At 56.9% G+C, this 54126-nt stretch carries 68 protein-coding genes (1 of these 68 only partly in view); 17 read left to right on the top strand and 51 right to left on the bottom strand.

Going from position 1 to position 54126, the window contains the following annotated elements:
- Both ACR0IY_RS15095 and ACR0IY_RS15090 read right to left on the bottom strand, forming a co-directional pair.
- Positions 1-1013: the 5' portion of a dihydrolipoyl dehydrogenase family protein gene (locus ACR0IY_RS15095; RefSeq protein WP_480674658.1), read on the bottom strand. It extends 406 nt beyond the left edge of the window; 1013 of the gene's 1419 nt are visible here — the first part of the coding sequence; its start codon is at positions 1011-1013; its stop codon lies off the left edge, out of view.
- A 3-nt stretch (positions 1014-1016) separates the two neighbouring features.
- A complete protein-coding gene (locus ACR0IY_RS15090; RefSeq protein WP_480674656.1) occupies positions 1017-1775 on the bottom strand; it encodes a TVP38/TMEM64 family protein in 759 nt (252 codons plus the stop codon).
- 269 nt (positions 1776-2044) lie between these two features.
- On the opposite strand from ACR0IY_RS15090, the gene rpmH reads away from it, so the two are divergent.
- From rpmH to ACR0IY_RS15025, 13 genes are all read left to right on the top strand, one after another.
- On the top strand, positions 2045-2179 hold the full coding sequence (rpmH, locus tag ACR0IY_RS15085) for a 50S ribosomal protein L34 (RefSeq protein ID WP_005980833.1): 135 nt from the start codon (positions 2045-2047) through the stop codon (positions 2177-2179).
- A 25-nt stretch (positions 2180-2204) separates the two neighbouring features.
- Positions 2205-2630 (top strand): ribonuclease P protein component, encoded by a 426-nt coding sequence (rnpA, locus tag ACR0IY_RS15080; protein WP_480674654.1) that lies wholly within the window; start codon positions 2205-2207, stop codon positions 2628-2630.
- Entirely contained in the window at positions 2627-2872 is a 246-nt protein-coding gene (gene yidD / locus ACR0IY_RS15075; RefSeq protein WP_480674652.1) for a membrane protein insertion efficiency factor YidD, read from the top strand. The genes rnpA and yidD overlap by 4 nt, the downstream gene beginning before the upstream one ends.
- A 52-nt stretch (positions 2873-2924) precedes the next feature.
- A complete protein-coding gene (ttcA, locus tag ACR0IY_RS15070) occupies positions 2925-3818 on the top strand; it encodes a tRNA 2-thiocytidine(32) synthetase TtcA (protein WP_480674650.1) in 894 nt (297 codons plus the stop codon).
- Positions 3819-3889: 71 nt separating this feature from the next.
- Positions 3890-5434 (top strand): putative bifunctional diguanylate cyclase/phosphodiesterase, encoded by a 1545-nt coding sequence (locus ACR0IY_RS15065; protein WP_480674648.1) that lies wholly within the window; start codon positions 3890-3892, stop codon positions 5432-5434.
- A gap of 123 nt (positions 5435-5557) precedes the next feature.
- Positions 5558-7360, top strand: a complete 1803-nt coding sequence (gene yidC, locus ACR0IY_RS15060; protein WP_480674646.1) for a membrane protein insertase YidC — start codon at positions 5558-5560, stop codon at positions 7358-7360.
- Positions 7357-8094 (top strand): MOSC domain-containing protein, encoded by a 738-nt coding sequence (locus ACR0IY_RS15055; RefSeq protein ID WP_480674644.1) that lies wholly within the window; start codon positions 7357-7359, stop codon positions 8092-8094. Before yidC ends, ACR0IY_RS15055 begins: the two co-directional genes overlap by 4 nt.
- Entirely contained in the window at positions 8091-8744 is a 654-nt protein-coding gene (gene yihA / locus ACR0IY_RS15050; RefSeq protein ID WP_480674642.1) for a ribosome biogenesis GTP-binding protein YihA/YsxC, read from the top strand. The genes ACR0IY_RS15055 and yihA overlap by 4 nt, the downstream gene beginning before the upstream one ends.
- Positions 8741-9109 carry a DUF2946 domain-containing protein gene (locus ACR0IY_RS15045; RefSeq protein WP_480674640.1) on the top strand — a complete coding sequence of 123 codons (369 nt, stop codon included), beginning with the start codon at positions 8741-8743 and terminating at the stop codon, positions 9107-9109. Before yihA ends, ACR0IY_RS15045 begins: the two co-directional genes overlap by 4 nt.
- Before the next feature lie 67 nt (positions 9110-9176).
- Positions 9177-10580 (top strand): PepSY-associated TM helix domain-containing protein, encoded by a 1404-nt coding sequence (locus tag ACR0IY_RS15040; protein WP_480674638.1) that lies wholly within the window; start codon positions 9177-9179, stop codon positions 10578-10580.
- A gap of 114 nt (positions 10581-10694) precedes the next feature.
- The gene (argB, locus tag ACR0IY_RS15035) at positions 10695-11558 is read left to right on the top strand and encodes an acetylglutamate kinase (protein ID WP_480674636.1); all 864 of its coding nucleotides are present in this window, start codon (positions 10695-10697) and stop codon (positions 11556-11558) included.
- Positions 11559-11577: 19 nt separating this feature from the next.
- Positions 11578-12264, top strand: coding sequence for a ferredoxin (locus ACR0IY_RS15030; protein ID WP_480674634.1), 687 nt, complete (start codon positions 11578-11580; stop codon positions 12262-12264).
- The gene (locus ACR0IY_RS15025) at positions 12261-12758 is read left to right on the top strand and encodes a SixA phosphatase family protein (protein ID WP_480674632.1); all 498 of its coding nucleotides are present in this window, start codon (positions 12261-12263) and stop codon (positions 12756-12758) included. The genes ACR0IY_RS15030 and ACR0IY_RS15025 overlap by 4 nt, the downstream gene beginning before the upstream one ends.
- Before the next feature lie 46 nt (positions 12759-12804).
- Here ACR0IY_RS15025 and ACR0IY_RS15020 read toward each other — a convergent pair whose 3' ends face one another.
- The 20 genes from ACR0IY_RS15020 to ACR0IY_RS14925 all read right to left on the bottom strand — a co-directional run bounded on the left by ACR0IY_RS15020 (position 12805) and on the right by ACR0IY_RS14925 (position 32104).
- The gene (locus tag ACR0IY_RS15020) at positions 12805-13596 is read right to left on the bottom strand and encodes an amino acid ABC transporter ATP-binding protein (protein WP_480674630.1); all 792 of its coding nucleotides are present in this window, start codon (positions 13594-13596) and stop codon (positions 12805-12807) included.
- Between the two features lie 12 nt (positions 13597-13608).
- Positions 13609-14964 (bottom strand): amino acid ABC transporter permease, encoded by a 1356-nt coding sequence (locus ACR0IY_RS15015; RefSeq protein WP_480674628.1) that lies wholly within the window; start codon positions 14962-14964, stop codon positions 13609-13611.
- A 1-nt stretch (position 14965) separates the two neighbouring features.
- The gene (locus ACR0IY_RS15010; RefSeq protein WP_480674626.1) at positions 14966-16234 is read right to left on the bottom strand and encodes an amino acid ABC transporter permease; all 1269 of its coding nucleotides are present in this window, start codon (positions 16232-16234) and stop codon (positions 14966-14968) included.
- A gap of 126 nt (positions 16235-16360) precedes the next feature.
- Positions 16361-17377, bottom strand: coding sequence for an amino acid ABC transporter substrate-binding protein (locus ACR0IY_RS15005; protein WP_480674624.1), 1017 nt, complete (start codon positions 17375-17377; stop codon positions 16361-16363).
- Between the two features lie 208 nt (positions 17378-17585).
- On the bottom strand, positions 17586-18293 hold the full coding sequence (locus tag ACR0IY_RS15000) for an ATP12 family chaperone protein (protein ID WP_480674622.1): 708 nt from the start codon (positions 18291-18293) through the stop codon (positions 17586-17588).
- Positions 18294-18297: 4 nt separating this feature from the next.
- Positions 18298-18969, bottom strand: coding sequence for an HAD-IA family hydrolase (locus tag ACR0IY_RS14995; RefSeq protein ID WP_480674620.1), 672 nt, complete (start codon positions 18967-18969; stop codon positions 18298-18300).
- Entirely contained in the window at positions 18966-20009 is a 1044-nt protein-coding gene (locus tag ACR0IY_RS14990; RefSeq protein ID WP_480674618.1) for an RluA family pseudouridine synthase, read from the bottom strand. The genes ACR0IY_RS14995 and ACR0IY_RS14990 overlap by 4 nt, the downstream gene beginning before the upstream one ends.
- 98 nt (positions 20010-20107) lie before the next feature.
- Positions 20108-21418, bottom strand: a complete 1311-nt coding sequence (locus tag ACR0IY_RS14985) for a replication-associated recombination protein A (RefSeq protein ID WP_480674616.1) — start codon at positions 21416-21418, stop codon at positions 20108-20110.
- A gap of 4 nt (positions 21419-21422) precedes the next feature.
- Positions 21423-22808 carry a trypsin-like peptidase domain-containing protein gene (locus tag ACR0IY_RS14980; protein WP_480674614.1) on the bottom strand — a complete coding sequence of 462 codons (1386 nt, stop codon included), beginning with the start codon at positions 22806-22808 and terminating at the stop codon, positions 21423-21425.
- A gap of 72 nt (positions 22809-22880) precedes the next feature.
- Positions 22881-23936, bottom strand: a complete 1056-nt coding sequence (locus ACR0IY_RS14975; RefSeq protein ID WP_480674612.1) for a TauD/TfdA family dioxygenase — start codon at positions 23934-23936, stop codon at positions 22881-22883.
- A gap of 144 nt (positions 23937-24080) precedes the next feature.
- Complete coding sequence (locus ACR0IY_RS14970; RefSeq protein WP_480674610.1) at positions 24081-24971, bottom strand: DUF2950 family protein; 891 nt, start codon at positions 24969-24971, stop codon at positions 24081-24083.
- Position 24972: 1 nt separating this feature from the next.
- The gene (locus ACR0IY_RS14965) at positions 24973-26298 is read right to left on the bottom strand and encodes a DUF3300 domain-containing protein (protein ID WP_480674608.1); all 1326 of its coding nucleotides are present in this window, start codon (positions 26296-26298) and stop codon (positions 24973-24975) included.
- Positions 26299-26439: 141 nt separating this feature from the next.
- Positions 26440-26862: a 50S ribosomal protein L17 gene (gene rplQ / locus ACR0IY_RS14960; protein WP_480674606.1), complete on the bottom strand. Its 423-nt coding sequence runs from the start codon at positions 26860-26862 to the stop codon at positions 26440-26442.
- A 118-nt stretch (positions 26863-26980) separates the two neighbouring features.
- Positions 26981-27997, bottom strand: coding sequence for a DNA-directed RNA polymerase subunit alpha (locus ACR0IY_RS14955; RefSeq protein ID WP_480674604.1), 1017 nt, complete (start codon positions 27995-27997; stop codon positions 26981-26983).
- Positions 27998-28111: 114 nt separating this feature from the next.
- Positions 28112-28501 carry a 30S ribosomal protein S11 gene (rpsK, locus tag ACR0IY_RS14950; RefSeq protein ID WP_170462414.1) on the bottom strand — a complete coding sequence of 130 codons (390 nt, stop codon included), beginning with the start codon at positions 28499-28501 and terminating at the stop codon, positions 28112-28114.
- 15 nt (positions 28502-28516) lie between these two features.
- Positions 28517-28885: a 30S ribosomal protein S13 gene (gene rpsM / locus ACR0IY_RS14945; protein WP_008757392.1), complete on the bottom strand. Its 369-nt coding sequence runs from the start codon at positions 28883-28885 to the stop codon at positions 28517-28519.
- Positions 28886-29086: 201 nt separating this feature from the next.
- The gene (locus ACR0IY_RS14940; RefSeq protein WP_480674602.1) at positions 29087-29731 is read right to left on the bottom strand and encodes an adenylate kinase; all 645 of its coding nucleotides are present in this window, start codon (positions 29729-29731) and stop codon (positions 29087-29089) included.
- Positions 29728-31092 (bottom strand): preprotein translocase subunit SecY, encoded by a 1365-nt coding sequence (secY, locus tag ACR0IY_RS14935; RefSeq protein WP_480674600.1) that lies wholly within the window; start codon positions 31090-31092, stop codon positions 29728-29730. The genes ACR0IY_RS14940 and secY overlap by 4 nt, the downstream gene beginning before the upstream one ends.
- Before the next feature lie 109 nt (positions 31093-31201).
- Positions 31202-31675 (bottom strand): 50S ribosomal protein L15, encoded by a 474-nt coding sequence (gene rplO, locus ACR0IY_RS14930; protein ID WP_480674598.1) that lies wholly within the window; start codon positions 31673-31675, stop codon positions 31202-31204.
- A 213-nt stretch (positions 31676-31888) separates the two neighbouring features.
- Positions 31889-32104 (bottom strand): DUF1127 domain-containing protein, encoded by a 216-nt coding sequence (locus ACR0IY_RS14925; RefSeq protein ID WP_480674596.1) that lies wholly within the window; start codon positions 32102-32104, stop codon positions 31889-31891.
- A gap of 335 nt (positions 32105-32439) precedes the next feature.
- Here ACR0IY_RS14925 and ACR0IY_RS14920 point away from each other — a divergent pair, with 335 nt between their 5' ends.
- Positions 32440-33291, top strand: a complete 852-nt coding sequence (locus ACR0IY_RS14920) for a class I SAM-dependent methyltransferase (protein ID WP_480674594.1) — start codon at positions 32440-32442, stop codon at positions 33289-33291.
- A gap of 138 nt (positions 33292-33429) precedes the next feature.
- On the opposite strand, the gene rpmD is transcribed toward ACR0IY_RS14920, so the two are convergent.
- The 11 genes from rpmD to rpmC form a co-directional block, all read right to left on the bottom strand.
- Positions 33430-33618, bottom strand: a complete 189-nt coding sequence (rpmD, locus tag ACR0IY_RS14915) for a 50S ribosomal protein L30 (RefSeq protein ID WP_005621828.1) — start codon at positions 33616-33618, stop codon at positions 33430-33432.
- Between the two features lie 12 nt (positions 33619-33630).
- Positions 33631-34209: a 30S ribosomal protein S5 gene (gene rpsE / locus ACR0IY_RS14910; protein WP_039523389.1), complete on the bottom strand. Its 579-nt coding sequence runs from the start codon at positions 34207-34209 to the stop codon at positions 33631-33633.
- A gap of 115 nt (positions 34210-34324) precedes the next feature.
- Complete coding sequence (gene rplR / locus ACR0IY_RS14905) at positions 34325-34684, bottom strand: 50S ribosomal protein L18 (RefSeq protein WP_039523386.1); 360 nt, start codon at positions 34682-34684, stop codon at positions 34325-34327.
- An 11-nt stretch (positions 34685-34695) separates the two neighbouring features.
- Positions 34696-35229: a 50S ribosomal protein L6 gene (gene rplF, locus ACR0IY_RS14900; protein WP_480674592.1), complete on the bottom strand. Its 534-nt coding sequence runs from the start codon at positions 35227-35229 to the stop codon at positions 34696-34698.
- 11 nt (positions 35230-35240) lie between these two features.
- Entirely contained in the window at positions 35241-35633 is a 393-nt protein-coding gene (gene rpsH, locus ACR0IY_RS14895; RefSeq protein ID WP_155148687.1) for a 30S ribosomal protein S8, read from the bottom strand.
- A 13-nt stretch (positions 35634-35646) separates the two neighbouring features.
- Positions 35647-35952: a 30S ribosomal protein S14 gene (gene rpsN, locus ACR0IY_RS14890; RefSeq protein ID WP_068340744.1), complete on the bottom strand. Its 306-nt coding sequence runs from the start codon at positions 35950-35952 to the stop codon at positions 35647-35649.
- A 19-nt stretch (positions 35953-35971) separates the two neighbouring features.
- The gene (rplE, locus tag ACR0IY_RS14885) at positions 35972-36532 is read right to left on the bottom strand and encodes a 50S ribosomal protein L5 (protein WP_480674590.1); all 561 of its coding nucleotides are present in this window, start codon (positions 36530-36532) and stop codon (positions 35972-35974) included.
- Positions 36525-36836: a 50S ribosomal protein L24 gene (gene rplX / locus ACR0IY_RS14880; protein ID WP_010437096.1), complete on the bottom strand. Its 312-nt coding sequence runs from the start codon at positions 36834-36836 to the stop codon at positions 36525-36527. The genes rplE and rplX overlap by 8 nt, the downstream gene beginning before the upstream one ends.
- 2 nt (positions 36837-36838) lie before the next feature.
- Positions 36839-37207: a 50S ribosomal protein L14 gene (gene rplN, locus ACR0IY_RS14875; RefSeq protein ID WP_008757934.1), complete on the bottom strand. Its 369-nt coding sequence runs from the start codon at positions 37205-37207 to the stop codon at positions 36839-36841.
- A gap of 76 nt (positions 37208-37283) precedes the next feature.
- On the bottom strand, positions 37284-37514 hold the full coding sequence (gene rpsQ / locus ACR0IY_RS14870; RefSeq protein ID WP_170495397.1) for a 30S ribosomal protein S17: 231 nt from the start codon (positions 37512-37514) through the stop codon (positions 37284-37286).
- 4 nt (positions 37515-37518) lie between these two features.
- The gene (gene rpmC / locus ACR0IY_RS14865) at positions 37519-37725 is read right to left on the bottom strand and encodes a 50S ribosomal protein L29 (RefSeq protein WP_010437082.1); all 207 of its coding nucleotides are present in this window, start codon (positions 37723-37725) and stop codon (positions 37519-37521) included.
- 300 nt (positions 37726-38025) lie between these two features.
- Here rpmC and ACR0IY_RS14860 point away from each other — a divergent pair, with 300 nt between their 5' ends.
- Positions 38026-38295 (top strand): hypothetical protein, encoded by a 270-nt coding sequence (locus tag ACR0IY_RS14860; RefSeq protein WP_480674587.1) that lies wholly within the window; start codon positions 38026-38028, stop codon positions 38293-38295.
- A 51-nt stretch (positions 38296-38346) separates the two neighbouring features.
- On the opposite strand, the gene ACR0IY_RS14855 is transcribed toward ACR0IY_RS14860, so the two are convergent.
- The 9 genes from ACR0IY_RS14855 to ACR0IY_RS14815 form a co-directional block, all read right to left on the bottom strand.
- Complete coding sequence (locus tag ACR0IY_RS14855) at positions 38347-38967, bottom strand: 2OG-Fe(II) oxygenase family protein (RefSeq protein WP_480674586.1); 621 nt, start codon at positions 38965-38967, stop codon at positions 38347-38349.
- Between the two features lie 50 nt (positions 38968-39017).
- Entirely contained in the window at positions 39018-39566 is a 549-nt protein-coding gene (locus ACR0IY_RS14850; RefSeq protein ID WP_480674584.1) for an amino acid synthesis family protein, read from the bottom strand.
- A gap of 145 nt (positions 39567-39711) precedes the next feature.
- A complete protein-coding gene (rplP, locus tag ACR0IY_RS14845; RefSeq protein ID WP_058283513.1) occupies positions 39712-40125 on the bottom strand; it encodes a 50S ribosomal protein L16 in 414 nt (137 codons plus the stop codon).
- Between the two features lie 12 nt (positions 40126-40137).
- Positions 40138-40848 (bottom strand): 30S ribosomal protein S3, encoded by a 711-nt coding sequence (gene rpsC, locus ACR0IY_RS14840; RefSeq protein WP_010437060.1) that lies wholly within the window; start codon positions 40846-40848, stop codon positions 40138-40140.
- Entirely contained in the window at positions 40848-41228 is a 381-nt protein-coding gene (gene rplV, locus ACR0IY_RS14835; RefSeq protein ID WP_039538267.1) for a 50S ribosomal protein L22, read from the bottom strand. The genes rpsC and rplV overlap by 1 nt, the downstream gene beginning before the upstream one ends.
- A 3-nt stretch (positions 41229-41231) precedes the next feature.
- The gene (gene rpsS / locus ACR0IY_RS14830; RefSeq protein WP_005980699.1) at positions 41232-41510 is read right to left on the bottom strand and encodes a 30S ribosomal protein S19; all 279 of its coding nucleotides are present in this window, start codon (positions 41508-41510) and stop codon (positions 41232-41234) included.
- Between the two features lie 3 nt (positions 41511-41513).
- Positions 41514-42356, bottom strand: coding sequence for a 50S ribosomal protein L2 (gene rplB, locus ACR0IY_RS14825; RefSeq protein ID WP_170356688.1), 843 nt, complete (start codon positions 42354-42356; stop codon positions 41514-41516).
- A gap of 326 nt (positions 42357-42682) precedes the next feature.
- Positions 42683-43966: an adenylate/guanylate cyclase domain-containing protein gene (locus ACR0IY_RS14820; RefSeq protein WP_480674582.1), complete on the bottom strand. Its 1284-nt coding sequence runs from the start codon at positions 43964-43966 to the stop codon at positions 42683-42685.
- 392 nt (positions 43967-44358) lie between these two features.
- Complete coding sequence (locus ACR0IY_RS14815; protein WP_480674580.1) at positions 44359-44940, bottom strand: YceI family protein; 582 nt, start codon at positions 44938-44940, stop codon at positions 44359-44361.
- A gap of 102 nt (positions 44941-45042) precedes the next feature.
- Between ACR0IY_RS14815 and ACR0IY_RS14810 the strand changes: the two genes are divergently transcribed.
- A complete protein-coding gene (locus ACR0IY_RS14810; protein ID WP_480674579.1) occupies positions 45043-45486 on the top strand; it encodes a MarR family winged helix-turn-helix transcriptional regulator in 444 nt (147 codons plus the stop codon).
- A gap of 8 nt (positions 45487-45494) precedes the next feature.
- Here the strand turns inward: ACR0IY_RS14810 and ACR0IY_RS14805 are convergent, their stop codons facing one another.
- From ACR0IY_RS14805 to ACR0IY_RS14765, 9 genes are all read right to left on the bottom strand, one after another.
- On the bottom strand, positions 45495-46379 hold the full coding sequence (locus tag ACR0IY_RS14805; RefSeq protein ID WP_480674577.1) for a hypothetical protein: 885 nt from the start codon (positions 46377-46379) through the stop codon (positions 45495-45497).
- Between the two features lie 392 nt (positions 46380-46771).
- Positions 46772-47068 carry a 50S ribosomal protein L23 gene (locus ACR0IY_RS14800; protein ID WP_008757532.1) on the bottom strand — a complete coding sequence of 99 codons (297 nt, stop codon included), beginning with the start codon at positions 47066-47068 and terminating at the stop codon, positions 46772-46774.
- A complete protein-coding gene (gene rplD, locus ACR0IY_RS14795) occupies positions 47065-47682 on the bottom strand; it encodes a 50S ribosomal protein L4 (RefSeq protein ID WP_170694153.1) in 618 nt (205 codons plus the stop codon). The genes ACR0IY_RS14800 and rplD overlap by 4 nt, the downstream gene beginning before the upstream one ends.
- Positions 47679-48404, bottom strand: a complete 726-nt coding sequence (gene rplC / locus ACR0IY_RS14790; RefSeq protein WP_170389921.1) for a 50S ribosomal protein L3 — start codon at positions 48402-48404, stop codon at positions 47679-47681. The genes rplD and rplC overlap by 4 nt, the downstream gene beginning before the upstream one ends.
- 18 nt (positions 48405-48422) lie before the next feature.
- Entirely contained in the window at positions 48423-48737 is a 315-nt protein-coding gene (gene rpsJ, locus ACR0IY_RS14785; RefSeq protein ID WP_008756422.1) for a 30S ribosomal protein S10, read from the bottom strand.
- Positions 48738-48936: 199 nt separating this feature from the next.
- The gene (locus ACR0IY_RS14780) at positions 48937-49641 is read right to left on the bottom strand and encodes a hypothetical protein (RefSeq protein ID WP_480674574.1); all 705 of its coding nucleotides are present in this window, start codon (positions 49639-49641) and stop codon (positions 48937-48939) included.
- A gap of 332 nt (positions 49642-49973) precedes the next feature.
- Positions 49974-51800, bottom strand: a complete 1827-nt coding sequence (locus ACR0IY_RS14775) for an amidohydrolase (RefSeq protein ID WP_480674572.1) — start codon at positions 51798-51800, stop codon at positions 49974-49976.
- 123 nt (positions 51801-51923) lie between these two features.
- The gene (locus ACR0IY_RS14770; protein ID WP_480674570.1) at positions 51924-52046 is read right to left on the bottom strand and encodes a hypothetical protein; all 123 of its coding nucleotides are present in this window, start codon (positions 52044-52046) and stop codon (positions 51924-51926) included.
- Between the two features lie 31 nt (positions 52047-52077).
- Positions 52078-53319, bottom strand: coding sequence for a cation:proton antiporter domain-containing protein (locus ACR0IY_RS14765; protein WP_480674569.1), 1242 nt, complete (start codon positions 53317-53319; stop codon positions 52078-52080).
- Between the two features lie 329 nt (positions 53320-53648).
- Between ACR0IY_RS14765 and ACR0IY_RS14760 the strand changes: the two genes are divergently transcribed.
- Positions 53649-53990, top strand: coding sequence for a RidA family protein (locus tag ACR0IY_RS14760; RefSeq protein ID WP_480674567.1), 342 nt, complete (start codon positions 53649-53651; stop codon positions 53988-53990).
- Positions 53991-54126 lie beyond the last annotated feature (136 nt).

Here is a 54126-nt window from a genome sequence, read left to right as displayed (position 1 = left end):
ATATGGGCCGTTTTTGCCTTGGACGGCAACCCGAACAGGGCAGAGCGGATGATGATCCCGGCGTGGTATCCGGCGACATGAGTGAACTGCAGACCGCCAGCAACGTCGCCAATCGCATAAACTTTTCGGTTGGTGGTGCGCAGCGCCTCGTCGACCTTGATGCCAGTTCGGGTTGGTTCGATCCCGGCGGCCTCGAGGTTCAGACGGTCGGTGTTGGCCTTGCGCCCCGCTGCCACCAACAGGTGCGAGCCGGTGTAGATGTCGCCATTCTGGGTCACGACTTCGACCAGACCGTTATTGTCGCGAATCTGAGCAACCATAGCTTGCTCATGGATTGCCACGCCCTCCGCGCGCAGGGTGTCCAGCACGATCTCGGCAGCCTCAGGATCATCCTTGCCCAGCGCCTGCATACCTTCGATCACCGTCACCTCGCAGCCCAGACGGATATGAGCCTGTGCCATTTCCATGCCAATGGGGCCACTGCCGATGATCAGCAGGTGTTCGGGTTTATCCTGCAAATCGAAGATCGTCTCATTGGTGTAGTATGGCACCTTGTCCAACCCGGGGATCGGTGGCACCAAAGGGGACGAGCCGGTCGCAATAACCACACGCCGCGCAGTGATCAGGTTCTCACCCGCCTGCACCTGCGTCGGTGAGACAAAGCTGCCATATTCGCGGATGACTTTTACCCCGAACCCTTCGAACCGCTCCTGACTGTCCATCGGTTCGATCTGTGCGATCACGTCAGACACATGGTCCTTGGCCGCCGCATAATCGACCTGTGGCGCCACATCGGCCACGCCCAGCGCCGAAGTATGCGCCTGCATGTAAGCCGCCTTGCCACTCGCAAGCAGGGCTTTGGACGGCACGCAGCCAAAGTTCAGGCAGTCGCCACCCATTTTATGACCCTCCAAAAGGATCACATCAGCGCCCATCTGGCTGGCTCCGGCGGCAACGGACAAACCGCCCGACCCGGCCCCTATCACCAGGATATCGGTCTTAAGTGCTTGCATGAATCAGGCGTCCTTTCGGCCACGCAGGGATTTTATGACGATCGGCAAAGCGGCCAGGACACACAAGCCGATGATGGGGCCGATTACAAAGGGCTCCCAAAGAAGCGATACGTCTGGTGTTTCACCCCTGTCGAACACACCACCCAGCCCGACACCGATCCAGGTGTAGACAATCCCGCCCGGAATGATGCCCAGCGCCGTAGTTATCAGGAAGTTGCGGAACTTCACACCGACCAGCGCCGGCACCAGGTTGGCCACAAAAAATGGCACTACCGGCACGAGTCGCAGCAGAAACAGCACCGAAATCTCGTTTTCGCGCAAGCCATCCTTGAGCTTCTTGATGGTGCCTTCCGATGCTTCCAGCCGGGCTGTCAGAGATTCTCCCAACCCCCAGCGGGCTGCCAGAAAGATCGCGGATGCACCGATCGTTGCGGCAAAGACGTTGAACACGGTTCCGGCAAACAGGCCGAACAGGAACCCTCCAGTCATAGAGGCCACTGCCGCCCCCGGCAGCGAAAAGGCCACGATCACGATGTAAATCGCCACAAATGCGCCCGCCATCGCCCAATAATTCGCATCCCGCCACGCCAAAAGCGCCTCCCGATTGTCGCGCAGGGTTTCAAAGGTCAGGTAATCCCCCAGCGTAAAGAAGCCCACCGTTGCAACGGCGAGAATCACCAGCAATGGAATATGCCGCGCAATTCCGCTGCGCGGGGCCTGAGTTGTATCACTCATAAGGCTGTCCGGTTTAGTGCGTTTCATTCTGCACTCAACATGCGATGCTTGCAGCTCTGGCAACAGGGGCCTCACGCTGCCTTGATCTTTCTGGTCGGTAATGTGAGGGTTTTGGGCCGCCAAACCGTCTTTTTGAAACCTTTTGCCCGCTGCGGTTACAGAATTGTTGCAAAAGGCGATAAAACCCCCACCTAGGGGTTTGACTTAGCCCCCACTACCCAGTAGAGGACGGGCTTCGAACACCACGGGCAGGCGAATCCGCGCCGCACCCGACCGCATAGATTGGAGACGGAGCGATGAAACGCACCTATCAGCCTTCGAACCTGGTTCGCAAACGCCGCCACGGTTTCCGCGCGCGCATGGCCACCAAGGCCGGCCGCAAGATCCTGAACGCGCGCCGCGCACGTGGCCGCAAGTCGCTGAGCGCGTAAACCGCTCACCGAACAGGTTATGAACATGACGCCGCCGGAGGCCCCTGAGGATGGTAAGGACCAGCCCGGGGATACGCCCCCGGCGGCGTCCGTTTGCGCGCCTGAAACTCTGACCGTTCTCAAAAAGCGACCCGATTTCCTGAAAGCCGCGCGGGCGCGCAGGCAGGGTACCGCGTCTATGATGGTGCAGGCCCGCAAACGTGCCCCGGATGAGGGCGCGGGGATTCGCGTCGGCTTCACCTGTTCCAAAAAAGTCGGCAACGCCGTAGCCCGCAACCGCGCCAAGCGGCGTCTGCGCGAAGCCGCCCGCGCCGTGCTGCCCGTGCAAGGGCAGGACGGATGGGACTATGTTCTGATCGGCCGCGCCGAGGTTACCGCAGCCCGTCCGTTCGAGGCTCTAATGGACGATTTGCGCTATGCCCTGCGCAAGGTTCATGGGCCGCGGAAGTGACCTTTCTGGCCCATATCTTCGCCCTGCCCGTTCGGGCTTACCGGCTGATCTTCAGCCCTTGGGTCGGGTTCAACTGCCGCTATCAGCCCACCTGCTCAGCCTATGCGTTGGAAGCGTTGGAAAAACACGGCGCCATCAAGGGCGCGTGGCTGACCGCCCGCCGGATCGGGCGCTGCCACCCCTGGGGCGGGGACGGCTATGATCCGGTTCCGGACACACCTGATCGGACCGACGCGGACTAGACCCAACACCCGGCCACTTGCCCGGTTGCGTCAACTATTGTAGGGGCTGCGCATGTTTGACGAAGCTGACGATATCCACCCTCTTTTTGCCGGCGCGCCCTCGACCACCGAGTTCAAAAAGCTGCGCAAGCGCATCGTGCGCCAAACCCGTGAAGCTATCGAACACTACGGGATGGTGGACCCGTCCGCGCACGACAAAGATGGCAAACCGCCTCGCTGGCTCGTCTGCCTTTCCGGTGGCAAGGATAGCTATACTTTGTTGGCCGTACTCTATGAACTGAAATGGCGCGGCCTGCTGCCCGTTGATCTGCTGGCCTGCAATCTGGATCAAGGCCAGCCCGGCTTTCCCGCAACTGTTCTGCCCGAGTTTCTCGAGCGCATGGGCGTGCCCCATCGCATCGAATACCAGGATACCTATTCCGTCGTCATGGATAAGGTTCCGCAAGGGCGCACCTACTGTGCGTTGTGCTCGCGCTTGCGCCGGGGCAACCTGTACCGGATCGCCCGCGAAGAGGGCTGTTCGGCTGTGGTGTTGGGGCACCACCGGGACGACATCCTTGAGACGTTCTTCATGAACCTCTTCCACGGCGGGCGTTTGGCGACGATGCCGCCGAAACTGGTGAATGAGGAAGGTGACCTGTTTGTCTTCCGCCCCCTCGCTCATGTAGCCGAGGCCGATTGCGAAAAATTCGCCAATGCCATGAACTATCCTATCATTCCCTGTGACCTGTGCGGCAGCCAGGACGGGTTGCAACGCCAGCAGGTGAAACAGATTTTGGACCAATGGGAAAAGAATAGCCCCGGCCGGCGGCAGGTGATGTTCCGGGCCTTGACCAACGCACGGCCCTCGCACTTGCTGGATCCGAAACTGTTCGATTTTCAGAACCTTACCCTTAAACCCGGCAAAAATGACGAAAATTCAGACGAAATTCCGCTGCTGCGTTAACGTCTGACTCAGATTGGTTTTCTACGGTTGCCTCCTACGTGCAATGCCCAACGTAAAGGCCCGGAAAACCGATGTGGAATCATATCGACGTTGATCGCGTTCTCAGTTCTTTAGCCTCTGCTTTTAGCGGCCCGGCTGCTTTGGCTTTTGCTCCGGCGATAAGCCTGGCTGCATTCTGGATCGGCGGTGAAAGGGTTCTGATCGTCGTTGCCCTCGGGTTGCCCCTCGTTTTTGTAAGTGCAGCCGCGCTGGGTACTCGGATTCAGCATTTTCACAGGCGGCGCAATCCAACCCACGGTCTGATTCCGCACGACGTTTTCACTGCCGAGATGAAGGATATCTTCAGCTCATCGCACGTAAGCGGGGCAGATTCGGCCTGCATTATCATCGCGCTGGATGATTACCCGGACTTTCTGGACCTTCACGGGAATGCAGCCGCCAATCATTTGGCGCAGCAATTCGGCAATCGCATTCTTTCGGTCGTCCGTTCGCAGGACATTGCAACCCGGTTGGATCATACTAGGGTCGCCGTCTGCTTGCATCCGTCTCATCAGTTGAATCTTGAGGCCTGCATTCAGATGGCCGGACGCATTCAATCCGTAGTGGAAGAACCTGTAACACTAAACGGCGCAGCTATTTATATTTCATGTTCTATCGGTTTCTGCCTGCTGTCCGGCGTGGTCAACGGCCCGCACGAAGACTGGTTCGACGCGGCCTCGGCTGCATTGAGTGAGGCGCAGCGGAATGGACCGTCTACCATCCGCGCCTTTTCCAGCGAGACCCGCCGCCGCTCGCGCATTCGGGCCAATCTGCGCAAGGAATTTGACGCCGCACTGGACAGCGGTGAAATCCGCCCTTGGTTTCAGCCCCAAATCTCAACGGATACCGGTCGCGTCACCGGGTTCGAGGCGCTGGCGCGCTGGGAACACCCGCAGAAAGGTGTGTTAGGGCCGCAGGTATTCCTGCCCTTTGCCGAGCAGGCCGAATTGATGGAGCGGTTTGGTCAGGCGATGCGCCATCACGCTTTTGCCGCCATGCGCGACTGGGATCGTGCTGGCGTTGTGGTTCCCCGGATCGGTGTGAATTTCTCCTCGGACGAACTGCGTGACCCTACCCTGATCGACCGACTGAAGTGGGAGATGGATCAGAACGATCTGACTCCGGACCGGCTGGCGGTAGAAGTTCTGGAAACCGTGTTCTCGCGCCGCCCCGACGATGTGATCACCCGCAATGTAACCGGTTTGTCTGAACTGGGGTGCTGCATTGATCTGGATGATTTTGGCACCGGACATGCCTCGATCGCGTCGATTAAACGCTTTGACGTCACACGGATCAAAATCGACCGTTCGTTTGTGGCCAAGGCCGATCGTGACGCCAGCCAACAGCAATTGGTCAGCGCCATTCTGACCATGGCTGAACGTCTGAATGTCGAAACACTGGCCGAAGGCGTCGAAACACAGGGTGAGCACACGCTGATGGCGCAACTGGGATGCGATCACGTCCAGGGCTTTGGGATCGGTAAGCCGATGCCCTTTGAAAAGACACTGGACTGGATTGCGTCACACCAGAACATGGTGAACGGAGTACCAAAGATCGGACGAAAGACAGGCCAATAATCGCAAGTTTACGCCACAGAATCGCGATCTGTGGCGAATTAACAGGTGATTCCGCTTGACCTTTGGGGCTGCACTCTGTTGAACCCACCGGGTGTCTTTCCCTGCTTAAGGTGGCTGTCCCCGATGGACGATCAGAACAAGAATCTCATCCTTGCAACCGCGCTCAGCTTTATCGTGATCCTTGTTTGGTTCGTGCTGTTCCCGCCACCGGAACAAACCACCCCACCCGAGCAGGCCGAAATCACTGTCACCGAAGGAACTGAGGTTCAGACTCCCAGTGCCTCGGGTACAGGCAGCGTTGGCGAAGCAACCGCAGCCGTCGGAGACACACTGACCGAAGCAGAAGCACCACGGGTTGAGATCGACACTCCTCGACTGAAGGGCAGCCTGTCGCTGTCAGGCGGTCGGATCGACGAACTGTTCCTGAAGGACTACAAAGTCTCCATCGAGGAAGGCGCACCGATCGTTGAACTGTTATCACCGGTCGGATCGGAATCTGCCTATTACGCACTGTATGGCTGGGCTCCGGGCGCGGGCGTTTCGGGCACCGACGTGCCTGGCCCGAACACTCCTTGGACCGTTGAAGAAGGTGAAACGCTGGGTGTTGATACCCCAATCACCCTGAAGTGGGAAAATGACACCCGTCTGACCTTCCGCCGCATGATCTCGGTTGACGAAAACTATATGTTCACTGTCACCCAATCGGTTGAAAACGCGTCGGGATCTCCGGTTGCCATGGCCCCCTACGGCATACTTGCCCGCCACGGTATTGGGGAAGACGGCGATATCCCCGACCTGAAGAACTTTTTCATCCTGCATGAAGGCCTGATCAGCATGGCGGATGGAACCCTCACCGAGGTCGACTATGGCGACCTTCAGGACGAAACCGAGACGTTCGAAAACATGAATGACGGTTGGATCGGTTTCACCGATCACTACTGGATGACCACGCTTATCCCAGAACAGGGTTCCGTTTTCACCTCGTCGGCGAAGTTCAACAACCAAAACAAAGTCTATCAGGCTGACATCAAGACACCGACGCTGACCATCGGTGCCGGTGAGACCGCAGAGGTTACCACACGTCTGTTCGCTGGTGCCAAGGAATGGGAAACCATCCGCGAGTATCAGGCGGAAGGCGTGCAGAAATTCATCGACAGCATCGACTGGGGCTGGTTCTTCTTCCTGACCAAGCCGATCTTCTGGCTGCTGCACAACATCAACGCCCTGATCGGCAACATGGGCTGGTCGATCATCGGCCTGACGCTGATCATCAAGGCGATCCTGTTCCCGCTGGCGTTCAAATCCTACGTCTCGATGGCGAAGATGAAGGAACTGCAGCCGCAGATGGAGGCCCTGAAAGAGGCCGCCGGGGATGACCGCCAGAAGATGCAGCAGGGTATGATGGAGCTGTATAAGAAAGAAAAGGTAAACCCTGCCGCAGGCTGTTTGCCGATCCTGTTGCAGATCCCGATCTTCTTCTCGCTGTATAAGGTGATTTTCGTCACCATCGAGCTGCGCCAGGCCCCTTGGTTTGGCCCGTTCCAGGACCTCAGCGCTCCGGATCCGACCTCGATCATGAACCTGTTTGGCCTGTTGCCTTTTGCTGGGCCGCAGCCTGACTCGATCATGGCGCTGATCTTCATCGGTATCCTGCCGTTGCTGTTGGGTATCTCGATGTGGCTGCAGCAAAAGCTGAACCCGGCACCAACCGATGCGACGCAGGCAATGATCTTTGCCTGGATGCCGTGGGTGTTCATGTTCATGCTGGGCGGCTTTGCGAGCGGGCTGGTCGTTTACTGGATCGCGAACAACACGATCACGTTCACGCAGCAGTATCTGATCATGCGCAGCCAGGGATATACGCCGGACGTCTTCGGCAACATCAAGTCGGGTTTCAAGCGCACGCCTAAAACGGACGACAAATGACGGCTGAAGTAACCCAGCTCTGGCGGCATCCGATCAAAAGCCATGGTCGAGAAGCCGTCAAAACCGTAACCGTGACCCCCGGGCAGACCATGCCCGGGGATCGCGTTTGGGCGGTCGCGCATGAAGCCTCCAAGGCGGATGGGGCACAATGGGTGCCCTGCGCCAATTTCAGCAGGGGGGCTAAGGCACCGCAGCTGATGGCGATTTCGGCGCAATCGGATGGGGACTCAGTGACCTTGTCCCACCCCGACCGGCCCGACCTGACGTTTGCGCCCGATCACGAACAGAAAGCCTTTCTGGATTGGGTTAAACCACTGATGCCTGAAGATCGGGCGGCATCGACGCGGATCATTAGGGTGCCGGGCCGGGGGATGACCGACAGTGATTTTCCCTCGATCAGCCTGTGTAACATGGCCTCTCATCGAGCGGTTGGACAGAAGCTTGATCAGGATCTGTCAATCCATCGCTGGCGTGGCAACATCTGGTTCGATGGTTTTCCTCTGTGGGAAGAGTTCGACTGGATTGGCCGTGAAGTTCAGATTGGCGAGGCTGTGTTCCGTGTCCGCGAACGCATCACCCGCTGTTTGGCAACTGCAGCCAACCCTGAGACTGGCCTGCGCGACGCCGATACGCTGGGCGCGCTACACACTTGGGGCCATCAGGATTTCGGCGTTTATGCCGAGGTTCTCAACGGCGGTCCTATCTCGGTTGGCGATAAGGTACATCTGCTATGAGCATGCTCCCGTTTCCTTTGGCTGAAGACCCGGATGAATTCGCGCTGGAGCGGGGCCGCAAATTGTTTGCAGGCCCGTCAGAGTTCGTCAAAGGCGTCGTCGCCATGGACGGCCTGCCTGCACCCGACAGGCTCGAGGTATGCTTTGCGGGCCGCTCGAACGTTGGCAAGTCCAGCCTGATCAACGCACTGACCGGGACCAAAGGATTGGCGCGGGCCTCGAACACACCCGGCCGCACGCAGGAGATTAACTTTTTCACCCAAGGCCCCGAGCTGTATCTGGTTGACCTGCCCGGCTATGGCTACGCAAATGCGCCTGTGAAAGTGGTTGAGAAGTGGCAGCGGTTGCTGAAGAAATATCTGAGCGGCCGTCAAACCCTGCGCCGCGCCTTTGTCCTGATTGATTCGCGCCATGGGGTGAAACCTGTGGATGCCGAAATCATGAAGCTGCTAGACACTAGTGCGGTGACGTTTCAATGCGTCCTGACCAAGGCTGACAAGGTCAAAGCCAAGGAACGGCAGAAGGTACTGGAGCAGGTCCGCGGCGCGCTGTCCAAACACCCGGCAGCCTTCCCGGAAATCATTTTGACCTCGTCTGAAAAGAACGACGGTATCCCAACCCTCCGTTCGATCATCGCGCATCTGGAATGATGCGCGGGCTCCGTCTATGCGGTCTGCTGACCCTGCTGGCGGTGTTGACGACCAGCGTGATCCCGCAGGGGTGGATGCCGGCGACAGGTTCGGACGGAAAGGTTTTGCTGGTGCTTTGTACCGGCGACGGAGTGGTCGAACAGTGGGTTGATCTGGACCCTACCGATCCTATTCACGATGACACAGATGAACGTGCCATGTGCCCCTTTGCGGGACTGACAGCGGACGCTGATATTCCCAAGGTCGGAACATTCGTCCCTTTTGCGTCACCCATACTGCCGCGCTGGGATCATCTGGAATTCACCCATCACACAGCAGGGTTTCATACCCGGTATGACGCGCGCGCGCCGCCTCTGACCTCCTGATTCAGCACATCACTGTCTGAACCTGCGCGGACGCCGCGCGGGGCAATTATTGAATCCGGAGACTCAAATGGCACCTGATAGCCAAATCGCGGGGAATTCCCCGGCGCAAACTTCTGTTGCGCAAAAATTCTACTTCGCCGCCTGGCGGTGGCACTTTTATGCGGGCGTTTTCGTAATCCCGTTTCTAATCATTCTGGCCGTTACGGGATTGATGATGATGTTCATTACCCAGTTCGACGGGCGCGACGGTGAAAAAATCGCCGTCACCGTTCAGGACAGGGCCTTACCCGTATCCCAACAGGCCGAAATCGCACTGGCCGAGGTACCCGGCACTGTGGCTGAGTGGATCGGCCCGAAAGCCGCTGATCTGGCCACCGTGTTTCGGATCAAGACCGAGGCCGGACAGCGCCTTGTGGCGGTTGACCCCTATGCCGGGCAGGTTCTGCACGTCTGGGACCGGCGCGCCGGATGGTATGATCTGGCCGACAACATCCATTCCACGCTGCTGATCGGCACGACCGGAGACCGCATCCTTGAGATCGCCGCTGGGTTTGCCCTGCTGCTGGTGTTTACCGGGCTTTACATGTGGTGGCCGCGCGGGAATGCGGCTGCAGCCTTCATTCCCAATCTACGCGCCCAAGGTCGCACCCTTTGGAAATCGCTACATGCAGTGGTCGGGTTCTGGATTTCACTGTTGCTGGTTGTGTTTCTACTTTCGGGGATGTCATGGACCGGGGTCTGGGGTGGCCTGTTCGTTCAGGCCTGGAGCAGCTTTCCAGCGGAAAAGTGGGACAACGTGCCCTTGTCCGACGACATTCATGCTAGCATGAACCACGGGCATCAGAATGACGTCCCCTGGGCGCTGGAACAAACACCAATGCCCGCCTCGGGTTCTGACGCCGGAATAGGCGGCGTGCCGCAGGGTATGCCCGTGGATATTGACGCCTTGGTCGCACTGGGTAACGCACTGGATATGACCGGACGGTTCCGCGTTGCCTTCCCTGGCAGTGATACCGGGGTCTGGACCCTGAACCGGGACAGCATGAGCGGTGACTCGACCGATCCGGCGAAGGATCGAACTGTCCATGTGGATCAGTACACCGGTAAAATTCTGGCCGACGTCCGGTACGAGGACTACTCGTTGATGGGCAAGGCCATGGCCGTGAGTATTCCGTTCCATATGGGTCTGATGGGGACGTGGAATTTCATTCTGAATGTGCTGTTCTGCCTGTGTGTCATCTTTGTCTGCGTCTCGGGCGTGGTGATGTGGTTCAAACGGAGACCGCAGGGTGCGGGGCGGCTTGCGGCCCCTCCGATGCCCGCGGAAATGCCACTGTGGAAAGGTGCAACTATGATCGGGCTGTTCACAGCGATGGCGTTTCCGTTGGTCGGTCTGACGCTGCTGTGCCTGCTGGCGGTCGATATGCTTTTGGTCAGCAACATCCCGGCCATAAAACGCGTCATGACGTGACAAAACCGGGCCGCGCCGATCAGGTGCGGCCCTATCGACACCGCTGTTTCCGCTATCCGGTCTTGGCAGCACCCTCCAAAGGCCCTAACACGGAGTTTCAGAGGGACCGAAGCCATGAAGACACGAGATATGAACCGGGACTGGATTGCCACCGCCGCCACCTTGAACAGCGCTCTGCCATACTTGCAGCGCTATGACGGTGCCATTGTCGTCATCAAGCTGGGCGGCCACGCCATGGGCAGCGATGAGGCGATGGAAAGCTTCGCCCGTGACGTCGTGCTGATGAGACAGGTCGGCGTAAACCCGGTGGTCGTGCATGGCGGTGGGCCGATGATCAACGCAATGCTGGACAAGCTGGACATCCAGTCCGAGTTCGTGAACGGAAAGCGCGTGACCGACAAGGCCACCGTTGAAGTGGTCGAGATGGTGCTGTCCGGTCTGGTGAACAAGCGCATCGTGCAGGCGATCAACAATCAGGGTGGGTCCGCCGTGGGGCTCTCCGGCAAGGATGCCAACCTGATGATCTGCGACCAGGCCGACCCTTCACTAGGCTTTGTTGGCTCGCCGTCCGAGATGGACCCTGCCATCCTGCAGAACTTGTTCTCGCATGACGTAATCCCGGTAATTGCACCTCTGGGCGCAGGTCGAAATGGTGAAACGTTCAACGTTAATGGTGACACCGCCGCTGGGGCCATTGCCTCTGCTCTCAAGGCGGACCGGCTGTTGCTGCTGACTGATGTCTCGGGCGTGAAGAACGCGGGCGGAGAGGTCGTGACTGAACTGAAGGCAGGTCAAATCCGCGAAATGACGTTGGACGGCACCATTGCGGGCGGCATGATTCCAAAGACCGAAACGGCTCTGGACGCGCTTCACAGCGGCGTCCGCGCGGTGGTCATTCTGGACGGGCGTGCGCCCAACGCCGTCTTGTTGGAGCTGTTTACCGAACACGGTGCCGGGTCACTGATCCGCCCCGATTGACGCAAACCCCAGAGGAGAGATGACCGGACATCCCCCACCATCCTCTTACGCGGCAGCAATTAGCTATGGCTGGGTCACGCGTGCCGCGTATCAAGCGGGCCTGATCGTCATGGGGGCGACACATCCGCGACTAAGTGGTGCCAAGGGTCTGGACGGGGGAACCCTGGTTCTATTGGGCGCGGGTGCGGCCTTCTGGCCCGTCTTAAAAGTGTCCCCGGAATGGTCGGCGTCGGACCCGGTTGATCGCTGGTCCAGCCGCGTCATCGGGCAGATGGCACGTGATCTGGGCGCACAGGCCCATTTTCCGTTTGGCGGACCACCTTACGCACCCTTTATCGACTGGGCGCTGAAATCCGGTCGCACCTTCAGCAGCCCGGTCGGTGCTTTGGTGCATGATACGGTGGGTATGATGATCTCATACCGCGGGGCGCTGCATTTCCCGCGGGAATTTGACATTCCGGAAGTCAGCAGCACGTCACCATGCACAGACTGCCCGGCCCCCTGCACCCAGACCTGCTCAGTCGGCGCGCTGAACACCCAAAGTTTCTATGACGTCGATGCCTGCCATGGCCATCTTGCCACTGCCGAAGGGCAAACCTGCATGACAGGGGGGTGCCTGGTGCGGCTGTCCTGTCCGCTCAGCGTGGGTGCGGGCCGGGACCCGGAGCAATCCGCCCATCATATGAAAGCGTTTCACCCCTCATGACCCGCACCCTGATCTTGACCCGCCATGCGAAATCCAGTTGGGATAGCCCTACCCTCAGTGATCACGACCGCCCGCTGAACAATCGCGGGCGCAAATCGGCACCCGCGATTGCCCGTTGGCTGCGCGAAAATGGCTGGCTGCCGGACGAGGTGTTGAGTTCAACCTCAACCCGTACCCGCGAAACCTGGGAACGAATGGAGTTTCAGGCCGAAAAGGTCAGTTTTCACAGATCACTCTATCACGCGACCCCCGAGGATATTTTGATCGAGCTTTCCGGTGCCTCAGGATCGACCGTTCTGATGTTGGGACACAATCCGGGGATTTCCATCTTTGCCACTCGCATAGTCCGTCAGGCACCGGATCATGCTCGGTTCACTGACTACCCAACCTGCGCAACGACAGTGATCCGCTTTGACCTTGACGATTGGGCGCATGTCGGATGGCACAGTGGCGACGTGCTGGGTTTTGCAATCCCGCGTGAGTTGCCCGAATAGAAAAAGGCGGGACCAAAGCCCCGCCTTTGAAACGATTTATCCGAAATCAGTGACCCAGAATCTGGCTTAGGAACAGCTTGGTCCGTTCGCTCTGCGGGTTGTTGAAGAACTCTTCCGGCTCGTTTTGTTCCACGATCTGACCTGCGTCCATAAAGATTACGCGGTTGGCGACCTGACGAGCAAAGCCCATCTCGTGCGTCACGCACAGCATGGTCATGCCTTCCTCGGCCAGTTCGATCATGGTGTCGAGAACCTCTTTGATCATCTCGGGGTCCAGCGCCGAAGTCGGTTCGTCGAACAACATAATGCGCGGCATCATGCAGAGCGAGCGGGCAATCGCCACACGCTGCTGCTGACCACCGGACAGCTGACCAGGGTACTTCAGCGCCTGATCCGGGATCTTCACCTTTTCCAGGAAATGCATCGCGCGCTCTTCGGCCTCTTTCTTGGGCGTTTTACGCACCCAGATCGGGGCCAGCGTGCAGTTCTCTAGAATGGTCAGGTGCGGAAACAGGTTGAAGTGCTGGAACACCATGCCAACCTCGGAACGGATCTTGTCGATGTTCTTGAGGTCATTCGACAGCTCTGTCCCGTCCACGACGATCGTACCCTGCTGGTGTTCTTCCAGCGCGTTCAGGCAGCGGATCAGGGTGGATTTACCCGACCCTGACGGCCCTGCGATCACGATCCGCTCGCCCTGATTGACGGTCAGATTGATATCACGCAGCACGTGGAAGGCCCCGTACCACTTGTTCATGTTGGTGATTTCGATGGCGACCTCGTCGCTCACCTGCATCTTCGAGCGGTCGATTTCGCGTTCAATTGCAAGTTCAGACATGTGTTGAACTCCTTAACGGTGGCCAGTCTGAAGCTTGCGCTCCAGATACATGGAATAACGGGACATGGAGAAGCAGACGACGAAGAACAGCGCACCGATAAAGGCGAACAGTTCCCAATAGATGCCGTTCCAAGCGGTATCGGCGCGGATCGCGTTTGCCAGACCGATCACATCGAACAGTCCGATGATCGACACCAGCGTCGTGTCCTTGAAGATACCGATGAAGGTGCTCACGATGCCCGGGATCGAGATTTTCAGCGCTTGCGGCATGATGATCAGCCGTTGTGCCTGCCAGTAGTTCAGGCCCAGACTGTCGGCCCCTTCATACTGACCACGCGGCAAGGCAGCCAGACCACCCCGGATCACCTCGGCCATATAGGCAGCCGAGAACAGGGTCATCATGATCATCACCCGCAGGATGATGTCAAAATTGGTGCCCGGCGGCATGAAGATGTTCAGCAGCAGCGAGGCCACGAACAGCAAGGTGATCAGCGGCACGCCCCGGATGAACTCGATGAAGCCCACGCAGAGGTATTTGACGATCAACAGATCGGACTGACGGCCCAGCGCCAGTAGGATACCGATCGGCAGCGAAACACCGATGGCCACAACGCCCAACAGGATCGCCAGCATAAAGCCACCGAAGTCGCGGCTTTCTACAGGTGCGATCCCGATCGGAATGACCGAATTGATCGCGCCGGCAACTGAACCCGAGGCAAACAACCACCAGAGAAGCGGCAAGGCGATCGCAAGAATCAAGGCCACGAGTGATCCCGCAACGGGAAACACAAACTTGTAGACGATATACCCAATAGCGAACCCAGCGGCGACCATCAGCGGCGACCAGATGCTGCCACCCCACATCAGCCATGGAAGCAGGAACGGATACGCCGCGGTCACAATCAGCAGTTTGCGCGGCACTTGGGTGAACAACACAGGTGCAATTGCGACAAGCAACAGGATGAAGGTCAGGTTCGGTCGGAAATAGGCCGGCCAGCCGCCTGCTTCGGGTGGATTGGACCACGTTGCATTCGGTTCAGCAGGGTACGGAGGATAGAACCCGTACAGCAATTGCAGCCAACGATCTTTGATCACACCCCAGCAGGCATGACCATGGGTATCACCCCATGTTGCCATCATGATCTCACGACACTCTGACAGGGAATTGGCGTTCCAGACGGATTGGAACGTCCATGCCAGGATGTTGGACAAAACATAGTAGATCAAGATCAGCGAGATGATCGTCAGGATAGCGTTCAGCCAGCTTGAGAACAGGTTATGCTTGATCCAGCCGAGCACCCCCACCTCTGAAGCGGGCGGTGCCTTTTCCGGCAACATTTCCGTGCGGACAAATGAAACATCACTCATATTACCGCTCCACCAGTTTGACACGGTTGTTGTACCAGTTCATCACCGCCGAGATGCTCAGCGAGATGGACAGGTAGATCAGCATCAGCAGCAGAACGCATTCCAGCTCGCGGCCGGTCTGGTTCATGGTGATGCCGCCCAGCGTCCCCGTGATGTCCATGTATCCGACCGCAATCGCCAGCGACGAGTTCTTGGTCAGGTTCAGATAGTTCGAGATCATCGGCGGGATGATCACCCGCAGCGCCTGCGGCAGGATCACCAGACGCATCGTGCGGCCCGAGCGCAGGCCCAGTGCAGATGCGGCCTCGGTCTGGCCTTTTGAGATGGCCAGAATACCAGCACGGACGATCTCGGCGATGAAAGCGGCGGTGTACAGCGACAGGGCCAGCCACAGCGCGATCAGTGAATTGCGCAGATGGGTGCCGCCTGTGAAGTTAAAGCCTTTCAGTTCGGGGTAACCAAGATGGAAGCCCAGCGCGCCCAGCAGGATGGCTGACGGAACGAAAAACAAACCCAGTTGGATGTGCCAGATTGTCGGGCGGTCGCCCGTCTTTTCTTGTGTGGTATTGGCCCAGGCCGACACCTTGCGCATGGCAAAGATGCTGCCGCCGATCACAATCAGAAACGCGATCAGGTCCAGCGACACGTCAAAACGCAGGCTCGTTGTGCCAAACAGATGGATGTCACCCAATCCGCGCGAGAAAAGGAACTCTGGGATATAGACCCCGCGGTTGGTGACGGCGACCGAGTCGAACAGCTTCATTGTCGCCTCGGGGTCTTCGCCCCGGAACGCACGCGGTGCAGGCAGGCTTTCGATCAGGATTGCCATGGCAAACACGATCCACAGCAGAACCGGCACGTTGCGGAACATCTCGACGTAAACGGTCATGATTCGGGCGACGAGCCAGTTGTTGGACAGGCGCAGAACGCCGACCATCACACCAATGATCGTGGCTGTAATACAGCCCAGAACCGCAACAACCAACGTGTTCAGAAGCCCGATGAAAGCAGCGCGCAGATGGGTATCGCGCGAATCGTATTCCAACAGCCGCTGGTTGATATCATAGCTGGCCGGGTCGGCGAAAAAGCCAAACTCGACCGTTTTGCCCAACGCTTCAAGGTTCTGAATGGTGTTGCTGATAAGCCAGGCTGCCAGAAGCATGAAACCAATCATAGCGATGACCTGTATGGTCGCAGATCGGTACCGCGTATCGTAAAGGAGCATGGACAGCCGGAAGTGCTCCTTCGGCGGGTCAGTGAGTGTCGTCATGACCTATGTTTTTCCCCGTTCATCCCGAATTCAGCCGACGAAGTTTGTCTTCGTTCAATCTATCCGGGAGTGATTCTTATTTATCGAAAAAGGGCGCGGGTTACCCCGCGCCCTTTTCCATGGATTTTAGCGGAAAGGCGGTGCGTAGAGCAGGCCGCCATCAGTCCACTGTGCGTTCAAGCCGCGTGCCAGACCGATCGGAGTTTCCTCACCGATGTTCTTGGCAAACACTTCGCCGTAGTTACCGCCGACTTTGATAGCGCGCTGTGCCCAGGTCGCGTCGAGGCCCAGCATCTCACCCAGAGTGCCTTCGCTGCCCAGCAGACGGTTCACTTCGGGGTTGTCGGTGCCTGCGGCCATCTCGTCGATGTTGGCCGAGGTTATGCCCAGCTCTTCGGCTGCGATCAGCGCGTTGAGGGTCCAGCGGACCACATCACCCCACTCGTGGTCGCCGTGACGGACCAGCGGACCCAGCGGCTCTTTCGAGATGATTTCGGGCAGGATCACGTGATCACCTGCGTTTTCAAAGGTGGCGCGGGTCGCCGCCAGGCCGGATGCGTCGGTGGTGTAGACGTCACAAGCACCAGCCAGGTATTGCTGCTGCGCTTCGGCGTTGGTTTCGACCGGAACCGGCTCGTAGCTCATGTTGTTGATGCGGAAGAAATCCGCCAAGTTCAGTTCAGTCGTGGTGCCGGTCTGAATGCAGACTGTTGCGCCGTCCAGTTCCTTGGCCGAGCTCACGCCCAGCGATTTTGGAACCAAAAAGCCCTGACCGTCATAGTAGTTGATGCCCACGAATTCGAACTTCAGGTCAACATCGCGGCTGAAGGTCCATGTGGTGTTACGGGCCAGCATGTCGATCTCGCCCGAGGCCAGCGCAGTGAAACGCGTCTTGCCGGTGGTCGGAATAAACTCGACTGCAGTCGGATCGTCCAGAACAGCGGCTGCAACGGCGCGGCACACCGCAACGTCAAAGCCTTGCCATTCACCATTGGCATCCGGGCTAGCGAAACCGGGTACGCCAGTTGCAACGCCGCAATTTAGCTTGCCGCGTGCCTTGACGTCGTCCACGGTTCCCGCCATCGCAGCGCCTGCGGCCAGGCCGACGATTGTGGCCGCGCCCAAGATTACGGATTTTTTCATTTTTACCTCTTCCTGATTTTCCACCCCTTTTCAGGGACGGCTCTGTCCGGCACCTCTGGCACCAGAAAGGTTTCCCCAAAGGTGTCTCCCCTTTAGTGGGCACGAGTTTGGGCGCAATCATAAACAAACGTCAAGGGTTGGTTCAGGGAAAACGATGAGACAATCCAAAGATGACTCATTCAACGTCCAAGATTCGGGCCGTAAAGGATCACTTCGAGAGGTCGAAGAACCGTTTTGCGTGCAGAAAGGCCGCCTTTTTGATTTCGGTGGTTGCGTGGGCTTCATCATCATGGCCCCACTGTTCAATCTGCCAATGCTCATCCAGGCGGGAAATTTGCCAGATATCCTCTGCGTCCCGCCAGTTCAGGGCCGAGGCGAACCCCAGAACAAGAGACCCGGACAAGCTAACGAGATCGTGGAAAGCCGCGAGTTGGAAATCATTTAGTCCATGTACACGCAGCCTGAGGGTCGTCAGCGCCACCTCGGACTGGGGTTGATGCACGACGCCGGCAACCGGCAACAACCGCGCAGAAAGCGCGTCTGATGCCCATTCCAACGCAGGGTCCCATTGTTCGGCTTGCCGCTGTTGCAACTCCTGCGGGTGAGTTGCCCGATAGCATAACAGGTCCGAATCGCCATAGTCGGCCAGCATGTCCGCAACCTCGGCGTGTTGGTGACGAACCTTGTCGATGGCCGCATTTGCTGAACGGGTAAAAGGCATCAGGGTCGGATCAACCTCTTTTTCCTGCGCGTCCCACTCGGCGGCAACCTCGTCGGCCATGGCGCGCGTGGGCAGGATCAAGGCGGCTTTGGCCGGGGTTTTGACACGGCGGCCATCCAGTTCGACGGTAAATCCGCCTTCGGCTTCGACCACCAAACTTTCGGTCCAAAATCGCTTCGGCTTCCAATCGCTCATGTCTTCAGGTCCAGATCGTATCCAACGCTTGCGGCAGCTGGTCAAAAGTTTCAATAACGCAGGTCGCGCATTCTAGAGCGGACCGGTCGTGATAGCCCCATGTCACACCGATCCCCGCCACCCCTGCGGCCTTGGCCATATCCATATCAAATCGGGTATCCCCGACCATGACAGCCTGCACGGCGTCGACACCGGTTTCCGCCAGCGCCGTGTCGATCATCGACGGGTGCGGTTTCGAGGGGTGGTGATCGGCAACCTGCCGGGTGATGAAAAAGCGGTCCAGTTCGTGTGCTTCGATCAGCGCATCCAAACCGCGCTGCGATTTGCCGGTGGCCACGCCCAGCAATACCTCGGGGACTGCATGCAGCTTTTCAATGGTCTCTCTGGCTCCGGGATAGAGCGGTGAGCTGCCTGCACCCAGCTCTAACCGATGGGCGTGATAAGCCTGCTTGTAGCCCTCAACCAGACGGCGCTGGACGCCGTCAGATTGATCTGATGCCAACTGCGACATGGCAACCGGCAACGACAGACCAACGATGGACAGAATCGCATCCCGCTCGGGCACCGGCAGGGACAGCGCATCAAAACTGGCCGTCATCGCCGCCACGATGCTGCCCTGGCTGTCGACAAGCGTTCCGTCCACGTCAAACAGAACCAAACGCAGCGGCACGCTCATTGCAATTCCTCGAACGGGTCGTCTGCTGCCAGATCTTCGGTCCAGCCAAAGGTGTCCCAGCTGTGTTTCATGTGCTCGGGCAACGGCGCGGTGACGGTGATGGTCTTGCGGGTCACCGGATGCTGGAAGGACGCCTGCCGTGCGTGCAGGTGCAGTTTCTTGCTGATGATCCCACCCAGTTGCGCGCCCCAACCATCGCCCAGGTTCTCTTGCCCCGAGCCGCCATATTTCCCGTCACCAATGATCGGATGCCCAATCGCTGCCATATGTGCCCGCAGTTGGTGGGTGCGCCCGGTGATCGGTTCCATCGCCACCCATGCGGCGCGTCCAGCCACCCGGTACAACGTCGCATAAAGCGTATGTGCCCGTTTCGCGCCCGGATTGTCGTCGATCTCGTTCAGGTGTACGGCGATCATCTTTTCACCCTCACCGTGCTTGCCATGACCCGGAGCCTTAACCAGCCCAGTCTTGATCTCACCCAGATACGGGGTCGGCACCCCGGCCACCAACGCCCAATAGATTTTGCGTGTGTCGCGGTGGCGGAACGCAGCGGTCAGCCCGTTGGCAGCCTCGCGCGTACGGGCCAGCAGCAAAACGCCGGATGTGTCCTTGTCCAACCGGTGCACAAGGCGGGGGTTCTCGTCATAACCGAAGCGCAGTGCCTCGGACAGGCTGTCCACATGGCGCGTCTGGCCGCTGCCGCCCTGCACGGGCAGACCGTGGGGTTTGTTCAGCGCTAGCACATGATCGTCCCGGTAAATCACGCAGGATTGGATCATCTTGGCATCAGCGTCCGAAATGCGACGGTTAACCTCGGCAGGTCTGTGATCGACATCGGGCAAGGGCGGCACTCGCACGACCTGACCGACCTCTAGCCGGGTCGAGGCCTTCACTCGTCCGCCTTCAACGCGAAGCTCACCTTTGCGGCACATCTTTTCGATGCGTCCCTGGCTGACATGCGGAAACAGGCGGCGCAACCACCGGTCAAGCCGCTGGTCGCCGTCACCTTCCGCCACGGTGATCATCTGTACGCCGCTCATGCCGATATCCCCTGTGTCGCGCAGATTTTCCGCGCGGCAAGCCTGCCTATAAGTGCCCTAGAAAACATGCGCGTCTGTGGCGTGCTAAGGGCCAAGAGTCAACCGTTTCGCTGTGCCCGCAGCTTGGCAAAATAGTCCAGACGCTTCTTCAACTCTCGCTCAAACCCACGTTCGACCGGTTGATATAGCTCGGGCCGTTCCATACCGTCGGGAAAATAGTTCTGTCCCGAAAATCCATCCTCGGCGTCATGGTCATAAGCATAACCTGAGCCATAGCCCTGATCCTTCATCAGCGAGGTCGGGGCGTTCAGGATATGTTTGGGCGGCGGCTCACTGCCCGACTGCTTGGCCAACCGCATCGCGGCTTTGTAGCCCACATAAGCCCCATTCGACTTTGGGGCCAACGCCAAATACACAAGCGCCTGTGCCAGCGCCAATTCTCCCTCGGGGCTGCCCAACCGTTCGTAGGTCTGCCAGGATTGCAAGCAGATCGCCTGAGCTTGCGGGTCTGCCAGACCGATATCCTCAACTGCCATCCGCGTGATCCGTCGCGCCAGATAGCGGGGGTCCTCGCCGCCTGTCAGCATCCGCGCAAACCAATAGAGCGCGGCGTCCGGGTCGGAGCCGCGCACCGATTTGTGCAAGGCCGAGATCAGGTTGTAATGCTCATCGCCAGATTTGTCGTACTTTGCCGCCCGGCGCATCAGACGGGTCGACAGCGCATCCGAGTCCAAAGGCGCATCGACCTTCCACGCCGCAACCTGTTCGATCAGGTTCAACAGTGTGCGTCCATCGCCATCGGCCATTTCCTGCAGCGCCTCGCGGGCAGGGCCGGTCAGCGGCAGCGCGCGGTCCAGCTCTTTTTCCGCCCGTTGAGTCAGCCGCTCCAGATCGGCCAGGCTGAGCCGCTCCAGCACCAGAACCTGCGCCCGGCTGAGCACAGCTGCGTTCAGCTCAAACGACGGATTCTCGGTGGTGGCCCCAACCAGCAGGATTGTGCCGTCTTCCATATGGGGCAAAAACCCGTCCTGCTGCGCCTTGTTGAACCGGTGGATCTCATCCACGAACAGCAGTGTACCCTGCCCGTTTTGACGGCGGATCTTGGCGGCCTCGAACACTTTCTTGAGGTCCGGCACACCGGTGAAAATCGCGCTGATCTGAACAAAATGCAGATCGGTTTCCTGTGCCAAAAGCCGCGCGATGGTGGTTTTCCCCACACCCGGCGGCCCCCAGAACACCAGGCTGGACAGGCTGCCCGAGGCCAGCATGACACCCAACGGCGCGTCCGGGCCCAGCACCTGTTCCTGCCCGATCACCTCGGCCAGCGACTGCGGCCGCAGCCGATCAGCCAGCGGACGATGCGCGGCTGATGCGGGCTCGGCAGCCCCGGTGTCAAACAGGTCGCTCATGGATTTACAGCCGGAACCGAAGTGAGACCGAACGCCCGCCCCTGAGGATATCCAGATTGATCCTGCGGCCAGGATCGGTCAACGCATCCACCACATCACTTGGGTGGTTAATCTGCTCGCCATTGATGCTGTTCACCACATCACCGACATGCAGCCCCGACCGACCACCATACGGCCCCGCATCGATCACGACGACTCCGGTCTGTGACAGCACCAGCCCCATCCGCGAGATCACGGCCGGGTTAACGCGCGACACCGTCAGGCCCGGCATCACAGTCTGGTCATCCAGAGTGGTTTCTTCGGCAGCCGGGGTTTCCGGTGCCTCGACCAGGGCAATTTCGACCTCGGCCCTCTCGTCCCCGCGCAGGCGCGTCACGACCGACGTGCCACCAACCCCCGCCACCGACATGCGGAATTTCATCTCGGCCGGAGAGTTCACCTCATCCCCGTCCACATGGGTCACCACATCGCCCACGCGCAACCCGGCTTCGGCCAGTGGACTCAGAGAATGCAGGTCGGAAATCACCACCCCAAGCGGGATCGCCAACCCCAGAGACTCGGCGATATCTGCGCTCATGTGCTGACCTGCCATGCCGGCCCAAGGGCTTACAAAACTGTCATTGCCTGCTTGCGCCTGCCGCAGAAATTCGGCCACCAAATTGGCCGGAATTGCGAACCCGATGCCGTTGGACCCGCCCGACCGCGTGAGGATTGACGTGTTGATCCCGATCAGATCGCCATTCACGTCAATCAGCGCGCCGCCGGAATTGCCGGGATTGATCGCCGCATCAGTCTGAATGAAATAGCCGCGCGCATTGCCCGTCGCTGTGCCCGTACGCGCCAGTCCCGAGATGATGCCCGATGATACCGTCTGCCCGACGCCAAACGGGTTCCCGATGGCCAGCGCCAATTCACCGACCGCGACATGGTCAGAATCGCGCAATTGCAGGAATGGCAGGTCCTCGGCCTCTTGCAGCCGCAATATGGCGATGTCGCTTTCCTTGTCGCCCAGCACCACCTGCGCGGAAAACTCACGCCGATCCGTTGTTACCACGCGGATTTCCGTGGCCGTGCCCACGACGTGATAATTGGACACTACATAGCCGTCATCGGTCAGGATCACGCCGGATCCAAGCGAGTTTTGAACCCGTGGGCGGGGCGCACCAAACCCTCCACCAAAAAAGTCCTGAAAGAACGGGTCCGAGAACAAGGTGTTCGCCCGCCCCTGCCGCACGATCTTGGCATAGATATTGACCACCGCAGGTGAGGCCTGCTTGACCACAGGGGCAAACCCCAGCGATATCTCGGCCTGAGATTGCGGGACGCGTGTTTCTGCCGTGGCAACGGAAGCGCAGGCAAGGGAAAGAGCGATTAGTGTCGCGCGAAACATCAGGACCTCAACGTACAAATCTGCGTTGGATATGCGCCCCTGCGAAAGGTATTGCAAGTATGGGGTGGCCGTTCAATCCAGTGGCGCGTGCAGCCGCGTGCCCTTGGTGATGATCCCACCACGATTGCCCACCTCTATCTCGCCATAACGTTGTTTGAAAACTTCGGGCAATTCGCGATCACCTTGGGGTGACAACCACAGACGGAACAAATGGCGTCGCCGGGTCGGATCGGCCCAATCGGTGAAACCTGTTCGGTCGTGCAGTTGCGAGTGATTGTAGACGAACTGCATATCGCCGGGTTGCAATCGCATGGCCAGATAGAGGTCAGGGTCATTGGCCAGCGCATCGAATCTATCCAGTGCTGCCACATGATCAGACGTCAACCGCATGGCGTCGGGGAACCTCTGTGCACTGTCGATGTACTGGCGCTGATAGAACACCGTGAGCTTACCGCCGTGCCAGCTGAACGGCGGGATCGTCATGAAGGGCTGCATGCCCTCCGGGACTTCGCCCCGCCTATCGGTAGCAATAGGATCGAACAGGCGCTCCAACAGGTCCGGGCACTCGGCCCGCATCCGGTTATAGATGGCTTCGGCGCTGACCAGCAGAGAATCTCCGCCCTCTTTGGCATCGCGCAGGCATAACAGCCCGACGATATCGGCACTGTCGGTGTGAAAGGTCTGCCGCTCATGGGTCTGATAAATCCGCGTATTCGGGTCCTTTGCATCTGCGCCGATGTCACGAACATGCCCTAGAATATGGCCCTGCGCATTCTGCGAGCGCGCCGACCCCAAATGTGCACCAACGCCACAAAAGATCGCCGCTGCCATTTCCTGCGAATACGACTGCACCGGAAGACCCCGGATCACCTCGAAACCAATCCCGGTTATCAACTTGTCCTGCAAATTGTTCAGATGGCGATCAAATCGCTGCAACGGGAAATCCGCCTTCTCGATTTCCCCAATATCCTGCCCCAAACTCAGGTAATGACGCGCGGCCTGTTCAAGATCAACGATGTCCTCGGGTGATAGATCGATAATCCAGTCCCCTCGCCGACCTGCCATCTCTCGACCCGTCCAAACAGATGGGCCCGTGAGTTCAACGGGTATCTCAGATAGTATCGTCATGCCTTGCCCTCCGGTGCACCCTCACAGAATGCCGAGAGGCCGCTGGACAGTCATCCACTGAATTCGCCGCAATCGGCGTGAATGCGACGCCAAGTTTGCGACTTCAGCCTACAAAGATCGTTCCTTCAGGTGCGTGAACACACATCACTCGACAGGTGCCCAGTCAGAGCCGGGATCATATGTCGTGATTTCGTCCGCCTTTTCGAGCGTCTCAGGCCCAAAATCGGCTTCGTAAACCACTCCGTTCTCGCCCACCAAAAAGGAATGCACTCCGGTTTCACCGTAATCCGCAGGGACCGCAAGCAGCGCATGACCAGCAACGAACTGGTCGCCAACGAAATAGGAATAGGCACCGCCAGGTGCGTTCGGGCCCTGACCACTAAGGATCGTGTAGTAATAGCCAAGGAAGGGTTCGGCTTCATAGTCCGTTTCACCGTCGCTCCAGCCTGACGCAGCAGCGCGGGCCAAGGCCGCGCCAACGAAACTATCCTCATCAGGCCAGAACAGGCCATTTCTCTCATCCGGGTCTGCAATGATCGTCTGGGCGAATTCCATAACACCGTCGCCGTTGTGATCGACCAGCCGGAACGCCGCCTGAAGATCAACATACGCCTCAAGCAACTCGATCACTTCCAACTCGTTCAGACCGATTTCGCGGGCCGAGAGTTCTTCGATCCCGGCTTCAAGATCGAAGTGCCAGCCCGCGTCACTGCGCGAAATGGGGATCGGAAAGGGCCAACTGTCTTCTCCCAGCACCAGAACAACCCCATCATCTTCCGGCTGGAAGCGATACCCCTCGGCATACATGCCAAGCACTTCTTTTCGTCGTTCCTGATCTTCGGCGGGGTCACCAGTTCCGATCAGGTCTTCGGCTTCAGGTCCGAAAATCTCCAGCAGCTTGCTCTGATCCTCTGCCCTCAGGGCCTCTACAAAGGCGTCCAGTGCGGATTGCGGCGTGTCAAATTGCGCTCCGTCCGACAAGGCGGGGCCAGAAGTCGCGGCAAGAAGCAAAATGGAAAACACTGATTTACGCATCTTATCTTCTCCGCTTTCCTTTGGCGGCGTGCCCGCGTTTGGACGCGCTTTTGGTTCTGCTTCCTGACGCTTTTTTCCTCATCGCCTGACCTTTAGAAGCGGAGGGCTTGCGCTGTGCCGCTTTCTTGGCCTGAGGCTTTTTAGCGGCTTGTGGTTTCTGCTTCACCGGCTGTTTCGCGGTCGATGGCTTTTGCCTGGTGCGATCAACAGCTTGTTTCTTGGCCGCCGCCTTGTCGCGATCTACATTGCCACGATCCACCTGAGGCAAATTATTTTTCCCGCCACTTCGATTGGCCAAAGCGCCGCCTGCTACGGCCCCGGCCCCAACAGCGGCCGCTGCGGCACGATCTCGGCTAATATCGGCGGCACCGGACTCGCGGCTTAACTTGTCGCGCAGTTCATCCGTACGGCCTTCGGGGCGGTTGACTGGCAAGTCACCCCGATTGCCTTCAGGTCTTTTGTGATCCGAAATCTTGTCCCGCGCCTGCTGCTGGCGGTCGGGTTCAGGCTTCCAACCAATATCGGTCCGATCGCCCAGGTCGATATCATTGCCGATATTGACGTTCCCGTCGACATCAATGTCGATATCCGGGTTCCTATAGATTGGCCCGCCGCCCCAACCGCCACAATTGCGGCAGCCCCAGTAATCATACCAGTCATCGTCATCATCGAAAATCTCGTCGATCAGCGCGACGGTGCCAAAGGTCAAAAGAGCCGCACCAACAACATCCCCGGTCGACGGCCCGGTATAAACGGTTTCGGGATTGTATTGCGGTACATACACTGTTTCGGGTTCTGTCGGTGTGACGATGATCGTATCGTCGTCAGATACTTCGACGGTCTGTTCCGGGCCGGACACCAGCGCGCCACTGTCAATGGCCTGATCCCGCATCACCTGAACGGCGTCCATCACATCATCGGACTGGGCCAGCATCGCGGTACCCATCGTTTCGGTCCAGTCGATATGGGTCGCCATCTGGCCAACAACCTCGGGGAAGGCCGTCGCCAATACGCTGACCGACGGGTCCCATCCCATTGCGTCAATCTCCAGCTCCAGTTCGGCTGGATCGCGGTCAGCATTATCCAGAAGGAAACGCTCGGCCTTCACAATTTCCAGCGGCTGCGTGGCGGCGACAAATATCTGAATGACCAGCGTGTCCGGATATAGAGCCACCGGAGCAACCAAAGTCTGAAGCTCGGCATCGGTCAGAAGATCAGAAGTGTCTGCTGACGCCTCGACAGTTTCCGCAGTGTCGTCAGAGGTCTCTTGTGCGTGTAACACCGAGGAAGCGCCAATACTGAGCGCAAGGATTAGATACCTAAACATATTGCGATCCTTCAATTTCTTTAAGGATCACCCAAGTTCGCGATTCTGGCAACAGGAGGGCATTCAGCGCTCTGATACCAAGAAACAAAAAAACCCCCACGTCCAAGACGCGGGGGTTTGAAATCAGAAAGCCAGGCTTTCTTATTCTTCGTCTGCTGCCTCTTCGGCGGCAACGCGGGCTTTGTCGGCCGCGCCTTTGGCATCGACGTCACGATCAACGAATTCGATGATCGCCATCGGAGCCATGTCGCCATAGCGGAAGCCAGCTTTCAGGATGCGGACATAACCGCCCTGACGCTCGGCGTAGCGGGGACCCAGAACTTCGAACAGCTTCGCGACGTCTTTGTCTTCTTTCAGCTGTGCTGCGGCCTGACGACGAGCGTGCAGGTCGCCGCGCTTGCCCAGAGTGATCAGCTTTTCGATGACCGGGCGCAGTTCTTTTGCTTTGGGCAGAGTCGTTTTGATCTGCTCATGCTCGATGAGCGAGCCAGCCATGTTCGCAAACAGCGCCTTGCGGTGCTCATGTGTACGGTTCAGGCGGCGGTAACCACGTGCGTGACGCATTGTTCAATTCCTATCTTGCGTTTTTACTTTGTCTGGCCGGCGATGCGTGTCACCGGCTCTCCTTGGGGCATCATCGCCCTTGATGTCCCCGGAAGCCCGGGCATTTGGGAAGACGCGTTTAGAACGCGTCTTCGAATTTCTTGGCCAGATCTTCGATGTTGTCGGGCGGCCAGTCCTCGACATCCATGCCGAGGTGCAGACCCATACCGGACAGCACTTCCTTGATCTCGTTCAGCGATTTGCGGCCGAAGTTCGGGGTGCGCAGCATCTCGGCTTCGGTTTTCTGGATCAGATCGCCAATGTAAACGATGTTGTCGTTCTTCAGGCAGTTTGCCGAACGGACCGACAGTTCCAGCTCGTCCACTTTCTTCAGCAGCAGCGGGTTGAACTCCAGACCATCGTCCTCGTCCTGGCGGCCAGCCGCTTCGGGCTCGTCGAAGTTGACGAAGATCGACAACTGATCCTGCAGGATACGAGCGGCGAATGCCAACGCGTCTTCCGGGGTGATCGAACCGTCTGTTTCGATCTTCAGGGTCAGCTTGTCATAGTCCAGAACCTGACCTTCACGGGTCGGCTGAACGTCATAGGCAACCTTCTTGACCGGCGAATAGATCGCGTCGATCGGGATCAGACCGATAGGCGCATCTTCCGGCTTGTTCTTTTCAGCCGAAACATAACCCTTGCCGGTGTTGACGGTCAGTTCCATGAACAGGTCGGCGCCATCGTCCAGGTGGCAGATCACGTGGTCGCGGTTCAGAACCTCGATGCCGGCGCTTTCGCTGATGTCGCCAGCGGTGACAACAGCGGGGCCTTTGGCATTGATCGACAGGCGTTTGGGGCCTTCGACTTCCATACGCAGTGCAACCTGCTTGAGGTTCAGGATGATGTCGGTGACGTCTTCACGTACGCCTGCAACGCTCGAGAACTCGTGCAGGACGTTGTCGATCTGGACGCTGGTGATGGCCGCGCCTTGCAGCGAGCTCATCAGAACGCGGCGCAGCGCGTTGCCCAGGGTCAGACCAAAACCACGCTCCAGCGGCTCAGCAACCAGGGTTGCCTGACGTGCAGGATCGTTGCCCGGCTTGGCTTCCAGCTGGGTCGGCTTGATCAATTCAGCCCAATTCTTGTGGATCATGTAATCCCTCCATTCCTGTCCGCGCCCCATGACCAACAAGGTGCAGACGCCCGAGGTTCAAAATGACGTGCTGGGGCCGTGCAAAAACACAGCCCCAGCTCAATTCAAAATCGCTTAGACGCGACGACGCTTCGGCGGACGGCAGCCGTTGTGAGCGATCGGTGTCACGTCGCGGATCGACGTGATGTTGAAGCCCACGGCAGCCAGTGCGCGCAGAGCCGATTCACGACCCGAACCTGGGCCCTGAACTTCGACTTCCAGCGTCTTGACGCCATGTTCCTGCGCCTTCTTGCCTGCATCTTCTGCAGCCATCTGAGCGGCGTAGGGTGTCGATTTCCGCGATCCCTTGAAGCCCATGGTACCGGCAGACGACCACGAGATCGCGTTGCCCTGTACGTCCGAGATCAGGATCTTGGTGTTGTTGAAGGTCGAGTTCACATGGGCAACGCCCGATGCGATGTTCTTACGCTCTTTGCGCTTGATGCGAGTCTTATCGCGTGCCATCAGTCAGACCCTCCCTTATTTCTTCTTACCAGCGATGGCCTTTGCGGGGCCTTTGCGGGTACGAGCGTTGGTGTGGGTGCGCTGACCGCGAACCGGCAGGTTGCGGCGGTGACGCAGACCGCGATAGCAGCCCAGGTCCATCAGGCGCTTGACGTTCATCTGAACTTCACGACGCAGGTCACCTTCAACGGTGAAGTTGGCGTCGATGTGCTCGCGGATGGCCAGAACTTCGGCGTCGGACAGTTCGTTGACGCGACGATGCGCTTCAATGCCCACGGCTTCGCAGATCGCTTTGGCCGAGGTGTTGCCGATACCGGTGATATATGTGAGGGCGATTGGTACCCGCTTTGCAGTCGGGATGTTTACGCCGGCAATACGTGCCACGTGTCACTTTCCTTTTCGTTGCGGTTCCGTAACTCCAGAACCTTTTTTCACAACGCTTGACCATGGCAGTGAGGCCAGCGGGTCCAGCATTATTCGAGGTGGTCGGGGCAATTGGGACGAATCCCGCATGCGGTCTTGATTCCCCAAAGGGATGGGGGTCGATATGGGCTTTTGAAGGGGCCGTCAAGCCCCTACCTGAAGTCAGCCCAGAATCGCCTCAATCGACGCGGTGACTTCCTTGATATCGGCCAGTCCGTTGACCGGGCGCAGATCACCCTTGGCATAGTAGTAGCCGATCAGCGGTGAGGTCTTTTTGTAGTATTCCATAAGACGTGTACGAAGGCTGTCTTCGTTGTCGTCCGCACGGCGCTGGAAGTCATTTTCCTTACCGCAATTCGTGCATTTGCCATCTGCAGGAATAGGCTTGGTGATGTCGTTATAAACCTCACCGCAGCCGCCGCAGGTTGACCGCGCCGTAATCCGGCCGACCAGAGCGTCGTCATCCACACGCATTTCGATCACAGTGTGCAGCGACTGGCCCAGCTTAGTCAGCAGAGCCGCCAGTGCATCCGCTTGCGCCAGCGTGCGCGGGAAACCGTCAAAGATGAAACCGGCACCTTTTTCGGTGGTCAGTTTCTCTTCGATCAGGCCGATCACGATCTCGTCAGTGACCAGCTTGCCCGCGTCCATGATCGCGGCAACCTTCTGGCCCATTTCGGTTCCGCTGGTTTTGGCCTCACGCAGCATGTCTCCAGTGCTCAACTGCACCATGCCGCGTGTTTCCACCAGATGACGCGCCTGCGTTCCTTTACCCGCCCCCGGGGGGCCCAACAAAATGATATTCATCGACGAGAGGGTCCCTTCCTGCCGCGTTTCTTACCTTTGCCGCGCAGTTGGGACTTTTCGATCAGCCCTTCGTATTGGTGCGCCAGCAGGTGGCTCTGAACCTGTTGGATCGTATCCATGGTAACAGAGACGATGATCAGAACCGAGGTCCCACCAAAATAGAACGGAATGGCAAACTGGTTCCGAAGGATTTCAGGCAACAGACAGACCGCCGCCAGGTAGGCAGAACCCAGGACCAGCACGCGGTTGACTACGTATTCCAGATATTCGGCGGTTTTCTTGCCTGGGCGGATGCCGGGTACAAAGCCGTTCTGCTTTTTCAGATTGTCTGCAACGTCATCCGGTTTGAACGACACGTTGAACGTGTAGAAATACGCAAAGAACACGATCATCGTTGCGAAGAACAGCAGGTACAGCGGCTGACCGGGGCCAAAGTTGGCCAGCAGCCACGACATGACCGGCCCACTGGTTGCACCCGACGAGAAGGTCGAGATCGTCACCGGCAACAACAAAAGCGAGCTCGCAAAGATCGCCGGGATCACGCCTGCCGGGTTCACTTTGACCGGCAGGTGGCTGGAGCCGCCCTCATAGATCTTCATACCGGCCTGACGGCGCGGGTATTGGATGTGGATCTTGCGCAGGGCGCGTTCCATGAACACCACGAAGGTGATCACCGCAATGACCATCACGATCACACCCACGATCACAGCGGGGCTGATCGCACCTGAACGACCCGATGCAAAGAACTGGGCCAAAGCAGCCGGAACCTCGGCGATAATGCCGACAAAAATGATAAGAGAGATGCCGTTGCCTATGCCGCGTGCGGTGATCTGTTCACCCAACCACATCAGGAACATGGTGCCGCCAACCAGCGTAATCATGGTCGACAGACGGAAGAACATGCCCGGATCGGTCGCCAGATCGCCCGATTCCAGCGAAACGGCCAGACCATAGGCCTGTACGGTGGCCAGCGCCACGGTGCCGAAACGAGTATATTGGTTGATCTTCTTGCGGCCCTGCTCGCCCTCTTTCTTGAGCTGTTCGAGCGCGGGAACCATAGATGTCAGCAGCTGCACGATGATCGAGGCTGAAATGTAAGGCATGATGCCGAGGGCAAAGATACCCATCCGCCCCAGCGCCCCGCCGGTGAACATCGAAACCATGCCGCCGATGCCTTGCCCCGCCTGCTCCATGAACTCACGCAGCGCTTGTCCGTCGATCCCCGGCACCGGAATAAAGGTGCCCAAACGATAGACGATCAGCAATGCGAGCGTGAACAGGATGCGGTTGCGCAGATCGGTGGCTTTGCCAAGGGCAGACCAGCTTGTGTTGGCTGCCATTTGTTCTGCTGCTGATACCATAAATCGGTCTCTCTTATGAAAACACCGCCCGGAACCGTTTTCCGGCTCGGGCGGCGTCTGGGAAAACTCTGAGGTCTATGTAAGCGGGTCTTCGCCCGCTCACAAGCGCTTACTCTGCCGCAGCAGCTTTTGTGACCGTCAGTGAACCGCCCGCTTTTTCAACTGCCTCTACGGCAGCTTTCGAAGCACCAGTTACTTCCAGGTTCACCTTGGCGCTGATTTCACCTTTGGCCAGAACACGGATACCGTCCAGCTTGCGGCGCACCAGACCGGATGCAACCAGGGCGTCCTCGGTGATCGCTGCTTTCGCGTCCAGCTTGCCGGCGTCGACGAACTTCTGGATCAGGCCCAGGTTGATAACGGCGAAGGCCTTGCGGTTGGGCTTGTTGAAACCACGCTTGGGCAGGCGTTGGTACAGCGGCATCTGGCCACCTTCGTAGCCGTTGATGGCCACACCCGAACGGGATTTCTGGCCTTTAATACCACGGCCACCCATTTTACCTTTGCCGGAACCGGGACCACGGCCAACGCGGGTGCGTTTCGGGCTGGCGCCGGGATTGTCGCGCAATTCGTTCAGTTTCATTTCGCTTCTCCTAAGCCGGATATGACCCCCGAAGCGTGATGGGCCAAACGCGGCATTTCTTGGTTTTGATTCTCGTGGACATAAAGCCACCGGAGCGCAGTACAGCTTTGTGCCTTCGGTTGCAAGGTTTGTTGTGCCCTTGCCCGCTCAAGCGCCCTTAAATGCAAAAGAGGCGCCCGAATGGCGCCCCTTCGCAAGTGAGTGGTGGGGAGTTTACTTGCAGTAAACGTGCTTGTGCGCGATGTCCGCGATATCGCAGCGGCGAACGCCGATATCGTCCAGTTCGCGGTTGGTCAGGCTTTGCAATTCGCCGTATGTGCGGTTGTATTCAACCGACCGTGCGCGAGCTTCTTTGACGCGCTCGACCAAGTTTGCAAAACGGGCGGTCAGGTTGAAGCCGCCATGTGTCAGTGTTGCTGTGTGTGCCATATCTCAATTCCTTTCGATATCGGGGCGCATTCCCCGAAGTGCTTGTTCGTTCCTTGATTGGACAGGGGTGAGATAGGCGCGGTCACTACCGCCAACAATGGAAGTTTCGGTCTAGCCGATATGCGTTTGGGGAATGGCACGTGAGTATGGTATTTAAGATCTGGCTTTGCATAACTTACAAGCCCTGGGTCAGAAGCCGTTGAAAACCACCTTTCAGTTTCGTCACACAAATTCGAAACAAAGGCCTCCAGCCGTTGCAGTGACAGTAGAGTGGGGTTGTCACCGTTCAACAACTGTGTTTCCAAAGACCTGCCTTGGTCCATCGTGTAATTGCCATGAAGAAAGCTCCACCTGAAAAAACTCTCAAACCTGCTGAGAAAAGAAGAAAGCTGACTCAGACAGACACTATCGAGCCACCCAATGCTGATTATGATCTGAAGACTGAGCTACGCAATCTGCGTCAGCACGTCAAAACACTGGAAGAAAAAATCGACGAACTGTCCGCCAAGCATTCAGAGGGAGATCGGGGCAGAGAGCCATCTGACAAAACCTATAACCTTGTTGAAGTTGCTCAGCTTGAGGCAGCACGTTCTTCCGCTCAATACTTCAACGCCCACATGTCCGCGTCAAAGCAGTTTCTGCGACTCGCTCGTTTCTTGCGTTTCTGCGTAGAGCAGACTTCACACAGAAGCCTGTTTCTGGAGTTTGGCGTCTTCTCAGGCCGATCCATCAATATTATTGCTAAACAGGTACCTGACGCAAAAGTTTACGGTTTTGACAGCTTTGAAGGACTTCCTGAACGGTGGCGGGAAGGATTTGAAACAGGCGCATTTGCGCGGGCAGAATTGCCAAAGGTGCAGCCCAATGTAACCTTGATCAAAGGTTGGTTCGACGAAACCCTGCCAGAGTTTGCAAGCAAACTCACATCATCCATCGGCTTTCTTCATATTGACTGCGATCTTTATAGCTCCACTAAAACAATTTTCGCGGAACTCGGGCCTCATTTTGCTGATGAAGTTATTATCGCCTTCAATGAGTACCTGAACTATCCAGGTTGGGAGCAACACGAATTCAAAGCGTTTCAGGAGTTTATCCATACTTCGGAGTTTGAATACGAGTATATTGCCTGCGTCCCGTCACATCAGCAGGTCGCTGTTCGTTTGAAACGCTTAAAAACGATTTCTTAAGCGCGAATTTCACTCTCAAATCACAGAACCCGAAGCTTGGTCCGCCGTTACAGACCTTCCGTCCTATTAGGTACTGTTTTTCGATAAAAAAACGCCCCCGAGCAAGTCGGAGGCGTTTCAAAGTCTTCGAAATTGCGCTTAGCCGCGCTCTTCGACGATCTCTACCAGATGCGGGATCTTGTTGATCATGCCGCGGACCGAAGGAGTGTCCTCCAGCTCACGGGTTTTATGCATCTTGTTCAGGCCCAGACCGATCAGGGTTGCGCGCTGTTCGGCGGGGCGGCGGATCGGGGAACCGATCTGCTTGACGACGATGGTTTTTGCCATTGGTCGCTCTCCTTACGCTTCGGCTTCAGCAGGCGCTTCGGCCGCAGGGGCTTCGTCCCGCTTGGGCAGGATGTCAGCAACTTTTTTACCACGACGTGCGGCAACCGAACGCGGGCTCTGCTCTTTTTGCAGACCGTTGATGGTGGCACGGATCATGTTGTACGGGTTCTGCGAGCCCAGCGACTTGGACACAACGTCCTTAACGCCTAGCATTTCGAACACGGCACGCATCGGACCACCGGCGATGATACCAGTACCTTCAGGTGCGGTACGCATAACCACTTTACCGGCGCCGTGACGGCCCTCGATGTCGTGGTGCAGGGTACGACCTTCGCGCAGCTGCACGCGGATCATCTGACGCTTGGCTTGTTCGGTCGCCTTACGGATGGCCTCAGGTACTTCTTTAGCTTTACCTTTGCCAAAGCCGACGCGGCCTTTCTGATCGCCAACAACCACCAGAGCGGCGAAGCCAAAGCGCTTACCACCTTTTACGGTTTTCGACACACGGTTGATTGCGACCAGACGATCTGCAAATTCCGGTGCTTCTTCACGGTCGCGGCCACGGCCCCGACGGTTTTCACGTTCTGCCATCTTGGCATCCCTTTTCTCATGTGGCGCATGGCGCCGTTTAGTTCAATCCAAGTGAGCCCCGACTGCTGCCGAGGCCCCCGGATCATCGGGGCGGATCGAAACCCGCCCGCAAGTCTTAGATCTTCAGACCACCTTCACGCGCAGCGTCGGCAACTGCCTTCACCTTGCCGTGGAACAGGAAGCCACCACGATCGAAATAGGCCTCTTCGACGCCTGCCTTCTTGGCACGCTCGGCGATGGCCGCGCCCACTTTGGTGGCCGCTTCGACGTTGTTCTTGCCAACAACACCCAGATCTTTTTCCAGGGTCGAGGCCGATGCCAGGGTTACACCACGAACGTCGTCGATCAGCTGAACGCTGATGTTCTTGTTCGAACGGTGAACCGACAGGCGTACACGGCCCGCGTTGACTTTGCGAAGTTTGTTCCGAACGCGCAGGCGGCGCTTCAGAAACAGGGTTCTTTTGCTGTTTGCCATTGTCTGCGTCCTTACTTCTTCTTGCCTTCCTTGCGGAAGATGAACTCGCCCTTATAGCGGATGCCCTTGCCTTTGTACGGCTCGGGACGGCGCCATTCGCGGATTTTGGCCGCGACTTCGCCCACCTGCTGCTGGTCGATACCTTCCACAACGATCTCGGTCTGCTTCGGTGCGGCGATGGTGACACCTTCCGGAGCAACGAAATCAACATCGTGGCTGTAACCCAGGTTCAGCTTCAGGGTGTTGCCCTGCATCTGAGCCCGGTAACCAACACCTTGGATCTCCAACTCTTTTTTGAAGCCGTTGGTGACGCCTTCAACCAAGTTGGCAACCATGGTGCGGCTCATGCCCCACTGCTGACGCGCACGCTTGGACGAACCACGCGGGTCGATTTTGACCACGTTGTCTTCGACCGACAGGGTCACGTCGTCAGTTGCGGTGAAGCTGCGGGTGCCTTTCGGACCTTTGACTTCGATGGTCTGACCCGACACAGAGGCGGAAACGCCACTGGGCAGCTCGACCGGTTTTTTACCAATACGAGACATTGCAGACCTCCTTAGAAGACGGTGCAGAGCACTTCGCCGCCAACATTGTTGGAGCGAGCGTTTGCGTCCGACATCACACCTTTCGGAGTGCTGACAATCGACACGCCCAGACCCTGACGGACCTGCGGGATGTCATTGACGCCCATGTACACGCGACGACCGGGCTTCGAGACCCGCTTCAGCTCGCGAATGACAGGGGTGCCTTCGTAGTATTTCAGGCTGATTTCGATGGCCGGATGACCGTTTTCACCGGTCGTGTTTTCATAGCCACGGATGTAACCTTCGTCCGCCAGCACGTCCAGCACCCAACCGCGCAGCTTGGAAGCCGGGGTGGAAACGGTGGACTTGCCGCGCATTTGCGCGTTGCGGATACGGGTGAGCATATCGCCGATAGGATCGTTCATATCTATGTCTCCCTTACCAGCTCGATTTCACCATGCCGGGGATCTGACCAGCAGAACCCAGCTCGCGCAGCGCGATACGGCTGACCTTCAGCTTACGGTAGTAAGCGTGAGGACGACCGGTCAGCTGACAACGGTTGTGCAGACGGGTAGCCGAGCTGTTGCGCGGCAGTTTCGCCAGTTTCAGACGCGCTTTGAAGCGCTCTTCCATCGGGCGGCTCTCGTCATTCGCGATTTCTTTCAGCTCGGCACGCTTTGCGGCATATTTGGCCACCAGGCGTTCGCGCTTCTTTTCGCGTTCGATCATTGCTTTTTTAGCCATGTCTCAATCCTTCCGGCGCTTACGCGTTGAACGGCATGTTGAATGCTTTCAACAGTGCCTTTGCTTCAGCGTCGGTCTTCGCTGTGGTGGCAATTACGATGTCCATGCCCCAAACCTCGTCGACCTTGTCGAAGTCGATTTCCGGGAACACGATGTGCTCTTTCATGCCCATGGCAAAATTGCCCTGACCATCGAAAGAAGGCTTAACACCGCGGAAGTCACGAACGCGCGGCAGCGCGATAGTGATCAGACGATCCAGGAATTCGTACATCCGGTCGCCGCGCAGGGTTACTTTCGCACCCAGCGGCATGTCTTCACGGACGCGGAAACCCGCGATCGACTTCTTCGCCTTGGTTGCAACGGCCTTCTGACCGGCAATTGTGGTCAGATCCTCGACAGCCGCTTTGGCTTTCTTCGAGTCTTTGACCGCCTCAGAACCACAGCCGATGTTCAGAACGATTTTTTCCAGCTTGGGTAGCTGCATGTCGTTCTTGTAGCCGAACTCTTCTTTCAGAGCGGCCCGGATTGTCTCGGCGTACTGAGCTTTCAGACGCGGGGTGTAGGTTGGGTTATCAAGCATCGATCACGTCCCCTGTGGTCTTGGCGAAGCGCACTTTCTTGTCACCTTCCATGCGGAAGCCAACGCGGGTTGCTTTACCGTTCTTGTCCAACAGAGCCAGGTTCGACAGCTCGATCGGGTTCGCCTGAGGCAGGCGGCCACCTTGCGAGGTTTGCGACTGGCGGGTGTGGCGGATGGCGATGTTAATACCATCGACAACAGCTTTACCGGCTTTTGGGTCAACCGAGGTAATGGTTCCCTCTTTGCCCTTGTCCTTGCCGGCCAGCACGACGACCTTGTCGCCTTTGCGGAGTTTAGCAGCCATGATTACAGCACCTCCGGAGCCAGCGAGATGATTTTCATGAAGTTCTTGCCGCGCAGTTCGCGAACAACGGGGCCAAAGATACGGGTACCTACGGGCTCGTTGTTGTTGTTCAGGATGACGGCGGCGTTGCGATCGAAACGGATCGCGGTGCCGTCTTCGCGACGGACTTCCTTGGCGGTGCGTACGACGACGGCCTTACGGACGTCACCTTTCTTTACGCGGCCGCGCGGAATGGCTTCCTTCACCGAGACGACAATGATGTCGCCGACGGAGGCGTATTTACGCTTGGAACCACCCAGGACCTTGATGCACTGAACTCGGCGTGCGCCGGAGTTGTCAGCGACATCCAGATTGGTCTGCATCTGGATCATGTGGTTTCTCCCGACCTGTGGGGGCTGGTCTGGTTAGATCCCCCAGGGTTTCGACAAATAGAAAAATCCCGGAAGCTTACGCTTCCAGAACTTCCCAACGTTTCGTCTTCGATTTCGGCGCGCATTCGATGATGCGTACGGTGTCGCCGACCTTGAAGGCGTTCTTTTCGTCGTGAGCCCGGTACTTCTTGGACTTACGAACGGTTTTGTGCAGCAGCGGGTGCTTAAAGCGGCGCTCGACCAGTACGGTTACGGTCTGCTCGTTTGCATCGCTGGTTACGGTGCCGGACAGGATACGCTTGGGCATCTGATTACTCCTCGGATGCCGCAGCAGCGGCCTTTTCGTTCAGAATGGTTTTGACGCGGGCAGCATTGCGGCGGGCCGCTTTGATACCAGCAGTGTTTTCCAGCTGACCGGTTGCCTGTTGAAAGCGCAGGTTAAAGCTTTCTTTCTTCAGGTTGGCCAGTTCCTCGCGGAGCTGGTCCGGGGTCTTGTCACGCAGTTCTTGGGCGTTCATCGCCTTTTTCCTTTGCTCAAAACACCAGAAGGCCCCCTGACAGGGTCACCTTGGACCTGGTGGATGAATGATAGACATACGAATCGCCCGACAACGCCGGGAGATCGCAGGATGCCGCTCTATAGGGGTTTGGGGTGTAGGTGGCAAGGGAAAGTTTGGCAACTAATTTCCGGCCACCGCAACAAGCCACCGATGCCGCACTAAAACACGCATGCTGTGACTGATAGTTGAACTCTGGAAAGTTTACTCAACTATGGTACGAAGACCTTCTGATCAATACTCGACTAAGAAGGCTTACTTGTGGGTTTTTCGACAATACTTAAAATTTTGGGGCTGCCAACAACGTTTGAAATTCTTGTAGCCATTAACGTGGTCAGTATCGTCTATTTGATTTGGTACGCTTGGTATTTGTTCATTGCAAACAAGGGCGACCTCGGCGCATTGGGATTGACGCTGGCCGCGCTCGCGTTCTTCAATTTAGTTGGCGAGGGGGCCGATTTATACGAGGACTGGCACGACGAGCAACGACGCACTTCGGCGACGCAACAAAGTGATGTTCAGACTGAATAATCTGAGGGGAGCAAATCACTCTTGCACCCCTAGGAAGCACTAAGCAGGTGATCATTCCCACTTATAGTTAAAGCTGACACTGATCCGCTCTTCCTCGGCCATGTTCATCGGCACTTCGTGGCGTAGCCAGCTTTCCCACAGCAGCACGTCGCCTACCTTTGGCTTCATATATATGAACGGCTGCAGATCCCGCCGTCCGCCTTTCAGGCGCGTCGGTGCGGCCATCATGCGGCCTGAGCGGGGGTCTTCCAGTTTCAGCGCACTCGCCCCTTCGGGCATCGCCACATAGGTCGTGCCCGAGATCACGCTGTGCGGGTGCAGGTGGCTGGAGTGCATGCCGCCTTCGGGCAGGATGTTGATCCAGAGGTCTTCCAGCTTTAGCTCGCCATCACCCAGATCGAACTCCAAATCCTTGGCAAAGGCGGCCACGTGCTGATCCAGTGCCGCGACCAGATCCGCAAAGATCGGGAAGCGCCAGGGCAGATCAGTCAGCGAGGCATAGCTGGTATAGCCGGGATAGCCGTTTTCCTCGCACCATTCCTGCCCGGCCTCGTCATCCTCGGCAATGACAAGGCAGGAGCTTTCCAGTTCCTCCGCGTCGATTTTGGGATCAAACTCGGACAAGGCGGCGCGGTAAAGACGGGTTACGAAGAGTGATTCAATCTGTGCCATGGGCCGGGCATACCCCAGCCCCTTGGACAAAACCAGCCTATGTTGATCCGTTACGTCTTGATGGGCCCTTTGCCACAGCGTGGTATCGGTCGACCGCCATCGGAATAGGCCAGACACAAAACGATCTCATCCGGTTTTGGCGCATCGGGAACGCTCAGCGTCATCGTATCGAAATGGTCAAACGACCACGGGTTATCCTTATGCCCCAGCGGCAGGTCAATCGCACAGCCCGGCCCCCCAAGCTTGGCATTAGATGGTATCACTGCCTCGCCACCACCAACTGCTGAGCGGATGGGCGCCCCTAGCTTGGGGTGGATCACCGCCCCACCCTGCTCAAGGTCACCGTTCATGCCGATGATCGCGGCTTTGCCGTATGAGACCGGCGGTCCGTCCAGCTGTGCCGCCACCTCAGCGGCAAGTTCCGCGCCCAGCGAGCCACCGATATCGAACAACTCGGACAAATCCTCTGAAAACGTTCCTGCAAGAGGATTCCGAATGACTGCCATGACCGCAACACGACTGATCGGGTCACAGGGTTGACCCAATTGATCCGTGGTTATGACTTCCTTGACGAACACCTTCTTGCGCAGCTCAACCATAGAACCCTCCCAATCTTCAACGCAGCCTAGGAAGGCTTTGGCCACACGTCGACTTTTTTCGCGGCTGTCTGGATCATAAAAGAAAACCCCCGCCGGTTTCCCGACGGGGGTCAATCTTGTCACGAACGGGGTTTCCCCCAATCGCTTACCAGTCTTCGCGAACCACGACGCGGGTCTTGATCGGCAGCTTCATCGCAGCCAGGCGCAGGGCCTCGCGGGCGATGTCGTCATTGACGCCGTCGATCTCGAACATCACGCGGCCAGGCTTGACTTTGCATGCCCAGCGGTCGACCGAACCTTTACCTTTACCCATACGAACTTCGATCGGCTTTGCAGTGACCGGAGTGTCGGGGAAGATGCGGATCCAGACGCGGCCCTGACGCTTCATGTGACGCGTCATGGCACGACGTGCAGCTTCGATCTGGCGTGCAGTTACACGCTCAGGCTCAAGAGCTTTCAGGCCGTAGGTGCCAAAGTTCAGGTCAGAGCCGCCCTTGGCGAGACCCTTGATCCGGCCTTTGTGCATCTTGCGGAATTTAGTACGCTTTGGTTGAAGCATATCTTTCCCTCCTTAGCGACGACCGCCACCAGCACCACGAGGTGCAGGGCCGTCTTGGAGTTCCTGTGCTTTACGGTCACGTGCCTGCGGATCGTGCTCCATGATCTCACCTTTGAAGATCCAGACCTTGATCCCGATGATCCCGTAGGGGGTCATCGCTTCGGCATGTGCGTAATCGATGTCGGCGCGCAGGGTGTGCAGAGGCACGCGGCCTTCGCGGTACCACTCGGTCCGTGCGATTTCGGCACCGCCCAGACGACCAGCGACGTTCACCCGGATACCCAGGGCGCCCATGCGCATGGCGTTCTGAACCGACCGTTTCATCGCGCGGCGGAACGAGACACGGCGCTCCAGCTGCTGAGCGATGGACTCGGCAACCAGCTGCGCGTCAAGCTCGGGCTTGCGCACTTCGACGATGTTCAGGTGCAGTTCGCTGTCAGTCATCAGGGCAATTTTCTTGCGCAGAACTTCGATGTCCGCACCTTTCTTGCCAATGATGACACCGGGGCGCGCGGTGTGGATCGTAACGCGGCACTTCTTGTGCGGACGTTCGATGATCACACGGGCAACACCGGCCTGCTTGCACTCTTTGTTGATGAACTCACGGATCTTGAGGTCTTCCAACAGAAGATCACCGTAGTCCTTGGTGTCGGCGTACCAGCGGCTGTCCCAGGTGCGGTTGACCTGCAGGCGCATGCCGATCGGATTTACTTTATGACCCATTAGGCTTGCTCCTCAACTTGACGCACCTTGATGGTGATCTCCGAGAACGGCTTCATGATCTTGCCGAAACGGCCACGGGCACGCGGACGACCGCGCTTCATGACCAGGTTCTTGCCAACCCATGCTTCGGCGACGATCAGTTCGTCAACGTCCAGGTTGTGGTTGTTTTCGGCATTCGCGATTGCGGACTGCAGGCACTTCTTGACGTCCTGCGCGACACGCTTGTTCGAGAAAGTCAGGTCGGTCAGGGCCTTCTCAACTTTCTTGCCGCGGATCATTTGCGCAACCAGGTTCAGTTTCTGCGGGCTGGTGCGAAGCATGCGCGTTTTCGCCATTGCTTCGTTTTCAGCCACGCGGCGGGGGTTCTTTTCCTTGCCCATGACTTACTTCCGCTTCGCTTTTTTGTCTGCGGCGTGGCCATAATAGGTCCGGGTCGGTGAGTATTCACCGAACTTCTGACCGATCATGTCTTCCGAGACGTTGACGGGGATATGTTTCTGACCGTTGTACACACCAAAGGTCAGACCCACGAACTGGGGCAGAATGGTGGAACGACGCGACCAGATTTTGATGACTTCGTTGCGGCCCGACTCGCGCGCTGCTTCGGCTTTTTTCAGCACGTAAGCATCGACGAAAGGACCCTTCCAAACAGAGCGAGACATGGATTAACGTCCCTTCTTCTTGGCGTGCCGCGAGCGGATGATCAGCTTCTGGGACGCTTTGTTCTTGTTGCGGGTACGCTTACCCTTGGTGTCCTTACCCCACGGCGTAACCGGTGTACGGCCACCCGAGGTACGACCTTCACCACCACCGTGCGGGTGATCGATCGGGTTCATTGCAACACCACGAACCGACGGACGAACGCCTTTGTGGCGCATGCGACCGGCTTTACCGAGGTTTTGGTTCGAGTTGTCGGGGTTGGACACGGCACCGACGGTGGCCATGCATTCCTGACGGACCATGCGCAGCTCGCCCGAGCTCAGACGGATCTGAGCGTAGCCGCCATCGCGACCAACGAACTGAGCGTATGTACCGGCCGCACGTGCGATCTGACCGCCTTTGCCAGGCTTCATCTCGATGTTGTGGACGATGGTACCAATGGGCATGCCCGAGAACGGCATTGCGTTGCCCGGCTTGATGTCAGCTTTTGCCGACGCGATGACTTTGTCACCAACAGCCAGACGCTGCGGAGCCAGGATGTATGCCTGCTCGCCGTCTTCGTATTTTACCAGTGCGATGAATGCGGTCCGGTTCGGGTCATATTCGATCCGCTCGACGGTTGCCGCGACATCAAATTTATTCCGTTTGAAGTCAACGATCCGGTAGAGACGCTTTGCGCCACCGCCGCGGCGGCGTGAAGTGATCCGTCCGGTGTTGTTCCGGCCGCCCGATTTGGTCAAACCCTCAGTGAGAGACTTGACCGGACGTCCTTTCCAAAGCTCCGAACGGTCGATCAGCACCAGCCCGCGCTGGCCCGGCGTCGTCGGCTTGTACGACTTGAGTGCCATGCTTTCTGTCTTCCGTTTAGCAAGTGCAGGGAATTCCCCGCTATGTGATAGGCCCCCGTAGGTGCCAAGGGTATAGGGCCCCGAAGGTCCCCGGTTACAAATATCAGAGGCCCCGGAACGAATCCGAGGCCGCAAGATTGGGAGCGTGTAACAGGGTTGCGGGTGGGTGTCTATAGGGAAGTCCGATTTTCCAATTCCCCTGCCCAGCCCAAACGGAAAGGAAGAAATACACGGCTCTTGTGAAAGCTTTCAGCACGATTGACGGTTTCTTTGTAGGGGCAAGACCTTACGCGGCAGTCTGCAAAATCGTGGTGGCTGATTGCCAATCATGCACATTGGTCATTCGGATCGCTTAACGTCCCAGTATCGCTACCTGCCAAGGCATATTCCGGGAGTGTGAAGACCTGCGTGGATTGGGACATGCCCGCCAACTGGTGTCGCCCCAGCGGTTCAAGCCGTGTTGTGACATCCGCCGCAAATTCCGACGACATCACCAAAGGTGTTTTTAGTAACTTACACAGCCCTTCAAGTCGATTGACTTGATTAACCGCCGGTCCAATCGTGGTGAAATCCAACCTGCGTTCAGTACCAACGTTTCCGTACATTACAGACCCTCGGTGCAGCGCAATGCCAAATTCTATTCTGCCACCATGCTTTTCCCACGTGATGTTCTTTTCCTTCGCACGCGCCAAACAATCCAACACTGAAGATAAGGCAGCTCGGCACATGTCGACGGCTGGCCTCGACTTTTCGTCAACCGGAAAGATTGCCATAACCGCGTCACCTATAAATTTGAGGACTTCACCCCCATGGTCCTCAACTGCCCCGGCCGTGCAGTCAAAATAGTCGTTAATCAACGCCAGATATTTGTTCATAGGCATGTTCTCTGCCATGCGACTGGAATTTCTAAGGTCGCAATAGAACAATATGCAGTCGATTGCCCCCCCGTCGCCGCGCTCAATCACGCCATCCAAGACACGGTTTCCAGAATAGCTTCCCAAGTAAGCGTCCATCAGACCCTGAGCTAAAATACGCGATTGCGCATTTTTTACCACGAGCGCAAGAGCAGGCATGAGAGCCCTGATGTAGCTGATTTCAGAATTGCTGAAACCACCGATGCGCCGAGTTGTAATCGACATCATGACGCCTTCCATTCCTGGTGGGAAATCCGACCAGCGACTGTCGTCATCGCGATGGTAGCTTTCAAACAAAACCAGGTAGTCGGTCGCTCCGTCTGATCGAAGGTTTTCAAGGATCGGAAAACTAGGCTCGGTCGGCCCATCCTCCAATTTATATCGCCTGAAAGATTCTCCGTGATGGGCCAAATCGAAAAAAGGAGTATTGCGGAACCCCGGTGTCGCAAGCCGGTCTCTTGGCGTTAATTCAGCGATAGCCTGGCCGTCACGAACCGTCCAAAGCACATTCAAGGCACCGAAATTTGGGTGGAGGACCATGCCTCCTACATTGATCCGGGAAACAGGTACGCCTGCGGACACCAACCGATTACCAAAGCCTTGAACAACTTCCTCGGCCTTAGTATCGCGCAGACCGCAATTCATCAGCCAAGCAGCAATATTATCTAAAAGTGGTGACCTGCTAAACTCAATCATACCGAGACACTTTCTAACTAGAAAAGCGTTTTGAAGCAGCTCGGCTCTGGCACCTTAGACTGATGAAAAGCGATGAGCACCGAGAACCTCATGCCAAGCATTCAAGCCCTTTGTAGCACAGCACCTGGGTTATCTTCCAGTTTGGCCCACGAGGGGTCTTAAAATCCCACTTCCGCTTCAATCACCCCTCTTGGCTTCAAAGCGCCCGAGAATATTGGTCGCGGGACGGGAGGGAAGTGCAAGAATAATGTAAAAAGAACACCCCCGCGCGTACGGGGGTTTTCCTTCCACTCAAAGACAAATCCGATCAAAAAAACCAGTGGGCGCGTCGATGAATTTTAGCTGTCTGAGGGTTCACGTGTTTTCATCCCCTCCAAAGCTTGGCCGCAATTTCACCCGTCCGCTTTCATCTCGGTGTCGATCATGATCGTAATCGGTCCGGTCGAGAATGGACCCACTCCGAATTCCATGTGGTCGATCTCACCCGTTGCCGAGAAGGCTACCCAGTCGCCAGCATAATATTCAATCGCGCTGCCCAGCGGGTGCTCACCCTGATGGGTCAGCGTGGCCTTCAGGGTCACGGGCTTGGTCACACCGTGGATGGTCAGGTCGCCGGTCACATCAGCCGTGGTGTCACCTGTCCGTTCGATCCCAGTGCTGACAAAGGTGATCTCGGGATAGGTTTCGACCTCAAAGAAATCTGCGGATTTCAAGTGATCGTCCAAAGGCCCAAAGCCCGAAGACAGGCTGCTGGCATCAATCGTCACGTTCAGGGTCGAGGCCTCGACGTCATCAGCGTTCAAGTCCAGCACCCCGTCGACCTTGGTAAACTCTCCGTGCTGGGTCGAAACACCCGCATGGCTCCAGTTGAAGCGGACCTCGGTGTGCCCCTGATCGGTTTTATATGTTTGCGCAATGGCAGGTACGGCAAGCGTGCTCAGAGCAACTGCGGCGATCATTGACTTGGGGGTCATGGCGGAACTCCTATTTTTCGTGTTGGTGCTGGAAATTAGATGAATTTTCATCTACTTGAAAAGACGCAAAACAGCAAACACATTTAGAAAGAGCACGAAGTTGTGAAGGACGATCTGCCTACCCCCTTTGAGACGGACATCTGGGTCGCGATGAACAGAACCACTCGGATCGTTCAGGCAGAGATTGGCGCCGCCCTCAAACGCGCGGGACTTCCACCCTTGAAATGGTACGATCTGCTCTGGTCTTTGGAACGGCAAGGGGGGCGGCTACGCCCTTTCGAACTTGTGAAAGATACAATTTTCGAACAGTCGAACCTGTCTCATCTGACAAGGCGTTTGGTGAAGGAGGGTCTGATAGAAATAGTTGAGCTCGACATCGACAGGCGCGGCAAGATCCTCCAGATCACGCAGAAGGGCAAAGAATTGCGGAAGCAAATGTGGGAGATTTACGGCCCTTTGCTGCATGAAAAGATGCAGGCGTTTGCCGGTTCCGATGGTTGGTGCAAGTTTATCGCAGTTGCGCGTTCTCAACTCGAAAACGACTGAAGTGGGAATTAGGCATATTCAGAAAGAATGTTGTCCATTTCCTGCGCCACACGCTCGGGTGACACCTGCGCACGAACATGCGCCATTCTATCCAAAGCCTCAATCCAGACCGAGGTTCCAAACAAGTCTCTGGCCCGATCCAATGCCGCGTTGATGTCAGCCTCGTCAGGCGTGTCTACGAAAAACGGGTAATCCTCGCCCAGGTAATGCTCGGCGTCGTCCGTATCTCTTAGGGTCATGACATTGGCCCCAAGGGTGGCGGCAGTAAACCCCTTGGTGAATGGCTTGGCCACGCCCGTATTCTCTGTTCCACTTTTCCGTTGGGAGCGCACGCAATAGTGCATGTTGAGTTGGTTCAGCGCCTCAAAGGCGTCTGCGATAACGCTGTCTTTTTCATAGCTCAGGACCCGAACCTGATCTTTGATAACGCCCGGCAAATGAACATTGTCGGGGTGCCCCAGATACCCCACGGCAAGCCCCCCTTCCTGAGCACCTCGCATACCGGCCAATCTGGGATCCGCGTGATGGGTCAGGTGTACCACCTGGCCCTTCCCTGCTTCTGCTCCTGACACAGCCATATGTTCCTTCAGCATCCTGCATCCCACATGCGACGCCCCAATGTGAAAATCGGCGTGTTTCGAAAAACTACTGCGCACATTGGCATCGACATAATCGACACCTACAGCTCTGGCGTTTTCGCTCAACTGCTGCATACCCTCATCGCCAAACTGGGCTGGCGTCCCTTTCAGCAGTATGACGATGCAGTCCTGAACCGCCCGGCAAGTCTTGTCGAGTACCGCTCCTGTGCGAATAGGCCGCTGGGCGAGGACCGAAAACTCAAAGTCGTCGTCCAGATAACGCGCGCAAATATCCTTGAGTTGGTCACAGCGCATTATTTTTGATCCCGAACCGCTCAACCCCTTGCGGTGCAAGAACACAACCCGTGTTTTCTTTCCCATTCCGAGGCCTTACCGTTTTACTGCCCAGCCTAGCCGTATTCGCATACACTACCGGCAATTTCGATTAGAATTTCGGGAACATGAAGGTGCGTTCCTAGCCCTGCACCTCAAAGCTACTTTTGGCTTGCCACATCAGCGCATCGAACGGGGCGGCCCCCGATCATTGCGTTGCAAACGAAACAGCCAATCTTTGCAGGGACCTTCGACTTGGTCCAACAGCCTTTCAACGGCCCCATGATCCGCAGCCTTCAAAAACCCGACACCCAAATAACGAAAGCTCCCGCCAAGGCGGGAGCTTCCTGAACATTTTCCAAAGCGTGTTTCGATCAGAGACCGGTGGACACGTCGATGGTGTTACCCTCTTCCAGGGTCACATATGCTTTTTTGACGTCTTTGCGACGGCCCAGCTGGCCGCGGAACCGCTTGACTTTGCCTTTGGTCACGGTAGTGTTCACCGCCTTGACCTTCACACCAAACAGCGCCTCAACGGCCTCTTTGATCTGCGGCTTGTTGCTGTCAATCGCCACTTCAAAGACAACCGCGCCGTTTTCGGACGCCATGGTCGACTTTTCGGTGATGATCGGCTTGCGGATCACGTCGTAGTGTTCTGCCTTCGCGCTCATTTCAGACGAGCCTCCAGTGCTTCGACAGCCGCTTTGGTGAGCACCAGAGTGTCACGCTTGAGGATGTCATAGACGTTTGCGCCCATCGACGGCAGGATATCCAGACCTTCGATGTTCTTGGACGCTTTCAGGAACCCTTCGTTCACGGTCGCGCCGTCGATGACCAGAGCACGTTTCCAGCCTAGGTTTGCAACCTGTTTGGCCAGAGCAGCGGTCTTGCCTTCGGCTTCGGCGTTCTCGATCACAACCAGTTCTCCTGCCTTGGCTTTTGCCGACAGAGCGTGGCGCAGGCCAAGCTTGCGGAACTTCTTCGGCAGGTCGTGGCCGTGCGAACGAGGGGTTGGGCCCTTGTAGATACCACCCTTGCGGAAGATCGGCGCGTTGCGGTCACCATGGCGAGCGCCACCGGTGCCCTTTTGGCGATAGATCTTCTTGGTCGAGTAGCTGGTTTCCGAGCGGGTCTTGACCTTGTGGGTGCCGGCCTGCGCGTTGTTGCGCTGCCAACGGACCACACGGTGCAGGATGTCCGCGCGCGGCTCTAGGCCGAACAGGTCCGCATCCAGCTCGATGTTGCCGGCTTTGCCGCCGTCCAGTTTGATTACATCAAGTTTCATGCTTCACCACCTTCCGCGGGCGCTTCTTCCGCTGGTGCTTCAGTTGCTGCACCTTTCACGGCTGCCGGGAAAGGCAGACCTTCGGGCGCTTTCTTCTTGACGGCGTCCTTGACGGTGACCCAGCCCGATTTCGGTCCGGGAACGGCGCCTTTGATGAAGACCAAGTTCCGGTCGGCGTCGGTTTTGACGACTTCCAGGTTCTGGGTGGTAACACGGGCAGCACCCATGTGACCGGCCATCTTCTTGCCTTTAAACACCTTGCCCGGGTCCTGACACTGACCGGTCGAACCGTGCGAACGGTGGCTGATCGAAACACCGTGCGAAGCGCGCAGACCACCGAAGTTGTGGCGCTTCATTGCACCGGCAAAGCCTTTACCGATCGAGGTACCCGAAACGTCAACCTTCTGACCTTCCAGGAAGTGTTCTGCCGAAATCTCGGCACCCACATCAATCAGGCCATCTTCAGAGACGCGGAACTCGGCCAGCTTACGCTTGGGCTCAACCTTGGCAGCGGCATAGTGACCGCGCATGGCTTTCGAGGTGCGTTTTGCCTTGGCAGCACCGGCACCCAGCTGAACGGCGGTGTAGCCGTCTTTGTCAGCGGTACGCTGTGCAACGACCTGCAGGTTGTCCAGGTGAAGAACGGTCACAGGGATCTGCTTGCCGTCTTCCATGAACAGGCGGGTCATGCCAACTTTTTTTGCGATAATACCAGAGCGCATAATCAATACCCTCCGATCTTACGACTGCAGCTTGATCTCGACGTCCACACCAGCAGCGAGGTCGAGCTTCATCAGCGCGTCAACGGTCTGGGGGGTCGGATCAACGATGTCGAGCAGACGCTTGTGCGTACGGATCTCGAACTGGTCGCGGGATTTCTTGTCAACGTGAGGGCCACGGAGAACCGTGAACTTCTCAATCTTGTTCGGCAGCGGGATCGGGCCGCGCACGTTCGCGCCGGTCCGCTTGGCAGTGTTGACGATCTCTTGCGTGCTGGCGTCCAGAACGCGATAGTCAAATGCCTTCAGCCGAATACGGATGTTTTGGCTTTGCATATTAACAGCCTTTTATCAGGCGTTGAGGTTGAGAGGAGGACAGACGCGCATCGCCAACCCTCTTCGAACCCAAAAGGCGGGAATCACCCCGCCTTAACGTTCTTACTGAGAACTCGCGCGTATTAGTGGGGTTAGTGGGGTTTGGCAAGGGGGAAATGAAAGGTCTTAGGCTTAAGGACTCACCCCGGAAGCACTTTCTCTAAATGAACTTCAAGTTGGGTTCCATTTTGCTCGCAGGAAATCCCGTATGGCTTTGGATAATCGATGTCATGCAATTCCACACATCGGCTTCACTCCATCTTCCGCCTAACAAAACCAGTTTTCCGAAATTGGTCTCTACTGCCTGTTTACACAGATCCTCGACAGTTCCCGCAAATTGCCAAACCCGACCATCAGATTTATCTGCCAATCGCCAAATGCAGTGCGTTATGCCAATAATCAGAATGATTGCCAGAACGGTACTAAATTCCGAAAAAATAAACAGTGCTGCGATCCAAGAAACAAATTGTAGCACGGCCAAAGCAGACACCCAGGAACTGGGTCGTGTTAAGAAATCTAGTTTCAGATCGCTTTCGCTTTCGAGCTGTTTTTGAAATTTTTTTGGAGTTAAACTTTCTGGCACTACAAAAGAGGTCTTTGGGGAAGTCTTCCCAACGTTGCGCGTAGCGCGGTTCAATCTGTAGAAGGCCATCGCTGTAAGGCATTTCATCTGCTTTTCGCGATCAGCCGGTAGTTTAGAACAAATAAGTTTGTTTGCGTCTCCCAGATCCAGAATTCCTTCGGCTTCTTTGTCAGAGAAAGAAATCTGAAATATTGATTCGAAGTCTTCGAGTAAATCTATTTCATCACCGTCACCGACCAGTCCAACGGATATGGGGTTCTGCTTCTTTGATGTAAAAAACACTGTCATTTCCGTCGAAGTCTAGCTTTCTCAAACTACAAGCAGGAGAAGAGTGCCGCAAAAACTGCTTATTTTCAAGACTGTAAGAAAGACCGCCCCGATGTGGGACGGCCTTCTTTAGTTTCACCGATATATCGCGCTGAAGCCCGATCTGTCATGATTATTCAGCGCTCTTCGACACAACGCCGGCGCCGACGGTGCGGTCGCCTTAGCGGATCGCCAAGCACAGACCGTTTTCCATGGTGATCGGTGCGATAAGCGTAATGCCGAACGTCACGTTGCCGCCGGACATGACCATCTCCACACCTACCCAGACTGCTGCGGTGATACCCAGATTATTTCCGCACCAACCACGGGTCTTCGACCTTCATCCCCTGATAGACCGCATGCATGAAAAGATGCGCAATCGCAGGGTCGTTTGAAAATGGCGAAAACTGCAAACTGCCCTCTTTGACCCCTTCCTCAGCCTCATAAACAACCTCATCCCCTTTAACGGTCACCAGCACCTCGAGTTCCGCCAGTGTCTCTGGATCAATCGCCGTTGGATCATCAGACAGGATCACGAAGTCCGCAACTTTACCAACTTCAATCGACCCCTTTTCATCTTCCTCGAAATGCTGCCAGGCGGGCCAGATCGTCATGGCCTTCAGCGCGGTCATGACATCAACCCTCTGATGCGGCCCCAGAATATCACCTGACCGCGTGCGGCGGGTGACCGTAGCAGCAAGAACACGCATGCTGTCTGGAAAAGCCACCGGGGCATCGTGGTGTGTGCCAAACATCATATCCCGCTCAAGTAACCATCCTGTAGGTGAGATGTTATCTGCATTAACCGGCCCAACGGTGTGATCGCGGTGCCAATCGCCCCAGTAGAATGTGTGCATCGGGAAAAGCGACGGGAAAACGCCGAGACGTTTGAAACTTGCAACCTGATCCTCTCTCAAAAACTGACCGTGAATCAGAACCGGACGATTTCCGGGGTCGCCATACTTTATCTGTGCTTCTTCGAGGGCAGCTATCAGCTTGTCAGAAGCGCCTTCACCATTAGAATGCACAAGGATTTGGAGACCATTTTCGTAGCACCAATTCACAGCATCCTGCAGTTGCTCCATCGTGATCGCAGCATATCCAGCATATCCGGCAGCATAGTTCCCAACCGGATTGTAGTAGGGTCGATCCCTCAAAGCCGTGAAACCCTGAGGTGACCCGTCAATGGTGAGCTTACATCCTCCAACTCGAACACGGTGGTCGTAGGTCTTGGAGGTGTTTGCACCAATGTAGTCCCGCGACTCCAGAACGTCCGGAAAGGCGACTACGTCGATCGGAAGCCCCTGCTCTGCCCCGACTTTCCTAAGAACCTCGACAATTTCGCCAGAAGACCGGCCTTCTTGCCCGGTCGTATATCCAAACTTGGCCCAGAGATTGGCCCCGGCCTGAGCGAAAGCCGCCAAACCTTCCTCTCCCAGATTTCCCAACATGGGCACCAGGACAGAAAAGAACGCGTACTCTTCCAGAACGCCATTTGGCTCTCCGGACTCATCGCGTTGAATCACGCCACCCGGAGGGGCCTCTGAAGCCGCAGTAATACCCGCCAATTCCAATGCTTTTGAGTTTGCCACCCCAATATGCCCGGATTGATGGATGATAATGACGGGCAAATCTTCGGATACCGCGTTCAAATCCTGCCGCGTCGGATGGCGCAGTTCTTTTAGCTGAGCATTGTCGTAACCGAAGCCGATGATCATTTTCACTTGTTCAACAGCATCCGCATTTTCTGCCGCCCAGTTGGACAGTGATGATTGCAGACTGGCGATGTCCACAACTTCTCCATCAGGCGGCGCGAGGAGGTTGGCGGACAACGCCTGCAATCCCCCCATGACGACATGCCCGTGGCTATCGACAAACCCCGGAAGCATTGCGCGCCCGTTCAGATTGAAGGTTTCCGTTTCATCCCCCTGATGCGCAGAAAGATCAGACAGCGATCCAACAGCCAGAATGCGCCCATCTTTGACAGCGACCGCTTCGGCGGTTGGACCATCGTCATCCATCGTGACGATTGGGCCGCCGAGATAAATGCGATCCGCAATTTCTTGCGCGGAGGCCGAGATAGATGAGAAAGCAATTGCTGCGACAAGACAGATTGAACGTGCCGAAACGTGCATCTTATGACCTCTTTCTAATTGCAATGTCTCAATGTGAAAAAGGTTAGCATCCAGATGAGCTAATCCGAAAATGAAAAAGGCGCCTTGACGGACTCCCTTTGCACAGCATTTCGCCTGAGCGACTTACTCGATGAGTTTCGGCACTACGCCGATGGTCGGGTCGCCTTCGCGGATAGCGAAGCGCTGGACGTTTTTCATTGCGATCAACTCAACGCCGAACGGCACGTTGTCACTGGGCAAAACCATCTCGGTGTCTTCGGCCAGGATTACTGTGTCGCTAACTCTCAGACGGTTGAGACGTATACCGCGGCGCAATGACCTTGTCGTAGAAAAGAAAGAACAACGGAGTCAGCACCATCGACAAGGCAACGACTATGATCAAGGTGTGCGCCATATCGGCGCTCAGAACATGTGTGGCGACCGAGAAGGACAGCAATACAAAACCAAACTCTCCGGCCTGCGCCATTCCTAGTGCAAACAGCCAATTACTCGCACCGGATACCCCAAACAATCGACCAAGCGCAAAAAGCACCACGGCCTTGATGGCCATCACCCCCAAAGTCAGCGAGACCACCAGACCCAAGTGATCGACCATCAATCTGAAGTTCACCGAGGCCCCGACGCTGACAAAAAACAGCCCCAGGAACAGCCCCTTGAACGGAGTGATCTCTTTTTCAAGCGCAGTGCGATATTCGCTGTTGGCCAACACGACACCAGCAATAAATGCCCCGAGCGCCGGTGTTAGCCCGACGACCATCATCAGCACTGCGACGCCGACGACAATCGTGAGCGCCATGGCCGTCAGCAGCTCTGGTAAATGTGCGGACTCAACGTATCGAAAGATCGAGCCGATCAAATATGACCCGGCGACAATGACAAGCACAATCGAGCCGAGCGTAACAAACGCCCTAAGCCATCCAGAAAGGTCTTGCACGAGATTCAGAGAAACCCCGGCGCTTGTCGTTGCCCCATGACCAATGGAACTGGGCCCCATCGCGGCAAGATCGGGCAGCGCCAAAAGCGGTAACAGTGCAAGAATTGGGATCACGGCGATGTCTTGCAGCAACAAAACCGAAAAGCTCGATTGCCCGCCGCTGCTCATGAGCAAACCTTTTTCGTGCAATGTTTGCAGTACGATGGCCGTAGACGACAAAGAAAAGATCAGTCCGATCGTCAGCGCCACCTGCCATTGTTGGCCAAGCACCATCACCGGCCCCATAATCGCCAGGGTCGTGCACAACAGTTGCAAACCGCCCAATCCCAACAGCCTGCGCCGCAAGTCCCATAGCTTCCTTGGCGCCAATTCCAGCCCGATGAGAAACAGCATCATGACGACGCCAAATTCTGCAAAATGCTCCATGTTTTCGACATCGACATTCAAGCCAGTCAGGACAGGGCCAAGAAGCATCCCTGCAATCAGGAAACCCAGAACTGACCCCAGCCCAAGCCATACGGCAATGGGGACAATGGCGATGCCAGTGCCAAGAAGAATAAACGAAAGAAACAGGATATTTTCCATAAACTACTGAATTTCTTCCAATGTTCTCATCAAGCAAACACCTCCTGAATGGATATGGGTGATAGATTGTAAAGCATACAGTCACCCCCAGCAGCCGTCGAGACAACCAGAAAACAATCAAGTTTGAAATCCTATTACTTCTTAACGGCCGCGTGGAGTGGTGAATAATTCAAAGCAATAACAGGTATTCTGGTAATTTAGGGAAACCACATATTTGCGATCGGAGCGGTTCCAATGCTCAAAAGTTCACTCAATCAGTTTCCAATTGCCATAGACAGCGACTTGTGGCCATGAACAATCATTTCATACAATAAAGCGAGAACTCTCTAATGATCGAACGTATCGACACCGGCGAACGGTCCTCAAAAATCGTGAAACACAACGGCGTGGCCTACCTGACCGGGCAAGTCGCCGAGGGTGAAACGATCCAGGAACAGGTTCGGATCTGCCTCGAAAAAATTGACACCCTGCTTGTACAGGCTGGCTCTTCACGTGAAAAAATGCTGCGCGTGACCATCTGGCTGGCGGACATGAAGGATTTTGCCGGGTTGAACGAGGTTTGGAATGCCTGGGTTCCTGCCGGTCACGCACCCGCGCGGGCCTGCGGCGAAGCCAAGCTGGCACGGGCCGAGCTTAAAGTGGAGTTCATCGTGGACGCGGCCTACGACTAATATCTCTTCGCGCCGGACGAATTAGACTGTTTCTGGCGCAAGAAATTCCAACAAAAAGGGCGCCCGAGAGGCGCCCTTTTCACGAGTTGTCGCGGTTGCGGCTTACTCGATGATTTTCGACACAACGCCGGCGCCG

This window comes from Ruegeria sp. BC1 (genome assembly GCF_056539305.1).
This window is presented reverse-complemented; position numbering and strand designations above follow the sequence as displayed.

Coding starts and splice junctions, on each gene's coding strand:
- ACR0IY_RS15090 (WP_480674656.1), bottom strand. CDS start 1,775: ATGAAACGCACTAAACCGGACAGCCTTATGAGTGATACAACTCAGGCC.
- rpmH (WP_005980833.1), top strand. CDS start 2,045: ATGAAACGCACCTATCAGCCTTCGAACCTGGTTCGCAAACGCCGCCAC.
- rnpA (WP_480674654.1), top strand. CDS start 2,205: ATGACGCCGCCGGAGGCCCCTGAGGATGGTAAGGACCAGCCCGGGGAT.
- ttcA (WP_480674650.1), top strand. CDS start 2,925: ATGTTTGACGAAGCTGACGATATCCACCCTCTTTTTGCCGGCGCGCCC.
- ACR0IY_RS15065 (WP_480674648.1), top strand. CDS start 3,890: ATGTGGAATCATATCGACGTTGATCGCGTTCTCAGTTCTTTAGCCTCT.
- yidC (WP_480674646.1), top strand. CDS start 5,558: ATGGACGATCAGAACAAGAATCTCATCCTTGCAACCGCGCTCAGCTTT.
- ACR0IY_RS15055 (WP_480674644.1), top strand. CDS start 7,357: ATGACGGCTGAAGTAACCCAGCTCTGGCGGCATCCGATCAAAAGCCAT.
- yihA (WP_480674642.1), top strand. CDS start 8,091: ATGAGCATGCTCCCGTTTCCTTTGGCTGAAGACCCGGATGAATTCGCG.
- ACR0IY_RS15045 (WP_480674640.1), top strand. CDS start 8,741: ATGATGCGCGGGCTCCGTCTATGCGGTCTGCTGACCCTGCTGGCGGTG.
- ACR0IY_RS15040 (WP_480674638.1), top strand. CDS start 9,177: ATGGCACCTGATAGCCAAATCGCGGGGAATTCCCCGGCGCAAACTTCT.
- argB (WP_480674636.1), top strand. CDS start 10,695: ATGAAGACACGAGATATGAACCGGGACTGGATTGCCACCGCCGCCACC.
- ACR0IY_RS15030 (WP_480674634.1), top strand. CDS start 11,578: ATGACCGGACATCCCCCACCATCCTCTTACGCGGCAGCAATTAGCTAT.
- ACR0IY_RS15025 (WP_480674632.1), top strand. CDS start 12,261: ATGACCCGCACCCTGATCTTGACCCGCCATGCGAAATCCAGTTGGGAT.
- ACR0IY_RS15020 (WP_480674630.1), bottom strand. CDS start 13,596: ATGTCTGAACTTGCAATTGAACGCGAAATCGACCGCTCGAAGATGCAG.
- ACR0IY_RS15015 (WP_480674628.1), bottom strand. CDS start 14,964: ATGAGTGATGTTTCATTTGTCCGCACGGAAATGTTGCCGGAAAAGGCA.
- ACR0IY_RS15010 (WP_480674626.1), bottom strand. CDS start 16,234: ATGACGACACTCACTGACCCGCCGAAGGAGCACTTCCGGCTGTCCATG.
- ACR0IY_RS15005 (WP_480674624.1), bottom strand. CDS start 17,377: ATGAAAAAATCCGTAATCTTGGGCGCGGCCACAATCGTCGGCCTGGCC.
- ACR0IY_RS15000 (WP_480674622.1), bottom strand. CDS start 18,293: ATGAGCGATTGGAAGCCGAAGCGATTTTGGACCGAAAGTTTGGTGGTC.
- ACR0IY_RS14995 (WP_480674620.1), bottom strand. CDS start 18,969: ATGAGCGTGCCGCTGCGTTTGGTTCTGTTTGACGTGGACGGAACGCTT.
- ACR0IY_RS14990 (WP_480674618.1), bottom strand. CDS start 20,009: ATGAGCGGCGTACAGATGATCACCGTGGCGGAAGGTGACGGCGACCAG.
- ACR0IY_RS14985 (WP_480674616.1), bottom strand. CDS start 21,418: ATGAGCGACCTGTTTGACACCGGGGCTGCCGAGCCCGCATCAGCCGCG.
- ACR0IY_RS14980 (WP_480674614.1), bottom strand. CDS start 22,808: ATGTTTCGCGCGACACTAATCGCTCTTTCCCTTGCCTGCGCTTCCGTT.
- ACR0IY_RS14975 (WP_480674612.1), bottom strand. CDS start 23,936: ATGACGATACTATCTGAGATACCCGTTGAACTCACGGGCCCATCTGTT.
- ACR0IY_RS14970 (WP_480674610.1), bottom strand. CDS start 24,971: ATGCGTAAATCAGTGTTTTCCATTTTGCTTCTTGCCGCGACTTCTGGC.
- ACR0IY_RS14965 (WP_480674608.1), bottom strand. CDS start 26,298: ATGTTTAGGTATCTAATCCTTGCGCTCAGTATTGGCGCTTCCTCGGTG.
- rplQ (WP_480674606.1), bottom strand. CDS start 26,862: ATGCGTCACGCACGTGGTTACCGCCGCCTGAACCGTACACATGAGCAC.
- ACR0IY_RS14955 (WP_480674604.1), bottom strand. CDS start 27,997: ATGATCCACAAGAATTGGGCTGAATTGATCAAGCCGACCCAGCTGGAA.
- rpsK (WP_170462414.1), bottom strand. CDS start 28,501: ATGGCACGCGATAAGACTCGCATCAAGCGCAAAGAGCGTAAGAACATC.
- ACR0IY_RS14940 (WP_480674602.1), bottom strand. CDS start 29,731: ATGAATATCATTTTGTTGGGCCCCCCGGGGGCGGGTAAAGGAACGCAG.
- secY (WP_480674600.1), bottom strand. CDS start 31,092: ATGGTATCAGCAGCAGAACAAATGGCAGCCAACACAAGCTGGTCTGCC.
- rplO (WP_480674598.1), bottom strand. CDS start 31,675: ATGAAACTGAACGAATTGCGCGACAATCCCGGCGCCAGCCCGAAACGC.
- ACR0IY_RS14925 (WP_480674596.1), bottom strand. CDS start 32,104: ATGGCACACACAGCAACACTGACACATGGCGGCTTCAACCTGACCGCC.
- ACR0IY_RS14920 (WP_480674594.1), top strand. CDS start 32,440: ATGAAGAAAGCTCCACCTGAAAAAACTCTCAAACCTGCTGAGAAAAGA.
- rpmD (WP_005621828.1), bottom strand. CDS start 33,618: ATGGCAAAAACCATCGTCGTCAAGCAGATCGGTTCCCCGATCCGCCGC.
- rpsE (WP_039523389.1), bottom strand. CDS start 34,209: ATGGCAGAACGTGAAAACCGTCGGGGCCGTGGCCGCGACCGTGAAGAA.
- rplR (WP_039523386.1), bottom strand. CDS start 34,684: ATGGCAAACAGCAAAAGAACCCTGTTTCTGAAGCGCCGCCTGCGCGTT.
- rplF (WP_480674592.1), bottom strand. CDS start 35,229: ATGTCTCGTATTGGTAAAAAACCGGTCGAGCTGCCCAGTGGCGTTTCC.
- rpsH (WP_155148687.1), bottom strand. CDS start 35,633: ATGAACGATCCTATCGGCGATATGCTCACCCGTATCCGCAACGCGCAA.
- rpsN (WP_068340744.1), bottom strand. CDS start 35,952: ATGGCTAAAAAAGCAATGATCGAACGCGAAAAGAAGCGCGAACGCCTG.
- rplE (WP_480674590.1), bottom strand. CDS start 36,532: ATGCTTGATAACCCAACCTACACCCCGCGTCTGAAAGCTCAGTACGCC.
- rplX (WP_010437096.1), bottom strand. CDS start 36,836: ATGGCTGCTAAACTCCGCAAAGGCGACAAGGTCGTCGTGCTGGCCGGC.
- rplN (WP_008757934.1), bottom strand. CDS start 37,207: ATGATCCAGATGCAGACCAATCTGGATGTCGCTGACAACTCCGGCGCA.
- rpsQ (WP_170495397.1), bottom strand. CDS start 37,514: ATGCCCAAGCGTATCCTGTCCGGCACCGTAACCAGCGATGCAAACGAG.
- rpmC (WP_010437082.1), bottom strand. CDS start 37,725: ATGAACGCCCAAGAACTGCGTGACAAGACCCCGGACCAGCTCCGCGAG.
- ACR0IY_RS14855 (WP_480674586.1), bottom strand. CDS start 38,967: ATGGCACAGATTGAATCACTCTTCGTAACCCGTCTTTACCGCGCCGCC.
- ACR0IY_RS14850 (WP_480674584.1), bottom strand. CDS start 39,566: ATGGTTGAGCTGCGCAAGAAGGTGTTCGTCAAGGAAGTCATAACCACG.
- rplP (WP_058283513.1), bottom strand. CDS start 40,125: ATGCTTCAACCAAAGCGTACTAAATTCCGCAAGATGCACAAAGGCCGG.
- rpsC (WP_010437060.1), bottom strand. CDS start 40,848: ATGGGTCATAAAGTAAATCCGATCGGCATGCGCCTGCAGGTCAACCGC.
- rplV (WP_039538267.1), bottom strand. CDS start 41,228: ATGGGCAAGGAAAAGAACCCCCGCCGCGTGGCTGAAAACGAAGCAATG.
- rpsS (WP_005980699.1), bottom strand. CDS start 41,510: ATGTCTCGCTCTGTTTGGAAGGGTCCTTTCGTCGATGCTTACGTGCTG.
- rplB (WP_170356688.1), bottom strand. CDS start 42,356: ATGGCACTCAAGTCGTACAAGCCGACGACGCCGGGCCAGCGCGGGCTG.
- ACR0IY_RS14820 (WP_480674582.1), bottom strand. CDS start 43,966: ATGATTGAGTTTAGCAGGTCACCACTTTTAGATAATATTGCTGCTTGG.
- ACR0IY_RS14815 (WP_480674580.1), bottom strand. CDS start 44,940: ATGACCCCCAAGTCAATGATCGCCGCAGTTGCTCTGAGCACGCTTGCC.
- ACR0IY_RS14805 (WP_480674577.1), bottom strand. CDS start 46,379: ATGCGCTGTGACCAACTCAAGGATATTTGCGCGCGTTATCTGGACGAC.
- ACR0IY_RS14800 (WP_008757532.1), bottom strand. CDS start 47,068: ATGAGCGCGAAGGCAGAACACTACGACGTGATCCGCAAGCCGATCATC.
- rplD (WP_170694153.1), bottom strand. CDS start 47,682: ATGAAACTTGATGTAATCAAACTGGACGGCGGCAAAGCCGGCAACATC.
- rplC (WP_170389921.1), bottom strand. CDS start 48,404: ATGCGCTCTGGTATTATCGCAAAAAAAGTTGGCATGACCCGCCTGTTC.
- rpsJ (WP_008756422.1), bottom strand. CDS start 48,737: ATGCAAAGCCAAAACATCCGTATTCGGCTGAAGGCATTTGACTATCGC.
- ACR0IY_RS14775 (WP_480674572.1), bottom strand. CDS start 51,800: ATGCACGTTTCGGCACGTTCAATCTGTCTTGTCGCAGCAATTGCTTTC.
- ACR0IY_RS14770 (WP_480674570.1), bottom strand. CDS start 52,046: ATGGTTTTGCCCAGTGACAACGTGCCGTTCGGCGTTGAGTTGATCGCA.
- ACR0IY_RS14765 (WP_480674569.1), bottom strand. CDS start 53,319: ATGGAAAATATCCTGTTTCTTTCGTTTATTCTTCTTGGCACTGGCATC.
- ACR0IY_RS14760 (WP_480674567.1), top strand. CDS start 53,649: ATGATCGAACGTATCGACACCGGCGAACGGTCCTCAAAAATCGTGAAA.